This is a genomic window from Pseudomonas sp. efr-133-TYG-103a, assembly GCF_030209235.1.
In the GTDB taxonomy this organism is placed as follows: Bacteria; Pseudomonadota; Gammaproteobacteria; order Pseudomonadales; family Pseudomonadaceae; genus Aquipseudomonas.
Genome location: NZ_JARVSK010000011.1, coordinates 286,760 through 344,181, shown reverse-complemented (window position 1 = coordinate 344,181; position 57,422 = coordinate 286,760). Strand labels below are relative to the sequence as shown.

Genomic DNA, 57,422 nt, shown 5'->3' with positions numbered 1-57,422 from the left:
GACCAACAGCACGCCGGTTTCGCTGCAACGCGAGCGTGGCCTGTACCGGGCGCTCGCCGAATACCCTCACGTGCGCCTGCGCCAGATCGTGCTGGGCGGCTGGCGTCGTGATCGCGCCCATGAACAGGCGCAGGTGCTGCTCAAGCGTTACCCGGGCACCCGCGTGATCTGGACGGCCAGCGATCAGATGGCATTCGGGGTGATGGATGCCATTCGCGAAACCGGCCAGCAGCCTGGAAAGGACGTTCTGCTCGGGACGATCAACGATTCGACGGCCGCGTTGCAGGCGCAACGGGACGGCCTGTTGAACGTGGTGGTCGGTGGCCACTTCACGCTGGGTGGCTGGGCGCTCGTGCTGCTGCATGATTACGACGAGGCCGAGCCCTCAGCGCGCCAGCGCATCGGCAACTGGCGGGTGCGCGCAATGCAGGTCAGGGAGCGCCAGGACGCCGCGTTTTACATCCAGGCCAATCAGCGCGACGACTACGACATTGACGTGCGTCAGTTTACCGAAGGCCGCAGTCCCGCCGGTGTGGGCTATCCCTTCGTGAAAGCCGGACCTCGGGACTGACGCCGATCTGGCTCAGCGGCTTGCGAAAAACAGCACCAGTTGCACGATGCCCAGCAGGGCCAGCGCGAAGACGGCCGTGAAGGCAACGCCAAGCAGGATGAAGTGCACCGGCTTGCCATGACTGAAATCCCGCGCACGATTGCGCTGGCTCTGAACGCCAAAGGCCGCGGCCATGACGCTGTGCAGCATCTGCCAGAAGGTTGGCGGCGTGCCGTCGTCAGGCGTCGGGGAAGGGGCTTCGTTCGGTTTGTCCATGACATCCTCCAGACCAGCGTGGAAGGTCTGCAGGAAGGATAGTCGTAAATCGGTGAGAGCCTGCGGTGGCGCTTGCCCGATCGTGCAGTGTCAGCGGGCGCTGAATCATTGACGACCCTGTCGCGGGCAAACGCTCCTGCAGGTTGATCAGCCCATTGGCTTATTCGTCATAGCCCAGATTCGGCGCCAGCCAGCGCTCGGTGACGCGCATTTCCTGGCCTTTGCGGGCGTTGTAGCTTTCGACCTGGTCCTTGTCGACCTTGCCCACTGCGAAGTACTGCGCCTGAGGGTGAGCGAAGTACCAACCGCTGACGGCGGCGGCCGGGAACATTGCGTAGTGCTCGGTGAGGAACACGCCGCTGATGCCTGGCTTGCCGTCGCCCTGGGTCGGGTCCAGCAGGTCGAACAACACGCCTTTCTCGGTGTGATCCGGGCAGGCCGGATAGCCGGGAGCAGGGCGGATGCCAACGTACTTTTCCTTGATCAGGTCTTCGTTGTTCAACTGCTCGTCGGTTGCGTAGGCCCAGTACTCTTTACGCACCTGCTGGTGCAGCCATTCGGCGCAGGCTTCGGCCAGACGGTCGGCAAGGGCCTTGACCATGATCGCGTTGTAATCGTCGCCCTTGTCCTGATACGCCTTGGACACTTCCTCGGCGCCGATGCCGGCGGTGGTGATGAAGCCGCCCACATAATCGGTCACGCCGCTGTCTCGAGGCGCGACGAAATCGGCCAGCGAGAAGTTCGGCTTGCCGTCGGTCTTGATGATCTGCTGGCGCAAGTGATGCAGTTTCGCCAGCGGCTGGCCGTTGTCGTCGAACAACTGAATGTCATCGTGATCGACCTGATTGGCAGGCCAGAAACCGAACACTGCCCGGCTGCGGATCAGCTTCTCGTCGATCAGCTTGCGCAGCAACTCTTGCGCGTCGTTGAACAGCGAAGTCGCCGCTTCACCGACGACTTCATCGGTGAGGATGCGCGGGTATTTGCCCGCCAGATCCCAGGAAATGAAGAACGGCGTCCAGTCGATGTAGTCGACCAGCACGTTCAGGTCGATGTCTTCGAGCACCTTCACACCGGTGAAGGTCGGCTTGACCGGCGCGTAGGAGGCCCAGTCGAACTGCGGTTTCTTGGCGATGGCCGCGCTGTAGCTCAGGCGTTCGGTGCGTGCGCTGCGCGCCGAGGTGCGTTCGCGCACTTCGACGTATTCGGCGCGGGTCTTCTCGATGAATCCGGCTTTGAGCTCCTTGGACAGCAACTGGGTCGCCACGCCCACCGCGCGCGAGGCGTCGGTGACGTAGATGACGCCGTCGTTGCTGTATTTCGGCTCGATTTTCACTGCCGTATGGGCCTTGGACGTCGTCGCACCGCCGATCATCAGCGGCAGGCTGAAGTTCTGCCGCTGCATTTCCCGGGCGACGTGGACCATTTCGTCCAGCGACGGCGTGATCAGGCCGGACAGGCCGATGATGTCGCACTTCTCGTCTCTGGCCACCTGCAGGATCTTCTCCGCCGGCACCATCACGCCCAGGTCGACGATGTCGTAGCCGTTGCAGCCCAGTACCACGCCGACGATGTTCTTGCCGATGTCGTGCACGTCGCCCTTGACCGTGGCCATCAGAATCTTGCCCTTGGCTTCCGGCTTGTCGCCTTTCTCCGCTTCGATGAACGGGATCAGGTGGGCAACGGCCTGCTTCATCACGCGAGCGGATTTGACCACCTGCGGCAGGAACATCTTGCCCGAGCCGAACAGGTCGCCGACCACGTTCATGCCGGCCATCAGCGGCCCTTCGATGACTTCGATCGGGCGCGTGAAGGTCAGGCGCGACGCCTCGGTGTCTTCCACGATATGGGTGGTGATGCCCTTGACCAGCGCGTGCTTGAGCCGCTCGTTGACCTCCCAGCCGCGCCATTCTTCGGTTTCGGCTTCCTTGACCGAGCCATCGCCCTTGAACTTGTCGGCGATGGCGAGCAGCGCGTCGGTGCCGTTGGGCGTGCGGTTGAGCACCACATCCTCGACGGCATCGCGCAGTTCCTTCGGGATCTCGTCGTAGATTTCCAGTTGACCGGCGTTGACGATACCCATGGTCAGCCCGGCGCGGATCGCGTACAGCAGGAACACCGAGTGGATGGCCTCGCGAACCGGGTTGTTGCCGCGGAACGAGAACGACACGTTGGACACGCCGCCGGAGGTCAGCGCATACGGCAGCTCGTCGCGGATGTAGGCGCAGGCGTTGATGAAATCGACCGCGTAGTTGTTGTGTTCCTCGATGCCGGTGGCGACGGCGAAGATGTTCGGGTCGAAGATGATGTCTTCCGGCGGGAAGCCGACTTCGTTGACCAGAATGTCGTAGGAGCGTTTGCAGATTTCCTTCTTGCGCGCTTCGGTGTCGGCCTGGCCGGCTTCGTCGAAGGCCATGACCACCACTGCCGCGCCGTAGCGCTTGCACAACCTGGCGTGATGAATGAACTGCTCGACGCCTTCTTTCATGCTGATCGAGTTGACGATGCCCTTGCCCTGAATGCACTTGAGGCCGGCCTCGATCACTTCCCATTTGGAGGAGTCGATCATGATCGGGACGCGGGAAATGTCCGGCTCACCGGCGATCAGATTGAGGAAGGTCACCATGGCCTTCTTCGAATCCAGCATGCCCTCGTCCATGTTGATGTCGATCACCTGAGCACCGGCCTCGACCTGTTGCAGCGCGACTTCCAGGGCTTCGGTGTAGTTGTCTTCGCGGATCAGGCGGGCGAAGCGGGCGGAGCCGGTGATGTTGGTGCGCTCGCCGACGTTGACGAACAACGACTGGCGATCGATGGTGAACGGCTCCAGGCCTGACAGTCGGCAGGCTTTGGGGATGTCCGGAATGGCGCGCGGCGCGTACCGGGCAACGGCGTTGGCGATGGCCTTGATGTGCGCAGGCGTGGTCCCGCAGCAGCCGCCGACGATGTTCAGGAAGCCGCTCTGCGCAAACTCTTCGACGACCTTGGCCATTTCGGCCGGGCTCTCGTCGTACTCACCGAACTCGTTCGGCAAGCCGGCGTTCGGGTGTGCCGAGACGTGGGTGTCAGCCTTGTTCGACAGCTCTTCCAGATACGGCCGCAGCTCGCTGGCACCCAGCGCGCAGTTCAGGCCGACCGAAAGTGGATTGGCGTGACGCACCGAATTCCAGAAGGCTTCGGTGGTCTGGCCCGACAGCGTACGGCCCGAGGCGTCGGTGATGGTGCCGGAGATCATGATCGGCAATTGATGGCCGATTTCGTCGAACACACCCTGCACGGCGAAGATCGCGGCCTTGGCGTTCAGCGTGTCGAAGATGGTTTCGATGAGGATCATGTCCGCACCGCCTTCGATCAGGCCGCGGGTCGCCTCGGTGTAGTTCTCGACCAGCTCGTCGAAGGTAACGTTACGATAGCCGGGGTTGTTCACATCCGGAGACAGCGAGCAGGTGCGGCTGGTCGGGCCGAGCACGCCGGCGACGAAACGCGGCTTGTCCGGCGTTTCGAGGGTTTTTGCATCGGCCACTTTGCGCGCCAGCCGGGCGCCTTCCACGTTCAGTTCGTAGACCAGCGCTTCCATGCCGTAATCGGCCTGGGACACCTGGGTGGCGTTGAAGGTGTTGGTTTCGAGGATGTCGGCGCCGGCGTCCAGGTACTCTTTTTCGATCGCGCCGATCACGTCCGGACGGGTCAGGATGAGCAGGTCATTGTTGCCCTTGACGTCGCTGGGCCAGTCGGCGAAGCGCTTGCCGCGATAGTCTTCTTCCTCCAGTCGATAGCTCTGGATCATGGTGCCCATGCCGCCATCGAGAATCAGAATCCGCTCTTTGAGAGCCTGCTGGAGTGCTTGAAGACGCGCGCTGCGATCTGACATGAAGGTTACCCGGATGAAAAAGTACGAAATAGGGTGTCGCTTAAAAGTGCGAAATAATAGCAAACCTGTACCGTTTTAAACCGTTACCGGATTTACATGAATTCTGCTCATGTTGATGTCGGTTCGCCACGGGTAGAATTGACGGGTTTTTTATTTTCAGGACGCCCGTTCAATGTTGCATCGCTTGTTCGCCCTGTGTGTGGGTCTGTTGTCATGCGGTGCAGCGCTGGCGCAATCGCCCACCGCTTCCCCGGCCATTTCCTACAGCCGGGACATCCAGCCGATCTTTACCGAGAAGTGTGTCGCCTGCCATGCGTGCAACGATGCGGCGTGCCAGTTGAACCTGGGCAGCGCGGAAGGCGTGTCGCGCGGGGCGTCCAAAGTGCCGGTGTATCAGGGCGATCGCAGTCAGGCAGTGGCGCCGACGCGGATCTTCTACGACGCACAAGGCCCTGATGCCTGGCGCAGGAAGGGCTTTTATTCGGTGCTCGACGGGCAGAGCAATCAGGCCGCGCTGATGGCGAAGATGCTCGAACTTGGCCACAGCGCGCCCCTGGTGCCCAACGCCAGACTGCCTGACGACATCGTGTTGGGGCTCAATCGCGAAAACATGTGCCCGCTGCCGCAAGAATTCGAAGGTTACGCCAGGTCGCATCCGGGGCAGGGCATGCCGCTGGCAGTGACCGGGCTGACCGACGCCCAGTACACGACCTTGCAGAGCTGGCTGGCGCAGGGCGCACCGGTGGAACAGACGCCGGTGCAGCCAAGCGCTGGCGAGGCGGCGCAGATCAGTGAATGGGAAAACCTGTTCAACCGGCCCGGCTCCACCGAAGCACTGGTGGCGCGCTGGCTCTACGAGCACCTGTTTCTTGCGCACATCTACTTTACCGACGGTGAGCAGGGGCATTTTTTCCAGTGGGTACGTTCGCGCACGCCCAGTGGCCAGCCTGTGGACCTCATTGCCACCCGGCGTCCCGATGACGACCCCGGCACGACGTTTTACTACCGCTTGATGCCGGTGCAAGGCGTGATCGTGCACAAGACCCATATCACCTACCCGATGGGGCCGCAGAAGCTGGCGCGGGTCAAGCAGCTGTTCTACAGCGGCAACTGGCACGCCACGGAGCTGCCAGGCTATGGGCCGCAACGCCGCGCCAATCCATTCGATACGTTCAAGGAAATTCCTGCGGTCGCGCGTTACCAGTTCATGCTGGACAACGCCGAATACTTCGTGCGCACGTTCATCCGCGGCCCTGTGTGCCGGGGACAGATCGCCACCGATGTGATCCGCGATCACTTCTGGGCCTTGTTCCAGGAGCCGGCACACGACCGCTACATCACCGATGCCGCTTACCGGGCCAAGGCCACGCCGTTGCTGGCGATGCCGGGGCAGAACGACGATGTCGGCAGCGTCCTCAGCCTCTGGCACGACTACCGTGACAAGCGCAACGAGTACGAGGATCTGCGCAGCGACGCCTACGCGCACATGCCGCCGCCCGGTTGGGCCACGCTGTGGGCCGGCAACGACAACGCGTTGCTGACCATCTTCCGTCACTTCGACAGCGCCACCGTCAACAAAGGGCTGATCGGCGACCTGCCGACCACCGTGTGGCTGTTCGACTACCCGCTGCTGGAGCGCACGTATTATCAGTTGGTGGTGAACTTCGACGTGTACGGCAACGTGTCTCACCAAGTGCAGACGCGGTTGTATTTCGACCTGATCCGCAACGGCGCCGAAGTCAATTTCCTGCGTCTGATGCCGGCCGACAAACGCGACGACATCCTTGGCAGCTGGTACCAGAACAGTGGCAAAGTGAAGATGTGGCTGGATTACCAGGCCATCGATAACGACACGCCAACCGGCATGAAGCTGGACGAGGAACACCCCAAGCGGGATTTCGAACGCAAGCTGATCGAGCGCGCGGGCACGCTGAACGCCACGCCCGATCCGATCAACCGCTGCAGCGGCGCCTATTGTTCGCGCAAAGGGCTGGACCCGGTTTTCAGTCAGGTCGAGCAGTCGCTCAGCCGGTTGGCTTCACGACCTGCGGCGGGTCTGAAGGTCATCAATCAGTTGCCTGAGGCGACGATGCTGCGCATTCAGGATGGCAGCGGCAAACGGATTGTCTACAGCATGCTGCGCAACCGCGCCCACGCTAACGTGGCGTTTCTGCTCGGCGAGGTTTATCGCTATCAGCCGGGGCTGGACACGCTGACGATCTATCCGGGCGTGCTCAGCAGCTACCCCAACTTCATCTTCAACGTCCCGGCCAGCGAGGTAGGCGCGTTCGTCGACGCCATGGAGCAGGCCCGGGACGATAAGCCTGCGTTCGATCGCATCGTCCAGCGTTGGGGTGTGCGCCGCAGCCATCCGCTGTTCTGGACGTACTTCCACGACCTGGACCGCTATATCCAGGAGACTGAGCCGCAGGAGGCGGGGGTGCTGGATATGAATCGGTACGAGAATCTGTGATTCGCAGGACCTGGCGCTCTGTGATCACTCGCTCGCGAAAGTAAGTCAACGGTCTATAACGCCCCCTTCGATCAGCGGCGTAACAGCGGACACCTTCCCGGCTGAAGCCGGTCCTACGAAAAGCTTGCGGCGCCTGTGGGAACGGCTTAAGCGGATCCTACGAAAAAGCCTGCGACGTTGTAGGACCGGCTTCAGCCGGGAAGAGGCCGGTGCAGGCTGTCGAGGTGCATGGGTTGAGAATTCGCCTTCGCAAGCCCGCTCATGCCCACAGTTTTTTCATGCCCGACCCAACCTCTGCATCGTCCCGCCGGTACGGGGCGAAACTGGAAAACCCTCGTAAAACATGGCGTGCAGCCATTATGCAGCCCGTCAGACCTGCCGAACCTTTTGCCCAATCCTGACTCGGACCCTGTGAGTCGTCCCGCCAGCATGGCCCTTTTCGAGGTCCGGGATCGTGGGTCAAACCAGAGTAAGCAAGAGGTTGCAGATGTTGATTTCGGTTCAAGCCCTGCGGGCACTCGCCGCGTGGGCCGTTGTGTGTCACCACTTCATGCAGATTTTTTTCGACTTCCACCCCAGCGGCCCGATCGGCCGGTTTTTTACTGAAAAAGGCGCCGTCGGCGTCGACATCTTCTTCGTCATCAGCGGTCTGGTCATCTACCTGTCGACGGTCGACAAGGACATTCCGGCCAGCCGCTTCATGCTCAATCGCCTGATCCGGATCGTCCCCGCGTACTGGCTTTACACGCTGGTCATGGGGTTGTTGGTGGTGGTGGCGCATCCGCTGCTGCCTCATCAGGTCGTCGACTGGCAGAGCTTCATCCTCTCGCTGCTGTTCATTCCTTCGGAAAACCCGGGTGGTTACGGCCTGTATCCCACGTTGAACGTCGGCTGGACGTTGAATTACGAGATGTTGTTCTACGTGCTGTTCTCCATGGTGTTCCTGTTCCAGCAGCGTCTGCGCCCCCTGATCATCGCGGCTGCGCTGTTCGCGGTGACCGACGTGCTGGGTCGCTCAGGGCTGATCAGCCGTTTCTATGCCAACGATATCGTTTATGAATTCCTGTTGGGCATCGGCATCGGGGTAATCTACCGCCGTGGCTGGATCACCGAGCGCCTCTGGCTGCCACTGCTGGCGATCGGCGGCGCGCTGCTGACGATCAAACAGCTGCCGCCGGACCTGCGCATCGTTAACTGGGGCCTGCCCAGTGCGGTGATCGTGGTGGCCTGTATTTCGCTGGAGCCGTACTTGCGCGGTAGTCGCCTCTTGAAAATCATGGGCGACTGCTCATATTCGGTGTATCTGCTCCATGTGCTGGTGCTTTATGGCGGTTGGCTGGCCAGCGAGCGCTATGGTTTCGATCCCTACGCGGTGTTCGCCGTCTGTGTGCCGGTGATCGCACTGGGCTCCTGGCTGAGCTACGAGTGGATCGAAAAAGGTTTGTACCGCCGGATGAAAGCCTGGCTGGACGGCAGGAGGGGAGTAAAGGAAGCGGCGCTTTCCTGATCTTTACCTGACCAGAATAGTAGGGCTTTGTCAGGCGCCGTCGATTGGCGTAAACTCCGCCCCACGTCTGCGAGGAATTTTCATGACCGCTATTACGATTACCGATGCCGCCCACGATTACCTGGCCGATCTTCTGCAAAAGCAGAACACGCCGGGCATCGGCATCCGCGTGTTTATTACCCAGCCTGGCACCCAATACGCTGAAACCTGCATTGCCTACTGCAAGCCTGGCGAAGAGAAACCGGAAGACAAGGCCATCGGCCTCAAGAGCTTCACTGCCTGGATCGACTCGTTCAGCGAGGCGTTTCTGGACGACGCCGTGGTCGATTACGCCACCGACCGCATGGGCGGTCAGCTGACCATCAAGGCGCCGAACGCCAAAGTGCCGATGGTCAATGCCGACAGCCCGATCAACGAGCGCATCAACTATTACCTGCAGACCGAAATCAATCCGGGTCTGGCCAGTCATGGCGGACAGGTGACGCTGATCGATGTCGTTGAAGAAGACGACGCCAACATTGCCGTGCTGCAATTTGGTGGTGGTTGTCAGGGCTGCGGTCAGGCCGACGTCACCCTCAAGGAAGGCATCGAGCGCACCTTGCTGGAGCGGATTCCCGAGCTCGCCGGCGTGCGTGATGTGACTGACCACACCCAGAAAGAAAACGCTTACTACTAAGCGTTTTTCTCCCTCAAAAAGCCCCGACTGGTTCGGGGCTTTTTGTTGGGTGCAGAATCCCTGTAGGCGCGTGGCTTGTCTCTGGGCCGCGTCCAGACGATCTGCCGGTACCAGCAGCAAGCGCTGTGATGAAGCCTGTCAGATCGAGAAAGTCGGTTCGATGCAGCTGCGCAGCAGATTGCCGGCAAGCCAGGCGTCTACGAATTCCTTCCAGCATCAGAAACGGATCAGACCTCAATCCAGGTCACGGCCGGAACACGTGGGCGTGCCCGGCGCGGTACAGCGACGACTCGCTGAACACGTCGTTACCCAGCACGCGGCCCACGAGGATCAGCGCGGTGCGGCGGAAACCCTTGGCTTGCACCTTGTCTTCGATGTCACCCAGCGTCCCGCACACCCAGTCCTGGTCCGGCCAGCTGGCGCGGTGGACCACGGCGATCGGGCAGTCTGCGCCGTAATACGGTGTCAGCTCGGCAACGATCTTGCCAAGATTGGTGATGCCCAGGTGAATCGCCATCGTCGCCCGGTGCTGCGCCAGTTCGCCGAGTGACTCGCCCTGCGGCATGGCGGTCTTGTCCGCGTAACGCGTCAGGATGACGCTCTGGGAGATGTCCGGCAGGGTCAGTTCAGTGCCCAGCAGGGCTGCGCATGCCGCCGTGGCAGTGACGCCGGGAATGATCTCGAACGGGATGCCCAGGGCTTTGAGACAGCGAATCTGCTCGCCGATGGCGCCGTACAGACTGGGGTCGCCGGAGTGCACGCGGGCGACGTCCTGACCATTTGCATGAGCGGATTTCATCAAGGCGATGATCTGGTCCAGGTGCAACTCGGCACTGTTGGACACTTGCACCGCCTGATGGCCTTCCAGCACAGCCTCTGGCACCAGCGATCCGGCGTAGATGATCACCGGACAGCTGCGGATCAGGCGCTGGCCCTTGACGGTGATCAGGTTAGGGTCGCCAGGTCCGGCGCCGATGAAAAAAACGGTCATGGGGTCTCCAGAAATGTGCGCCGGTCAGCGTCAGGCGGTGATGCCGATAGCCAGTGCGAAGGTGGCGCGAGAGCTGTTGCGGCGCTCGATCAAAAGGCTGGCCGAGCCGTTCGACAGTCGGGACGCCATCACCAGTGCCGCGCTTTCCGCCACGCCGTGACAACCCGTGTGCGCGAACGCTGTGGGTGAGCGATGGCTCAGCTGCGATTCAACGATTTTCAGTTCATCGGCACTGAAGAACATCAGCGGCAGGCGCATATGTTCGGCCAGTTCCAGCAATCCCGTTTCGTTCGATTTGCTGTCGATGGAGGCGAGGGCGCTGATGTCGCGAACGCTGACGCCGTGTTCCAGCAGGCACACTTCGATCAGACCCTGCAGCACCGATGCCGGACAGCCGCGCTGGCAGCCCAGACCGATCACAAGGATCGGCCGGTTGCCGGCGTCACTCATACCGCGTGATTCAGACCGGACTGCGTCGACGCTGCTTCGTGTCGACGGAACAGCCAGGCGCTGATCACGCCCATGCCGACCCAGAACAACGCATTGGTGACCAGCGAGGCCACTTTGAACTGGGCTTCGAGGGCTTCGGGCGCCAGTGCAGCATGCACTTCAGGCTGCGGCGCGCCGACGACATGGGGCACCACCAGAATGGCGACGCCCAGGGCTTTCAACAGCCAGCTGCGGGCGAACACGATGAGCGCCAGTCCGGCTGCGGTCGAAGCGGCGGTGCCGACCCACCAGATCTGCCGCTGCGTGAGATCGGCCGCCGCGGTGCCCGGCAATTCCGGTGGCAGGCCGAGGGTCGGCGCGAGGACGAACACAGCGAAACCCGCCAAACCCCACAGCACGCCCTGGCGAGCGCTGTTCGGGCTGCGCAGGGTGTAAAGCGCGGCCAGCATCAGCGAAAAGCCCACGGCGACAACCAGATTGCCGCCGGTGGTGGACAGCACGCGCTGCCAGCCATCTTCAGGTTCCCAGGCCTCTTCGTCGTGAACATGCCCGGCCATGGCGCCGTCGGCATGCTCGTGGATCTCGGCGGCCGGGGCTTTCTCGTAGGTTTCAGCCTGCAGAATCAGCGGCGCAACCCAGAAACTCTGCAGCAAGGTCAGCAGCAGGGCCGCGAGCAGGCCCGTGAAACCAGCCGTGTGAGCGATACGCTTGAACATGGCGGCAGGTCTCAGTGGCAAGGAAATGCGGAACTGTGGCGGGTGTCGTGCGCAGCATTGTGCACGGCATCGATGTGCGAGAACCCTGCGAAGTACACCAGAAAGGCGCCCAGAATCATGGCGCTGACGGCGGCGGTCAGGCGTTGGGTCTGAGTCTGGGTGCTGGCGTTGCTGGATGTCTGGCTGGTAGTGCTGATCGACATGGCGCTTCCCTCTGAAGTGGTCAGCGACGGGAAAGCGCAAGGGCGCACCACTGACGGGCGTCAGCCGTGAACGCAACTGCACCCGCCCACCGCGGGTTTGTCATATGTCATTGACGGGCCGGTCTCCGGGCTTGCGAGGGGCGGGCCTTTCGACCTGCCTGCAAGAATCGCCTTCCCATATCGCTGACGACACAGTGGATCTGACTCTTCACTCGCTTACCGTTGCGGGGGCAGCGCCGGACTTGCACAGCATCGATCTGTGCGCACCGGTTTCCCGTTTCACCCTGTGAAGGGCACCCGTAACAAGGTGTGTAGGAGACCACGGAGGCGAAGTCCCGTCAATTGCAGCGTTCGCCACCGTCGTTAACGCCGGTCCAACGGGAAGAGTGGACCGGATGCGGGATTGGACCAATGCTTTCCCGGCTGAAGCCGGTCCTACGGTGTGGACCGAATGCAGGACCGGCTTCAGCCGGGAAGGTCTCTCCGGACAAGGCGCACGTTTGTTCGTTGACCTTGCCCCGGTCACTGCGTAGCCTTGCGCACTCGAGGTTCACCGTTTCGCCGCCTTGGCGGTTCGGTGCTAAGAAGGGAATGCGGTCAATGCCGCAGCTGCCCCCGCAACTATAAACGGTCATGTTCATTGCACAGCCACTGCGCGAGCGGGAAGGCGCGATGAATGCCGGTCGCCTGACGATAGCACCAGTCGATCCGCCGCCGTAAGCCAGGAGACCTGCCTCGATTCGGGCCTGCTTTGATCAGCGCCCAGGAATTCTCACTACAACCGGGCGGGGTGATCCGGTGGCGAAACGAGTCGCGGGCCGGCCCCTGTCCGGAACGCGCAGCGCTCGTCCTGTCTGCCCGCCGCAAGCCCAAGGGCATCCCATGAAAACACTGGCCAAACTTCCCGTCACCATCGTCACCGGCTTTCTCGGCTCGGGCAAAACCACACTGCTGCGTCACATGCTCGATAACGCCGAGGGGCGCCGCATTGCCGTGATCGTCAACGAATTCGGCGAGCTGGGAATCGACGGCGAGATCCTCAAGCAATGCACCATCGGCTGCACCGAAGAAGAAGCCAACGGCCGCGTCTACGAATTGGCCAACGGTTGCCTGTGCTGCACGGTGCAGGAGGAATTCTTCCCGGTGATGCAGGAATTGGTCGCGCGACGCGGCGATCTGGACCACATCCTCATCGAGACATCCGGTCTGGCGCTGCCCAAGCCGCTCGTTCAGGCCTTTCAGTGGCCGGAAATCCGCAACGCCTGCACCGTCGACGCCGTGATCACCGTGGTCGACAGCCCAGCGGTCGCCGCAGGCACGTTCGCCGCGTTCCCTGATCAGGTCGATGCTCAGCGCAAACTCGACCCTAATCTGGATCATGAATCGCCGCTGCACGAGTTGTTTGCCGATCAGCTGGCGAGTGCCGATCTGGTCATTCTCAACAAGGCCGACATGATCGCCGCCGAAGCGCTGGCCGCCGTGCGCGCGGAAGTCGCCGAAGAATTGCCGCCGGCCGTGAAGGTCATTGAAGCGAGCAAGGGCCAGTTACCGATCAGCGTGTTGCTGGGACTGGGCGCCGAGTCAGAATTGCACATCGACGGCCGCAAGACCCACCACGACCACCATGAAGGCGACGACCACGACGATCATGATCACGATGCCTTCGACTCGATCTCGATTTCGCTGCCTCAGGCGGACGAAGCGTTGTTGCTCGACGCCCTGACTCAGGCAGTGGTGCAGCACGGCATTCTACGGGTCAAGGGCTTCGCGGCCATTCCCGGCAAACCGATGCGCCTGTTGGTGCAAGGCGTCGGTACGCGTTTCGACAAGCATTTCGACCGAGCCTGGAAAGCCGATGAGCAGCGTCTGACGCACCTGGTGCTGATCGGCCAGGACCTGGACGCCCACGTGCTCGAAGCGCAGCTGCGCGCTGCCGTCACGACGTCCGGGATCAAAGGCTAAGCATGCACCTGCTGCGCACTCAGCCTGGCGGCTTTGTCCCCGACGACAGCATCGCTGACCTGGGGCAGACCCCCGCCGAACTGGTGATTCTCTGCAGCGGCGATTCACACCTGGCGTTGCTGGCGCAAACCGCGCAGCAACTGCCTGACGATTACCCGAGCCTGCGCCTGGCCAATCCGATGCAGGTGCAGAATCACGCCTCGGTCGACCTTTATGTCGATCAGGTGCTGCGCCATGCCAAGGTCATCCTGATTTCCCTGCACGGCGGCATCGGCTACTGGCGCTACGGCGTGGAGCGGCTGGTCGAACTGGCGCAGCGCGGGGTCAGGCTGATCCTGGTGCCGGGCGATGACCGACCCGACCCGGAGCTCAGCGACCTGAGCACCGAGCCTGCGCAGGACTGTGATCGGCTCTGGCATTACCTGCGTCAGGGCGGCAAGCACAACGCTTTGCAGTTGTTCAATTACCTCGCCAGCCGATGGCTGGATCGGCCTTACGGCTGGAGTGAGCCCCAGGCGTTGCCGCGCACGGCGGTTTATCACCCGCGCCATGGCCACGGAACAATCGCTGACTGGCGGGCTGACTGGCGCGACGATGAGCCGGTGGCGGCGGTGTTGTTTTACCGCTCGCACCTTCAGGCGGCCAACACCGGGTTCATCGATGTGTTTTGCCAGCGTCTGCAGGCCCAGGGGCTTAACCCGCTGCCGATCGCCGTCGCGAGCCTCAAGGAGCCTGCTTGCCTTGTGGCGGTTCAGGACTGGCTGGATGAAGCGGACTGTGAAGTCATCCTCAACACCACCGGATTCGCGCAATCCAGCCCGGAAGCGCCGCACCTGCGGCCTTTCAGGCGCAACATTCCGGTGATCCAGGCGATCTGCGCGCAAGACAACCAGCCTGCCTGGGAGGCCAGCGAGCAAGGTCTGGGGGCACGGGATCTGGCCATGCATATCGCGTTGCCGGAGCTGGACGGGCGCATCATCAGCCGGCCCATCAGCTTCAAGGACCTGGCCTGGCACAGCGAGCGCAGCCAGTCAGACGTGGTCTGCTACCGGGCCCATCCCGAGCGGATGGATTCCGTCGCTGAGCTGGCGCGGCGCTGGGTGCTGTTGGCGCGTACTGCCAACGGCGACAAACGTGTGGCGCTGATTCTGGCCAATTACCCGACGCGCGATGGACGCATCGGCAACGGTGTGGGCCTCGACACGCCCGCTGCCGCGTTGAACATCCTCAATGCCATGCAGGCCGAGGGATATCCGGTCCAGGACCTGCCGCAGAGCGGCACCGCGCTGATCCACGCCTTGCTCGGCGGCGTGACCAACGACCCTGACAGCCTGGATCAGCGGCCTTGCCACCAAAGCATGGCGATGGAGGCGTATCTGGCGGCATTCCAGTCGCTGCCCGAAGCCAACCGCGCGGCGGTAATCGAGCGCTGGGGCACGCCGGATAACGACCCGATGTGCCGGGACGGGCGAATGATGGTGGCCGGCCTGCGGTTTGGCATGACCTTCGTCGGCATTCAGCCGGCGCGCGGGTACAACGTCGATCACAGCGCGGTGTATCACGACCCTGATCTGGTTCCGCCTCACGGCTACCTGGCGTTCTACTTCTGGCTGCGCCGCAGTTACAGCGCCCATGCGGTCATCCACGTCGGCAAGCATGGCAATCTTGAATGGCTGCCGGGCAAGGGCGTCGGCCTGTCGGCACACTGCTGGCCGGACGCAACCCTTGGCGCTATGCCGAACATTTACCCCTTCATCGTCAATGATCCGGGTGAGGGCGCACAGGCCAAACGGCGGACGCAGGCCGTCATCATCGACCACCTCATGCCGCCGCTGACCCGAGCCGAAACTTACGGACCGTTGCGTCATCTCGAACTGCTGGCCGACGAATATTACGAAGCCCAGTTGCTCGATCCCCGGCGCGCGCGGGAGTTGCAGAAGGACATCCTCACGCTGGTACGCGAGACCCGCATCGATCGCGAACTGGCGCTGGACGAGCATCTGGACAGCGACGCCGATGCCGCGATCTGGCTGCCGCGTCTGGACACGTATCTGTGTGATCTGAAGGAATCGCAGATTCGCGACGGCTTGCATGTGTTCGGTGAGTCACCGAGCGGGCGCCTGCGCATCGACACCTTGCTGGCCATTCTGCGAGTGCCCCGTGGCGATGGCCGGGGCGCTCAGGCCAGCCTGTTGCGTACGCTGAGCAACGCCCTGGGACTGGCATTCGACCCGCTGGACTGCAATCTCGCTGAGCCGTGGACCGGTGCGAAACCTCATGTATTACATGAAGTGAGCCAAGACCCTTGGCGCACGACTGGCGATACGCGCGAGCGGCTTGAACTGTTTGCCGCCACTTTCGTTGAGCAACTGTTGTCCGGTGATGATTTTAAAATATCGCTTGAAAACAGTGAGTTAAATGAGTTTATTAAAGCCATTAAAGAGGTTGTGGCGCCACGCCTTGATGCGTGCGGGCCTGCTGAAATGCGTGGTCTGCTCGACGCCTTGAGCGGCCGGTTCGTGCCGGCTGGCCCGAGCGGTGCACCCAGTCGGGGTCGGCTGGACGTGCTGCCGACCGGGCGCAATTTCTTCTCGGTGGACGTGCGCAACTTGCCCACAATGACCGCGTGGAGAATTGGCTTTAAGTCGGCAAATCTTTTGCTGGAGAGGCACTTACAGGACAACGGTGATTATTTACGTCAACTTGGACTGTCGGTCTGGGGCACGGCCACGATGCGCACCGGCGGCGATGACATTGCTCAAGCCATGGCGTTGATGGGCGTCCGTCCGGTCTGGGCAACCGGAAGTCAACGCGTGGATGATTTTGAAATCCTGCCGCTGAGCTTGCTGGATCGCCCGCGCGTGGACGTGACATTGCGGGTGTCCGGGTTTTTCCGCGACGCATTTGCCAACCTGATCAAGCTGTTCGACGCGGCCGTTCAAGCCGTGGCTGCGCTCGATGAGCCCGATGACATGAACCCGCTGGCGGCCCGGGTGCGCGAGGAACGCCGGCAACTCGAACGCGAGGGCGTCACTGCCGAACAAGCGGCGAAGCAGGCCGGCTGGCGTATTTTCGGCGCCAAGCCCGGCGCTTATGGCGCCGGCGTGCAGAACGCTGTCGACGGTCGTCTGTGGCAGACCCGCGCCGACCTGGCCGAGGTGTACCTCAATTGGGGCGGTTACGCCTACGGGACGAACGACGAGGGCACGCCTGCGCGGGACGGTTTCGCTCGGCGGCTGAGCCAGGTGCAGGCGGTGGTGCAGAATCAGGACAATCGCGAGCACGACCTGCTCGATTCCAACGACTACTACCAGTTCCAGGGCGGCATGCTGGCCGCCGTCGAGAGCCTTGCCGGCACGAAGGTCGCCAGTTACCACGGCGACCACAGTCAGCCCGATCTGCCGAAAATCCGCACCCTGAAAGAAGAACTCAATCGTGTGGTGCGTTCGCGCGCCGCCAATCCCAAGTGGATCGAGGGGGTCAAGCGCCATGGTTACAAAGGCGCGTTCGAGATGGCGGCAACGGTCGATTTTCTCTTCGCCTTCGACGCGACCACCGAGCTGATAGACGATCATCAGTACGCATTGTTGGCGGACGCTTATCTGCTGGATCCGGCCACGCGGGCGTTCATTCAGCAGCACAATCCCGATGCGTTGCGCGACATGACCGAGCGCATGCTCGAGGCGCAGCAGCGCGGCTTGTGGCAGGAGCCGGGCGAGTACCGAGAGGTGCTGGAGAATCTGTTGCTGGATATTGAAGAGACGTGATGACTTCACGGCCATGGACGCAGCCCAGGCTGGTCACAGCCTGGCTGGCTGCCTGGCGGCGCGGTAACTGCTGATGCTTCGACCTTCCGTGAGCGCAGCGCAAGACTTTTGATCAGTGACTCAATCGACGTTCGACGAGAAACAACCATGACCGACACCTCGCATTTCCCGCTGGCCGCCGTGGTCGGCGCTGACGACCTGAAGCTGGCGCTGTGCCTGACCGCCATCGATTCGAAGATCGGCGGCGTGCTCATCGAGGGGCCTCGCGGCATGGCCAAGTCGACCTTGGCGCGCGGCCTGGCCGACCTGTTGGCCAGCGGTCAGTTCGTCACGCTGCCGCTCGGTGCCACCGAAGAACGGCTGGTCGGCACGCTGGATCTGGAGGCTGCCCTGGGCGAGGGCCGCGCGCGCTTTTCGCCAGGTGTGCTGGCCAAGGCCGACGGCGGGGTCCTGTATGTCGACGAAGTCAATCTGCTGCCCGATCATCTGGTCGACCTGCTGCTGGACGTCGCTGCCAGCGGCGTCAATCTGGTGGAGCGTGATGGCATCTCCCATCGTCATCCTGCGCGCTTTGTCCTGATCGGGACGATGAACCCGGAGGAAGGCGAACTACGCCCCCAGTTGCTCGACCGGTTTGGCCTCAATGTCGCGCTGAGCGGGCAGACCGCGCCGCAGCAACGTGGGCAGATCATTCGTCGGCGTCTGGATTTCGATGCGGCGCCCGAGGCGTTCTGCGAGCAATGGGCGCCTGAGCAACAGGCGCTGAAGGCCCGATGTGAAAACGCCCGAGCGCGGTTGTCAACCATCGAGCTGGACGACCTGAGTCTGGCGATAATCACCGAACGCTGCTTTGCCGCAGGCGTCGATGGCCTGCGCGCTGACCTTGTCTGGTTGCGCGCCGCCCGCGCGCATGCCGCATGGCGCGGGGAAACGTCGATCAGTGAAGCGGACATCGATGCGGTGGCGGATTTCGCCCTGCGTCATCGTCGTCAGGCCCCGCCGCCACAACCGCCGGCATCGTCCGGGCAGGCTGACGAGCCCCAGGTTCAATCGGCGCAGCAGGATGCGGCACAGGGACAGCGCCAGGGCGAGGGCAGTTGGGGTGCGATGCCTGCACGGGCCGTCGCCACCGGCGCGCGCCGAGAAGTGCCCATCTGGCCAAAAAAGCCCTAGGCGTCCGCCCTCGGCAAGTGTCGGGGGCGGATGCCAGCCCTCGGCCGGGCACGCTAAACGGTGGTAAAAGTGGCGCCGCGCGCTCGGGTATCGAGGGCGCGATTGCGTGGCTGCCGACGTTGCTGCGAGGGCGACCCGGCACGCGCGCGGATATCGTGCGTCAACCGCGTACTCGGCAGGCGCAGATGCTCTGGCTGGTGATCGTCGATGCGTCGGCTTCGACCCGTCGTCATCAGGCGCTGAGTCAGGCCAAAGGACTGCTCGCGCAGTTGTTCGACGATGCGTATCGACAACGCGCCAGACTGGCATTGCTGACGGCCAGTGGCAGCGGCGCGCGCTGGCAGCACCATGGTCTGAAAGCCGGCGCCGCGTTGCAACCCTGGCTGGACGGGCTGGGGGCAGGGGGCGGCACGCCGTTGTCCGATGCCATCGAGCAGGCGGGCGACTGGTTGAACAAACGGCAGAAACGTTATCCCGGCGAGATTCAGCGCGTGCTGATCATCACCGATGGCCGCGTCAGGGAAGTGCCTGCGGCGTCGGGGTTCGCCTGTCCCAGTCTGCTGATCGACATCGAGCGCGGGCCGATCCGGCTCGGTCGGGCCGTCGAGATTGCACAACGACTGGGTGCTCAATACCGCCATATCGATGCGCTCTAGTGCATCGACGCTTCGGTCCGGCAGGCGTGAAAAGAGGGTTGGCAACACGCGCCGACCCAAGGTCGGCGGCGTGCGGATGAGTGCGGGGCGCTGAGTCACACGTCTGGCGCGTCACCCGGCCCTCGCATTCGGGGGGATCAGGCTGGCATGGTCCAGGGTTCCAGGCGATAGCCTTCACCACTGATTTCCGCACGGGTCTGTTCCAGCACATGGGCCAATTGCTGAGGGTCGGAATAGGCGCTGCTCGGAATCTGTTTGCGACCAATGCGGTTGCTGGTGCGATCGACGACAGTCAGGCTCAGTTCGCCGTTGCCATCCTGTGGCGCCCACGCCACACAGTGGAAAGGCTGAAAAGCGTGGCCGACGATCAGCAAAGCATCGTTAAAGCGCAAGGGGGCGTTCATGGAGTGTCCTCTAAATGCCCGTATCAATTCGTCAACCGACGGCGGGCGTCCCGTGCGGCTGGTTACTTCTACTGATGACCTGCGCCCCTAGGTAAGTCACAACGAATCCCGACATTTTTTGATTTATTTTCCAACCCCTTGTTTTTCCTCGCCTTCACGCCTGCATTTCCCGCTGCCTAAGTGGGCCGCCGGAGCGTGCCCCGTGGGCTGATACCCGTTTATTGCCTGATCGCGACTGCTAAGCACGTTTGGTTCTTAGGCTTATAGTGAAACGGTCCAAGGCAGTGTCAATTATTTGCTAATGTAACAACCGGGGTCGCCAAGACACTGTTTCTAAAAATGTTTTTTCTCCGGAATATTCTTCGAATCCTGGCGCCAAGGAATTTTATATGCATGAACTGGCATCAATCCGTCGCCTGTTAATTGTCGAGCCGTGCGAAGAATGTCTGCAATTGATTCCCGGGCTGCGCATTGCCGGTTGGGAAGTGGACAGCTGTACGCTGGAGTCAGTGGGATCACGCCCCTTCGATGTCGGGTTGATTCGTCTGATGCCGGAGCATTTCGAGCATCCGGAGGTGGTCAAGGGGCTGATCACCCGCAGCAATACCGAATGGATTGCCGTATTGACCGCCGATGACCTGCGCAGAGAGCTCATCGGTGATTTTGTCTGCGAATGGTTTTTCGATTTCCACACGTTGCCTTTCGACGTTGGCCGCGTTCAGGTCACCCTGGGGCGCGCCTATGGCATGGCCCGCTTGCGCGCTCAAGGGACGAATTATGGCAGCGGACCGGGCCACGAGATGCTCGGCGAGAGCCGTCCAGTGCGTGAGTTGCGCCGGTTGTTGACCAAGCTTGCGCCCACCGAGTCCCCGGTTCTGATCCGTGGCGAGGTCGGCACTGGCAAGGAACTGGTGGCGCGCACGCTGCACGCGCAGTCTCAAAGGCGCAATCAGCCGTTCGTTTCGGTCAATTGCAGCGCGACGCCTGAGCACCGGTTGCAGCCTGAGCTGTTCGGCGATGATCAGGATTCGATCGGCGGGGCTCAGCGCAAGGTGGGCCGGATCGAAGCGGCCAACGGCGGAACGCTGTTTCTCGACGAGATCGGTGACTTGCCGCTGGAGGTTCAGGCCAACCTGCTGCGCTTTCTGCAGGATCGCCACATCGAAGTGGCCGGCGAGCGGGTGCCGGTCGATGTGCGGGTGCTGGCGGCGACCCATGTGGATCTGGAGGCGGCGATTCGCAAGAAGCTTTTCCGCGAAGACCTTTACTACCGGCTCAATGTCTTGCAGGTTGGCACGGCGCCGCTGCGTGAGCGGCATGGCGATCTGGCGCTGCTGGCCAATCACTTCGCCCAGTTCTACAGCCGCGAAACCGGGCGGCGTGCGCGCAACTTCAGTCAGGACGCCCTGGTCGCCATGGGCAAGCATGACTGGCCGGGCAACGTGCGTGAGCTCGAAAACCGCGTCCGGCGTGGCCTGGTGCTGGCCGAGGGGCGGCAGATCGAGGCGTTCGACCTGGGGCTGCTGGGCGAGGAGGAAATCAGTTCCAGCATGGGCACGCTGGATGACTACAAATGCCGGGCCGAGCGCCAGGCCTTGTGTGACGTGCTGACCCGGCACAGTGACAATCTGAGTGTGGCAGCCAAGGTGCTGGGGATTTCCAGGCCGACATTTTACCGACTACTGCACAAACACCAGATCCGTTGACCCATCGAAACACACATCACCGACACCCGCTGGCCGGCGGCCGTATTCCGCTCCGGCAGCGGGCTGACGCGCAAGCGGGCTTTCGCTGCGTACGCGATTCAGCTAGCTGCCGGCGTCACGTCGAGCAACCGCTTCACTGCCTGCATCGCGCGTTCCATGCGGTAGCTCCAACTGCCTTCGATGACTTCAAAGCACTGCCCATGCCGTTCGAGCCATTCCCGGCTTGCGTCGAAGAACGACTGGCGTTCGCTCAACAGCGGCTGACAGCGCTGGCCATCGCTTATCCATTCGACCCCTTCGGGGGACAGCAACAGGTGAAGATCGTAATGACGTTCGAGCAATGCCGGTTCAAGCCAGTCGGGACAGTCGTGGAACAGTGTGCGGCTCCAGAGGAGGTTGCTGAGCAAATGCGTGTCGAGAATCAACAGTGTAGGCGATTGCGCCCGGGCGGCGTCTTCCCACGCCAGCTGCCCTTGGGCAATCGCGGGAATGTCGGCATACACGGGGTCGCGCTGCTGCTCGTCGATGAAATGGCGGACGTATTCGTCCACCCGTACACCGCCGAAATGTGCCTGGATGTGCGCCGCCAGCCAGCTTTTGCCGCTGGACTCCGGGCCGGTCAGTACCAAGACTTTCATCGGTGCTTCACCGTGCCAGCGCAGGGTCGGCGCGCCAGTCGCGCCAACCTTGCACGGCGAGCAACGTGAACAAAGCGTACAGCGCCGCTGTCAAGTACAGCGCTTTGTAGAGGAAAAGGCCGACGAAAATGACATCCAGCAGGATCCACAAGGGCCAACATTGAACACGTTTCTGCGCCATCCACACCTGCGCGACCAGGCTGTAGCCGGTCAGGGCGGCGTCGAGCCAGGGCTGTGCTGCGTCAGTGAAATGCGCCATCGCCGCGCCGAGCAACAGGCTCACCACACCGCCGATGACCAGGCTGACCAGCAGGCCGCCGCTGCCCAGCGAGGAGACGATGCGACCGGTTTCGACATTGCCGCGTCGGGTCCATTGCCACCAGCCGTACAGTTGCAACGCGGCGTACACCACTTGCAAGAGCATGTCCGAATAAAGCTTCACGTCGAAGAAGATCCACGTGTACAGCAACACCATCACCAGTCCGATCGGCCAGCACCAAGGGTTTTGTTTGACTGTCAGCCAGACGGCGATGACACCGAGTGCGGCAGCGAACAGTTCAAGCCCGGACATGGCAACTCCTGCGAAGGGACGAAAAAAGGGTCGGCGATTGTAAGCGCTTTATGGGTGCCGTGGGGGCAATGGGCGAGGGCTGTACAGCAAAAAAGCGGCGTAGGCCAATTGTCATCGGGGGTCGATTACAGTAACCGGCCAAACGCCAGTATCCACGCTAGAGCGTTCGTCGAACAGGTCTGCTAGCATCGCCGGCGCTTACATGCCTGAGGCAGCGAATCTTGCCTGTTCATGCGGTTTTTTCTGACCGCACGACGTGCGTGCAATGTCGCTCAATAATTCAAGAGAGCCCTGCCATGAGCAGGCTCCATTCGGGGGAATGATGGATCTTTGGACCGCCGCACAGGCGCTGATACTTGGGGTTGTCGAAGGACTGACCGAGTTTTTGCCGATTTCCAGTACCGGCCACCAGATTATCGTCGCCGACCTGATCGGCTTCGGTGGCGAAAGGGCAATGGCTTTCAACATCATTATTCAACTGGGCGCAATCCTGGCCGTGATCTGGGAGTTTCGCCGGAAGATTTTCAATGTGGTGACCGGGCTGCCCACCCAGCCACAAGCCAGGCGCTTCACCGCCAATCTGATCGTCGGCGTACTTCCGGCGATGGTGCTGGGGGTGATCTTCGCCGACATGATTCATTACTACCTCTTCAACCCCATCACCGTCGCTGTGGCGCTGGTGGTGGGCGGCGTGATCATGCTCTGGGCCGAGCGCCGCGAGCACACCATTCACGCTGAAACCGTGGATGAGATGAGCTGGGTCGACGCGCTGAAAGTCGGCTTCGCGCAGTGCCTGGCGATGATTCCGGGTACTTCGCGCTCGGGATCGACCATCATCGGCGGCCTGTTGTTCGGACTGTCCCGCAAGGCCGCCACCGAGTTCTCGTTTTTCCTGGCGATGCCGACCATGATCGCCGCCTCGGTGTATTCCGGTTACAAGTACCGCGACCTGTTTCAGCCGGATGACTTCGCCGTGTTCGCGACGGGTTTCATCACCTCTTTCATCTTCGCGATGATCGCGGTGCGTGGCTTGCTCAAATTCATCGCGACCCACAGCTATGCGGTGTTCGCCTGGTACCGGATCGCGTTTGGCCTGTTGATTCTGGCGACCTGGCTGTTTGGCTGGATCGACTGGACCAGCGTGCAGGCCTGACCGATGAATGCGCGCCTTCAGCCCGACGCCAGTGGCCGCCGCACGCCGACGACGCTGCGCTTTGCAAAACTCAAGTTACTGTTGCTGGTGGTGTTCTGCGCGCTGCCGGTTTACGGCGTCGCGACGATCTGGCTGCGGGACGGCTCATGGCTGCCATGGCTGCCCGCCGCGATCTATCTGGTCATGAGCGTCATCACGTTCGGACTTTACGGTTACGACAAGCGGCAAGCTCGTGGCGAGGGACGCCGTACGCCGGAAAAACTGCTCCATGGACTGGAGCTGCTCGGCGGTTGGCCCGGAGCGTTGATCGCGCAACAGGTCTTCCGCCACAAGACCCGCAAGGTTGCCTTTCAAGTGGTGTTCTGGCTGATCGTGCTGTTGCACGAGTTGTTCTGGATCGACCGCATCGTGCTCGGCGGCAACTTCATCGCCCGGCACTTTTACTGACGGCTGCAGGGCCGCTCACAGTTTCAGCGCGGCCTGTCGTTTCTTCGCCAGCTTGCTCACCACCCGTTGATGCGATTGCGTCAGCAGATCACGCAGCTCCTCACTGCCGATGGCGTAGGGGTGCGTCAGGGTGATCCAGTGGGCGCGTGCGAGGTAAGGGGCAGGGCGCACGCCGGGGCGATCGACGTAGCCGAGAAACAGTTCGCTGCCCACCTTGAACGACAAGTCGTCACCGGCCAGGCCCATGACCGCGAACATTTTCGTGTCGGCGATGGAGAACACCCGCACGCCGCCCCATTTGTAATCCTCGCGCGCGCCCGGCAGGCTCAGGCAGAACGCGGCCACTTCGTCACGGTGCATGGTCATCCTCATTCATGATGTCTGACGCCCAGGGGCGCCGTTGGCAGCGGTCACAGCGGGCGTTGCTCGCTGTTGAACGCCGTTTCCAGATGGTCCAGCCATGCCCGCACCGCCGGAAGCACGCCGCGCCGGTGGGGGTAGACAGCCTGCAACCAGGCAGACGGACAGCGCCAGTCCGGCAGCAGCCGAACCAGCGCACCGCTGGCCAGTTCGTTTTCGCAGTACATCATCGGCAGGACGGTAAAACCCAGTCCGGCCAGGGTGGCTGCCTTGCGCATCTCAAAATCTTCCACGCTCAACCGTGGCTGCATCGCCAGATCGAACCGCTCGCCCGCTGCATTGTGCAAGCGGGCACGGGCCAGGCGATCAGAGTCCAGCGCGCCGAGGAAGGGCAGCGAGGTCAGTTCCCGCGGATGGCTGACTCGGTTGGCCTGGGCAAAGTGCGGCGCGGCGACCACTTCGGTCTGCGCTTCTCTGAGGCGACGGGTCACCAGGTTCAGCTCTTCATCGTCAGCCTCACGCACCCGCAGCGCGACGTCGATGCCTTCATTAATCAGGTCCACACGTCGGTTGACCAGCAGCAGATCGAGCTGAACCTGCGGGTAGTGCTGCAGAAAATCCCGGACCAGCGGGGTCAGTTGACTGGCCAGACCCACCGGGCTGCTGACCCGCAGCGGGCCTCGCGGTTCGGACGTCGCGCTGGCGACCACTTCGTCCGCAAGCTCCGCTTCCAGCAACATGGCCTGGCAGTGTCTGAGGTAGCGTTCTCCGAGCGCCGTGAGTTGCATCTTGCGGGTCGTGCGTTGCAGCAGCCGCGCGTTCAGACGAATTTCGAGCTCGGCGATGCGTCGCGACAGTCGGGATTTCGGAATGCCCAGCAGCCGGCCTGCTGCCGCAAAACCGCCCGCTTCGACGACTTTGGCGAAGTAAAACAGGTCGTTGAGGTTTTTCGGGTCGCCGGGGATCACGTATCAGAACCTTCGCGGTTGAGCAGGGACGACGATTGTACGACGAACCAGACCTGATCGAGCGTTATCACAGGCCTTGAATGAAGCAGTGGCGCCTTCCGTCGACCTTCATCCTGTGCGGCAGAACTTTAGATTGTGGTTGTAATCCTTTGCCAGGTATCAGCCATTCAGAGGAAGTGTGCACATGCCTGTCAATGAACAACCGTTTCAGGGCGTCAGGTTGCAGGTCGCGTCCGAGAAGTCTTACGACGCCCTGTTGACGGCGTTACTCGACGACATCGGCCATGCGCCGGTGAAGATGGATGAGGTGGTAGACCGGCACCCGTCGTGGGACGCCTTTCGCGACGAGATCGAGCACAAAGCGGGACCCAGCGGCTTCATGCTGTTTTCACTGCTCGATCATGGCGCCTGGACCCGAAAGGCCGGGTTGTCACAACGGGCCATGCGCGTGGTGCTGGGCAATCCGTTGATTGCGATCACCATGCTCAAGCACGACCCGCGTTCGGGGCTGTTCGCTCCGGTTGAACTGTTGCTGCTGGAAGAGCCTGCCAACACCAGCAGCATCGTGTACGTCAGGCCTTCGTCGCTGATGGTGGTGGAGCCTGATCAGCCGCTGCTCGACGCAGCCACCGCCCTCGACCGCAAGCTTGCGGCGCTGGTGAGTAAAACGGCGGGAGGCTGAGCGGGCTGTGACAGGTGCCGGCCCTGCGATGGGGCCGGCTTGTATGACTGACGGCGCGGCGTTGCACCGCGCGCGTCGTGTTGCAGTGATCCTGCCCGGTCAGCGGTAGCGTTCCAGCCAATGGGCGTAAGGTGCCGGCAGCGTCCAGGACGCTTTGTCCACACCCAGCTCTTTGGCGGCAAAGTAAGCCCAGTGCGGGTCGGCCAGATGAGCGCGGCCTACGGAAACCAGATCCAGCTGACCGGCTGCGATGGCGTCATGTGCCAATTGTGGCGTGCCGAAGCCCCAGGCAGAGGTCACCGGCAGGCCCGCTTCGCGGCGCACCCGTTCTGCCACCGGGCCCATGAACGCGGGTCCCCACGGAATGTTGGCCTGGGCGATGGTGAAGCCGACACTGACACTCAGCAGGTCCAGACCGCCGGCCTTGAATCGCCGGGCCAGTTCGATGGACTCGGTCAGCGTCTGCTCGTCGCGGCCGTCGTATTCGATCACGCCGAAACGGGCCGTGAGTGGCAGGTTCTCCGGCCATACTTCACGCACGGCCGCCAGTGTTTCGAGGAGGAACCGGCTGCGATTTTCGAAGCTGCCGCCATAGGCGTCCGTGCGTTTGTTGGCGTGCTCCGAGAAGAAGCTCTGCGCCAGGTAGCCATGGGCAAAGTGCAGTTCGATCCATTCGAAGCCGGCGTCACGGGCTCGGCGCGCGGCATCCACGAAGTCCTGACGGACGCGGGCGATGTCGTCCAGGGTCATTTCCTGCGGGACTTTGGGCAGGTGCTCGCCGAAAGCGATCGGCGAGGGCGCCAGGGTTTTCCAGCCACGGGGATCGTTTTCTGGAATGTGGTCGTCACCTTCCCAAGGGCGGTTGGCGCTTGCCTTGCGGCCGGCGTGGGCGATCTGGATGCCGGGCACCGAACCGGCTGCCTTGATGGCGTTGACCACCGGAACGAATGCCTGAGCGTGTTCGTCGCTCCAGATACCCGCACAGCCCGGCGTGATGCGTCCTTCCGGTGACACGGCGGTGGCCTCGACCACGACCAGACCGGCGCCTCCACGCGCCATGCTGGCGAGGTGCACATGGTGCCAGTCGTTGATCACGCCGTCCTCGGCCATGTACTGACACATCGGCGGAATGGCGATGCGATTGCGAAGCGTGACGTCCTTTAAGGTGAACGGCTCGAACAGTGCTGACATGGAAGGTCTCCGATGATGGTTGATTCGTTTGTTCGATAGTATTCGAAATATGGCTTAATCGCTAACCCCTCGCTATGATTCGCCCCATGCGAGCCTTCAAACATCCTTTTCCTTCCGAGTTCGTGCTTGAGCGTGTGCTGTATGCACTCAGCGATCCTGTGCGTCTGGAAATCGTCCGGTACCTGGCCAATACCCAGGAGGCGACTTGCGGCGAACTGGATGGCGGGCGCCCCAAGTCGAGCATGTCTCATCACTTTCGCGTGCTGCGAGATGCCGGTCTGGTCCAGACCCGGAACATCGGCACGACGCACATGAACTCGCTGCGCGCCGATGAACTCGATCAGCGATTTCCCGGGCTGTTGCCATGCATTCTGGCGCAACGCTGACCACGCGCCGTGTGCGGGCGTTTGCAGGAGAGATGCAGAGGGTGTCGGGCGTGTGACGCTGTGGCATGAACGCTCGCCTGCATCCCTGCAAGCGAGCGCCTTGCCATCAAACCTTCAGACCCGAACGCGACGGTTGCAGGCCTGGACTCAGTGCCCGGTCACCTGGCCCAGGTCGTCCCCGGACGTGGTTTTCATGTCGCTGCTGCGCAGCCTGGCGACATCGTCGGCTGTCACTTCGCTGGCGTGATTGCCCCAACTGGTACGAATGAAGTTCACCACAGCGGCGACTTTCTCGTCGTTCAGGCGCCAGGCGAACGCCGGCATGGTGAAGTTCGACGGGGCCGTGTGGGTCGCCGGGACGGTGCCGCCTGCCAGCACCACGTGAATCAGCGAAGTCGGATCGGCCGTCTGCACCACCGGATTACCGGCAAGCGCCGGGAAAACCCGGGTGTAGCCCTGTCCATCGGTGCGGTGGCACGCTGCGCAGTTGTCGATGTAGACCGACGCCCCCGGTTTGCTGTCGTCGCCTTTCCACAGCGCATCGGCGACCTGCTTGTCATAGACAGGCGGCTCGTCGTGCGGATTGCTCGCAGGCAGCGTCTTCAAGTAGCGGGCGATGGCTCTGAGGTCGGCATCGGTCATGTACTGCATGCTGTGCGCGACCACATCGCTCATGCCTCCGAACACCGCGCTGCGGTCACTGCGGCCGGTCTTGAGGAACTGCATCAGGTCGTCTTCGCTCCAGCTGCCCAGGCCATCCTTGTGGTCGCCGCGCAGGTTTTTGGCAATCCAGCCTTCGAGCGGCGCGCTGCCGGCCAGAAACTGGCTGCCTTCGGCCGGGGTCAGTGCTTTTTCCTGCATCGTCAGGGCACGCGGCGTGTGACAGGCGCCGCAATGACCCAGTCCCTCGACCAGATAGGCGCCGCGGTTGACCACTGCATCAGCACTGGTCGTCGGCTCGAAGGCCTTCACGGGCGGGGCGAACAGGCTGCGCCAGATCGACAGGGGCCAGCGCATGCTCAGCGGCCAGGGGATGTCCGTGGGTTTGTTCGGCTCGGCGACAGGCGCGACGCCCTTCATGAAATACGCATACAGCGCACGCATGTCGTCATCGCTAACCCGCGCGTAAGACGGGAAGGGCATCGCCGGGTAAAGCGTGCTGCCGCTTTTGCCGATGCCGTGACGCACGGCCTGATCGAAGTCTTCGAAGCTATACGAGCCGATGCCGGTCGGATCCGGCGTGATGTTGGTGGAGTACACCGTACCGATCGGCGTTTCCATCGGTAAGCCACCGGCAAACGGCTTGCCGCCCTTGGCGGTGTGACAGGCCACGCAATCACCGGCACGTGCCAGGTATTCGCCCTTTTTGACGAGCGCGTCGTCGTCGGCTGCCAGCACGCAAGTACTGGCGCTGAACAGCACAGAGGCGATCAACAGTGTTTTCATGCTCATCGCTCCTTAAGCCTGAACCAGCGGGCCGGGGTTTTTCAGGTACTGCTCGCGGATCGCCCGGGCAGACCAGTACGTCAGCGCCGCCACCAGGCCGGTCGGGTTGTAACCCAGGCCTTGCGGGAACGCCGAAGCGCCCGGCACGAACACGTTGTGCACGTCCCAGCATTGCAGGTAGCGATTCAGCGCACTGGTCGTCGGATCGGTGCCCATGATCGCGCCGCCGTTAAGGTGGGTGGTCTGATAGTTCGCCGTGTTGAAGTGCTCTTTCACCTTCTTGCCGAGCACCGCAATGGCTTTCGGATTCATGGCCTGAGCCACCTTGGTCAGCTTCTCGACCATGAACTGATTCATTTTGATGTCGTTTTCCTGCCAGTCGAATGTCATGCGCAGGAGAGGCTGGCCATAGGCGTCGCGGTAGGTCGGATCGAGGTCCAGGTAATTGCCGCGATAGGATTGATGCGCGCCATGGGCGTCCATCGACAGTTGATGGGTGTAGTAGTCGATGGTCGCTTTCTTCCAGCCGCTGCCCCAGGTCGGGGTGCCGGGCGGGTTGGCGACTCCGGCGATCGGACGACTGCCGGCCTGGTTGACCCACATCGGCGAACCGCCGACGAAGCCGTGGGGGCCATGATCGAAGTTGTCCGCGTTGAAGTCGTCGATTGCGACGCCGTTGCCGCCCGCGCCGATGAAGTTGTTGGTGTAGGTGTCCTTGTCGAAGAACGCCTTGACGGTGCCCATGTTCTGGTAGGCAAAGTTGCGGCCCACGACGCCTTCGTTCTTGATCGGGTCGTAAGGCTTGCCGATGCCCGACAGCAGCATCAGGCGGACGTTGTTGAACTGGAACGCGGCGAGGATCACCAGATCGGCCGGCTGCACGACTTCGCGCCCTTGGGCATCGATGTAGGTGACGCCGGTGGCCTTGCGCCGGGTGTCGTCCAGATTGACCCGCAGCACGTGGGCGTTGGTGCGCAGCTCGAAATTCGGCACCTGGCGCAGCGCGGGCAGGATGTTGACGTTCGGCGACGCCTTGGAATACATGTAGCAGACATAGCCGCTGCAGAACCCGCAAAAGTTGCACGGCCCCATCTGCGCGCCATACGGATTGGTGTAGGGCCCCGAGGTGTTGGCCGACGGCAGGTTGTAAGGCTTGTAGCCCAGTTCGGTGGTGGCCTTCTGGAAGATTTGCGCGGAAACCACGTTTTTCTGCGACGGCAGCGGGAACGGATTGGAGCGGTCCGGCGCGTAAGGATTGCCGCCCTTGCCCTCACCGACGACCTGGCCGTTGACGGTCCAGGCCTGGCCGGAGGTGCCGAAGACCTTTTCCGCGAAATCGAAATACGGCTCCAGCTCTTCGTAGCTGACACCGAAGTCCTGGATGGTCATATCTTCGGGAATGAATTTCTTGCCGTAACGTTCCTCGTAGTGGCTGCGCATGCGCAGTTCGATCGGATCGACACGAAAATGCACGCCCGACCAATGCAGACCCGCGCCGCCCACGCCCTTGCCAGGCAGGAAAGCACCCAGTTGGCGATTGGGCAGGGCCACATCATTGACGCTGTGGCGGATGGTGACGGTTTCCTTCGAGACGTCGACGAACAGTTTCTTGCGCACGCTGTAAGTCAGCTCATCGATGACCTGCGGGTAGTTGCCGTCCGGATAGGCGTCCTGCATCGGCCCCCGTTCGAGGGCGACAACCTGCAAGCCGGCTTCGGTCAGCTCTTTGGCCATGATCGCGCCGGCCCAGCCAAACCCGACGATGACCGCGTCCACTTTCTTCATTTCATTGGCCACGACTCAAGCCCTCTCGCCACGGATGGACACGGGAGGGAAGGGATACGCTTCGTTGCGCTCTACCCAGTCCATGAAGTCGGCGCGCGCGCCGGGAAAACCTATCTGTCGCCAGCCGACCATTTCCTTATTGCCGCCGTGAACCGGATCGCAGAAGAACCCTTCGCGGGTGTTCTGCACCAGCAGGCTGAAGAACGCTTTGGCCGGGAGCTCATCGAAATGCAGCTCTCCAGCCTCGATCTTGCCGAGAATCTGGTCTCGGGTAGCGCTGTCTTGCGCGGCGAAATTTTTTTTCGTCTGCGTCATGCACCACGCATCTGTCGCGGCGATGCCGAGGCGGTAGATCTGTTGCGGGTTCAATTGCAGCTGATAGCCCATTTCGGCGGGAGCATCGGTCACGAACGGGCCTTGCATGTACCACTGCGCGCCGGTGGCGTAGGGCGTGTTCATCTGGCGATCAATGTATTCGGCTGCGCCTGCTTCCAGCGCTCCCGGGCCATGCTCGTCGGCGGGAATGATCCTGGACACGGCAGCCTGCAGAAAGGCCCATTCCTCGGCGGTGAAGAACGTCGGGTGATAATCGCCAGGCGCGGGCGTCGCAGGCACATGAGCGTTGGCGGCGGCCGGATTTGCCGGCGCGGCCATGAGTTGTTGGGCGGTGGCGCCAAGCCCTGTACTGGCCAGGGTCACCGCCGGAATCAACGTCAGGCCTTTGCGCAGAAAGTCCCGGCGGCCTCCGTCGGGGATGGAGTGGCTGTCGTCCATTTGATCCTCACAGGTCATCGTATTGAAGTGAAATGCTGGTCGTGGAGCGGCATCGCGCTGCACGTCACGGCTTGAATCGATCGGGGAAATACAGGTTCTGCCGATTGCAAGGACGATATTATGACTGATTGTGAAACCGGTTTCAGAGCTATTGGTCAGCGGTGCAGATTCTGGAGGTATGGGCACGCGTGGAGGGCGATAATCCGCACTTCGGTCATCTCATTGTCCTGTTAATGGAACGATCCATCGCAGTTTCGCCGACTAATCAGTTATTGGCTTGCAAGGTAGGATGATCGCCATTCAGTCGCTCCGTCGCGATTCTTCACTTGGGAAGCACGTTATGAAACTGTTGCACATTGATTCCAGCATCCTTGGCGATCACTCCGCTTCGCGTCAGTTGAGCCGCAGCGTGGTCCAGTCGTTCACCGCAACGACGCCTGACACACAGGTGGTTTACCGTGACCTGGCCAACGACGCACTGAGTCACTTCTCCGGCGCCACGCTGGCTGCCGCCGGCACACCGGTCGAAGGTCGCGACGCGGCGCAGAAGCTGGAAGTGGAAGCCAATGAAGCCACGCTGGAAGAGTTCCTGTCGGCAGACGTCGTCGTCATCGGCGCGCCGATGTACAACTTCACCATCCCGAGCCAGTTGAAAGCCTGGATCGACCGCATCACCGTTGCAGGCCGCACGTTCCGCTACACCGAAGCCGGTCCGGAAGGCCTGTGCAAAGGCAAGAAAGTGGTGATCGTGTCCACCGCCGGGGGCCTGCATGTCGGCCAGCCCACCAGCGTCGGTCATGAAGACCTGCTCAAGGTACTGTTCGGTTTCATCGGCGTGACTGACCTGCAATTCGTGTTCGCACACGGCCTGGCCTACGGCGACGAGCCACGTGTCGCGGCCATGGCCGCTGCGCAGAAACACATCGAAGAAACACTGTTCGCCTGAAGCTTTATGAGGTGCCGCTGATCGGCACGCTCGAGCGCGATCCAGACTGCAAGCCCCGTCAACCCGGCCCCAAGCCTCGGTTGACGGGGCTTTCGTCGTTCAGGCAATGCGTTTTTCGATTTGCCGACGATGTGTTCAGTCAAGCGACAGACTTTGCGATTTCTTTGCGAGTAACCTTGCTCTCAGGCCAGTAAAATCGCCGCTGACTCGGCCGGCGCGGTAACCAGCACGGCTGCTGCGCCCTTTTTTCTGAGCCTGGCCCGCCTTGTGCACGATTGATCTAAGAACGTTTCTGAATGTTATCGATACCGGTCGGTCAGATAGCCACAGACATCGTTTTATAAGGAACTCAGACCCGCTGCGTCTGATTCGACAAGCACGGATTGATAAGGTGAGGGGCATTGCAATGATGCGTCTTTGTGCAGTGATGATGATCAGCCTGTTAAGCGGCATGATTTCGGTGCAGGCCGCCGAGTCGGATGCGTGGAGCGTGGGCTTCCACGAGCTGACCTTTCTGGATCCGCTGGATTCCCGGCCCATGCATGCCTTCGCCTTTTATCCGTCGACCGACGAAGAACACGTGACCCGCGTTCAGGGGTATCCGATTGAAGCCACCGAAGACGCCCGCATCGCCATGGGCCGTTTTCCGCTGCTGATGCTTTCCCATGGCAACACCGGCACGCCCCTGGCCCAGCATGATCTGGCGACGTCGCTGGCGCGCAAGGGATTTGTCGTGGTGGCGGTGTTTCACCCCGGTGACAATTATCTCGATCACAGCCGACTGGGCAGCCTGAGCAATCTCTACGGCAGACCGCTGCAGATTTCCGAGGCGATCAGCGCGGCGCTGCTCGATCCCATGCTGTCGCCTTACATCAGCGCACGCCGTGTTGGCGTCATCGGTTATTCGGCGGGTGGCGAGACCGCGTTGATCCTCGCGGGGGCTCAGCCTGATCTGCAGCGGTTACGCCATTACTGCATGGAACGCCCGCAGGACCGGGATGCCTGCAAAACCCAAGGTGAGCTGCTCGCCGATCGCGATGACCTGCACGCTCAGGCCGATCCCCGCGTCGGCGCGCTGATGCTGATGGCGCCGCTGGGGCTGATGTTCGGTCGCCACACGCTGTCCGACGTGCATGTGCCGGTGTTGCTGTACAGCGGCGATGGCGATGAATTGCTGGCAATCGACAAGAACGCAGAAGCGCTGGCGCGCAAGCTGCCCGAAGTTTCGGATTTCAAATTACTGGCCGGGGCCGGGCATTTTGTCTTCATGGCGCCGTGCGATGACGAACAGCGCGCCACTCAGCCGGGTTTGTGCACCGATGCGCTGGGCGTCGACCGCGAGGACATTCACCGCAACCTCAGCGCCGAGGCCGTGGAGTTCTTCGGCAGCACGCTTGGCGCGCCGATGAGCACGGCGGGCATGCAGACGGCGGTGCATCAACAATAAGCGCCTGAACGCTAGGCGTTGCCCTTGATCACCTTGCCGCGTCGCTCGCCGATCTGCTTTGCCTGACCGTCCCGTTGCTTGCCGGTGCGCGCTTCACTGATAAGCGCCGGGATCAACGGACCTTCGGGCAGGTTTTTCCAGAACCGTGTTGGCAGATGGCCTTGCATGACTTTGGGATTGAGTCGCGCAGGGTTGAAGATGTGGCTGTAATACGTCAGCCACAGTTGCCCGTGCGGGTCGTCGGCGTTACGCGCCAGCGCTTGCCAGGCCGGCGGGCACTCACGCTGATGGATCAGCTGCTGCCCGTCGTAGAAGACACCGTCTTTGGGCGTCGCGATCATCCAGCGGTGCCGGCCCATGCGGCCGATGAAGTGTTCGCTGGCGCTGCGCAGAATGTCGTGGGCCGGTTCATGCCACGCGACGTATTCGGGCAGCGTCTCCATTTCCAGCAATGCCGCCTTCGCCGCCAGGTCTTCGGCTTCCTCGCTGACGGGCAGGGCGACGAAACGCAGAAACGCATGAAGATGATGCGCTTCACGGCTGACTTGCTTGAGCCGTCGATGCAACTCGCTGCCGAGTTTGTCACCCGCCAGCATGGCGGTGCGGTCACCGTGACTGACGCGCCAGAGCACTTCATACAGCAGGCTCCAGCGCTGATCGCCGCAATATTGCCCGGCGTTCTGCAGCAGCTCCAGCAGCGCCAGGGGAATGCGCGCCTGAAACGGTCCGGCCTGCTCGGGATAATGCCTGTCGCTGGCGAACAGATCGGCATCCTGCGCCACGCTCCAACTGACCTGATCCGGATCGATCTGATGACTGAGCAACCAGCGCGCCTGCTGACGCCAAGTGTCGAAGCGGTCCTCGCAATCGAGAATGATCATGCCCAGAGCGCCATTTGCTGAGGTTGCGGACGGTCGCGCAACTGTTCGCGCAGGGCCACGCTGGAAGTTTCTGCCTGACGCGGGTGGTAGTCGCTGGTGATGATGAACGGGCGAGCCTTGGCCAGCACGCAGCGCAGGCGCGTCAGGTCTTCATAACGAATGCGCCGCTGACGGCGCAGTTCGATCAGGCGTTTGGTGGTGCGGATGCCGATCCCTGGAATGCGCGCGATCATTGCCGGTTCCGCGCGATTGAGGTCCAGCGGAAAAACCTCTCGATGCTCCAGCGCCCAGGCCAGTTTCGGATCGATGTCCAGCGCCAGATCGCCAGGGCCTTGAAGCAGCTCGGTTGCCCGATAGCCATACCCGCGCAGAAGAAAATCCGCCTGATACAGGCGATGCTCGCGCAGCAGCGGCGGGGCGGCGAGTGGCACGCTTTTCGGACTGTTGGGAATGGGGCTGAACGCCGAGTAGTAAACCCGCTTCAGGCGAAAGTCGCCGTACAGCGACTCGGCAGTGTGCAACAGCGTGCTGTCGTCGGTGGCATCGGCGCCGACGATCATCTGCGTACTCTGCCCGGCAGGGGTGAAGCGCGGCGCTTTCGGCTCATTGAGAATGGTCTGCTGACCGGTGTAGATGGTTTGCATGGCCTGTCTGATCGAGCCCATTTCCTTCTCAGGGGCCAGGGTCTGCAAGCCAGCCTGAGTGGGCAGTTCGATATTGACGCTGAGCCGGTCGGCGTATCGGCCGGCTTCCTCGATGAGCGCCGGGTCGGCTTCGGGAATGGTCTTGAGGTGAATGTAGCCGCGAAATTCGTGCTCTTCGCGCAGCAATCGGGCGACGCGCACCAGTTGTTCCATGGTGTAGTCAGCCGAACGAATGATGCCGGAGCTCAGGAAAAGCCCGCTGACGCAGTTTCGGCGGTAGAAATCCAGGGTCAGCGTGACCACTTCTTCAGGACTGAAACGCGCTCGCGGCACATCGCTGGAGCGTCGGTTGACGCAATACTGGCAGTCGTACAGACAGAAGTTGGTGAGCAGGATTTTCAGTAACGACACGCAGCGGCCGTCCGGCGTGTAACTGTGGCAGATGCCCATGCCGGTGCTCGAGCCGATGCCGGACTTGCCCTCGGAGCTGCGTTTAGGCGCTGCGCTGCTGGCGCAAGAGGCGTCATATTTGGCCGCGTCGGCGAGGATGCTCAGCTTGTCGATCAGCTGCATGGATTTTCTCGATACTGTTTTTATGTACAGTATCGAGTTCCGTCGCGGCGAACAAGCGCCGTATGAGTGGAAGTTCGCCCGCGGTCATGCCAGATGCGCGGAATGACGACCGAAACGAAGAAGACCGGGCGCTCAGGCCGGTCAGGTGCTCAACTGATGCGCTGCACCAGATCCTTCAACTCACCGAAATCCTTCACGGGATGAAAGTTGGCGTGGTCGAGAAACGCCGAAAAGTCGGTGTCGCCATAGCCTGCGACCTGTGCGCCCGCGCCCAGCCCGGCCTGTACGCCCGGAATGCTGTCTTCCACCAGCAGGCACTCCGCCGCGCAGAGCCCGAGCAGTCCGGCGGCGTGCTCGATGAGAACGGGCGAGGGCTTCCACGCCTCGACCTCGTAAGCACTGACGATCAAGCCATGGAACACGTCCAGCAGGCCCACGGTGCTCAGGCAGGTTTCGATTTTACTGCGCGGACCGTTGGAGGCCACGCACTTGGGCAGCGTCAGTCCGCGCACGAAATCCACGGCGCCCGGCATCTCTTCGAGTTGGTCCTGCAGCAGCGGCAGGGTGCGGGCGCGGAAGGCGTTGACGATTTCGATGTTGGGCAGCCACGGATAATCGCGGCACAGGCCTTCCATGCACAACGCGAACTGCACGCCACGAAAGCGTTGCAGCACTTCGTCCAGGGTCAGGGAGACTTCATGCTCCAGCAGAATGTCGCGCAGAAGCCCGGCCGCGAGGCGTTCGCTGTCCACCAGGGTTCCGTCGCAGTCGAAAATGACGCCGGCAATATTCAAACAGGGCTCTCCCGTGAAGCGTGATCGTGTTCGGGGCGGTTGGACCGGTATTATCCAGAAAAGTTGAGAAAGGGGTGTGAAGACTGACCTGCGGTCGTGTGACAGAAGGCCGTCATGAACGCGACTGACCAATGTGAAATCCAGTCGGTCTGCCGAACGGCAACGATGCGCGCACCGTTGCCGTCGACAGTCAGACTCGTTGCAAGGTGGCTTACAGCGAAACGGGTGTTACCAGCGAGCCATCGGTGAAGAAGGCGCTGATGTTGGCAAACACCAGATCAGCCATGGCCTGGCGCGTTTCGTAAGTGCCCGAACCGATGTGCGGGGTCAGCACCACGCTGTCCAGCGCGAGCAGTTCGGCGGGCACGTTCGGTTCGTCTTCGAACACGTCCAGGCCCGCGCCGGCGATTTCCGACTCCAGCAGCGACGTCACCAACGCCTGCTCATCGACCACCGAGCCCCGTGCGACGTTGATCAGGTAGGACGACGGGCCGAGCGCCTTGAGAACGTCGCGGTTGATCAGATGCTGGGTGTCCGGGCCGCCCGGCACGATCACGATCAGGTAGTCCGACGCCTTCGCCAGCGCTTGCAGATCAGCATAATGAGTGTAGGAAACGTCGGGATACGCTTCGCCGCGGCGGTAGTAGGCGATGTTCATCTCGAACGCTGCCGCGCGTTTGGCGATGGTCTTGCCGATCTTGCCCAGGCCGACGATGCCGCAGGTCTTGCCGCACAGGTCATTGCCCAGCGGGAACTTGCCGGACGGCCATTTGCCCGCCCGCACGAAACGTTCGGCTTCGCTGATGCGCCGCGACACGCACAGCATCAGCGCCATGGCGGTTTCGGCGACGGCGTTGTTCAGCACGTCCGGCGTGTTGCTCAACTGAATGCCGCGGCGCGCCAGATAGTCGGTATCGACGGCGTCGTAGCCCACGCCGAAGCTGTTGACCACTTGCAGATGGGGTAAGCGGTCCAGGATCGCGTTGTCGGTGCCGTACACACCGCTGGTGATCACGCCGCGCACCTTGTCGCCATGCTCGGCCGTCCAGGCGTCGAGATCCTTGATCTCCCAGCGGTTGTGCACCGTGAAATCGCGGTCCAGATTTTGCGTCAATGCCGCATGCATCGGGCCCCAGACCAGGACATCGGCTTTCTTGTCGCTCATTGTTTCCTCCTTGCGCTGCGGCTCCGTCTACCGGCCGCAGCCTGGTTGCATGTGCGAATGGCGTTTTCAGCCGTTCTTGTTTAACACAGGTTGCGCCTCGGAGCGGCCCGACTTGAGCAGCTCGGCGATGGCCATGGTCAGCAGGGGCGCGAACAGGGCGAAGTACGAACTGTCGATGCCGTAAGGGTTGCCGGCCAGGAACCAGCCGATCGTCGAGATCACCGACAGGATCACGCCCGCCAGCGCGCCGCGTCCGGTGCCGAATTTCGGCGCGTAGAAGCACATCAGCACGATCACCGCGAGGGTGGCGCGCAAGGCTTTGCCGAGGAAAGCGATCAGCAGGATCTTATCGGCGTACAGCGCCAGGATCAGCGGCAGGAAGCCGATCACCACGATCGCCAGGCGGATGAAAATCACCGATTTCTGATCGCTCTTTTCCTTGTTGAAGAAGGGGTCGTAGAAGTCTTTCATCGCCAGGGTGGCAGACGCCAGGGTGTTGGCCGAGATGCCGCCGAACAGCGCGCCGGCCAGACCGATCACCACAAGGCTGGCCGAGAAGGTCGGCATGTGGGCGATCAGGGCAGGGAAGGCGTCAATGGATTTGATTCCCGGATACAGGTAGGCGCTGCACATGCCGATGCCCGCGGCCATGATGCCAAATGGAATCATCAGCGAGGACACATAGAAGCAGGCGCGCTTGGCGGTTTTCTCGTCTTTGGTGCTGACCAGCGCCTGAATCACGTACTGAGTCGCGAAGATCGAGCCGACGCCGCCGATCATCCACGCGAAGATCTGGCCCCAGCCCACGCCCGTGAAGTCGAACATGGTTGCCGGAAGCTTGGCTTGCAATGCGCCGATGCCGCCGCTGGCGTTGAGCGCGAAAGCAAGGGCCAGGACGATGCCGATGTACTTGATCACCGCGTGCACGAAGTTGGTGTAGACCACCGAGCGCATGCCGCCGACGCTGACGTAAAAGACCGTGATGAGGCCGACCAGCAGGATCGCCAGGGTCTTGTCGATATTGAGTACGGCTGCGAGAACCGCACCGCCGCTGGCGTACAGGGCCACCGACACGATGCTCAGCGCGCAGATGGTGAGCACCGATGCGGCGTAGCGGGTGCCTTGGCCGTAGTTCTGCGCCAGGATCCCGGAAATGGTATTGAGGCCGGTGTCGCGGTATTTCTTGGCCAGCACCAAAGCGAGCAACAGGAAGCCCAACGACAGCGCCACCAGGTTCCAGGCCGCGGAAATTCCGGCTTCGAAACCTTTCTGTGCGGTGCCGATGCTGACCGAACTGCCGATGAACTCCGACAGCAGCAGGGCGCCGATCAGAAAGGGAGGAAAACTGCGTCCGCCGCCGGTGAAGCCATCGCTGCTTTTGGCGTGTTTGCGCACGCTGTAGCCGATGTAGGACATGACGATGAAGTAGCCGGCGGTCAGGCAAAGGATGATTGTTATTCTTGGGTCCATGGTCTCTCCGTCCCCTGATGGCAGGGTGCGTGGGATGGTGGCGCGAGCGCGAAGGCCCGAACGTGGGACTGAGTTGTCAGACGACGTTTGAGATCAGACAGTGGCGAGGCACAGGAATAGGCTGCCAGGCATCACAATCTCGTCGTGCGAAGGTGTCTCAAAGCGGCTGGAAAATCGGGAGGGGTTGAGGCAAAGGCATGTACAGCGCGGGGGAGTGTGTGTCTTTTCATTTTTATTAGAGGCTCGTGATGAATGTTGAAAGGCAACTCAATACGAAGCATTTGTTATACGTCATCGTACAACATCACGCAATCGTACTCTTCCAGTAGGACGAATCAAGGGCCGCTGATCGTGATCGAAGGTGTCTCGGCTGCGCTGCACAGGAATCAGGGCGACGCTGTTGAAGCCGTTCATCCTGCTGTCGGAGGCAGTCAGTCTCGCTGCGGAACGGATGAGGCGGTCCGTTTTGCGGGCTGCCTGGGCTGTCACGCCGTATCAGACTCAGTCCTCGACTTCGCCGAAAATGAGTCACTCATCGTGCCACGCTGTCCATATCCCGCCACCCACTTGAGCGAACAGCGAGGATTCATGCCCGCGAAAGGATTCATCCGACACATTCCCGCCGCGATCAGCTTGATCCTGGTCACACTGCTGGCGGGCTGCAGCTCGCGGCCCGATCAGGCGCCGCCGCCAGCGCCGGAGGTGGTACGCAGCGAAATTGTCCGTTTACTGCCCGCCAGCGTGCCCGACCGCCAAGGTTGGGCCACCGATATCTATCGCGCGTTCGAAGCGCAGAAAATCAACCCCACCGTCGAAAACCTGTGTTCGGTGCTGGCCGTGACCGAGCAGGAGTCCAACTTTCAGGTCGACCCTGCGGTACCCGGCATGGGCAGGATCGCGCAGGACGAGATCGATCGCCGGGCGAGCAAGCTGCACATTCCCAACCTGATCGTGCGCAGTGCGCTGGACATTCGTTCATCCAGTGGCAAGACCTACAACCAGCGCCTGGCGGCGGCCCGCACCGAAAAAGACCTGAGCATGATTTTCGACGATTTCATCGGGCTGGTGCCGTTGGGCCGCACGCTGTTCGGCAACCTCAATCCGGTGCACACCGCAGGGCCGATGCAGGTCAGCATCGAATTCGCCGAGCATCAGGCACAGGACTATCCATACCCCGTCGAAAGCTCGATCCGCCATGAAGTGTTCAGCCGTCGCGGCGGGATGTACTTCGGCATCGCTCATTTGCTGGGTTACCCGGTGAGTTACGACAAGCCGCTTTATCGCTTCGCTGACTTCAATGCCGGCTGGTACGCCAGTCGCAACGCTGCTTTTCAAAGCGCGGTGGCCCGGCTTTCGGGCAAGCGCCTGGCACTGGACGGCGACCTGATCAGCTACGGCTTCAGCCCGTCGCTGGGCCAGACAGAACTGGCGGTGCGCAGCCTCCATGAGCAATTGAACATGCGCAATCCGACGATTCGCAGCCAGTTGGAGAAGGGTGAAACGCTGGCGTTCGAGGAGACCGAGCTGTATCGCAAGGTCTTCGCGCTGGCCGACAAGGCCGCTGGCAAGCCGCTGCCGCGGGCGATCCTGCCGGGAATCGTGCTTGAAAGCCCGAAAATCACTCGCAAATTGACCACCGCCTGGTTCGCCCAGCGCGTCGAGGAACGTCGGGTACGGTGCATGGGGCGCGCCACCGGAACCCTGAAATAAACGGATCTGGACGCCGTCCGTCCATTTTTCGGCACCCCTGCGCGTCAAGTGCCTCAAACCTGCAACGCCCGGATTCTCCGGGTTCGTCCCGAGGAGGTACTTATGCCAGTCGATCCTGCCATGCCTGTCGACGTTCCACCGGTTACGCCATCGTCTCCCGCCGAAGCCGACCTGGATCCGGACGCGCTTGAAGACGAGGATTACCGCGAGGAACTCAGGGAGCACGAACAGCAAAAGGAGCAGCGCCCTGATGACTGGAACGAGCCACCGTCGGCGCAGGCGCCCAAGCCTGATCAGCCGACGCCGCTGTCGGACGATCTGCGTTGAGTTGCACCGCTATCGCGCCGGGCCGGGAATAACATCCGGTCCGGCGCTTCTTATTTACCGTTCAGGAGCTTCAGGTTTTGATTGGCGAGTCCCCTACATCCAGCATCATCACGAGCAGTACTCCCGTTTCCGACAGCCAGGCCGCTGACGCGCTGTTGTTCGGCTCGCCGAAAGACCGGCTGGATTTCTACCGCAAGGAAATCCAGTACGAAACCGCCATCCTGTCCAATCGCACCAACGCCTATCTGTCAGCCCAATCGTTTCTGGTCATCGCCTTCGCGTCATCGATGGCGAACCTGAACCCTGAGTGGGGCAAACTGTTCACCCTGGTTGTCCCGCCGTTTCTGACCTTGCTCGGGCTGATCAGCTCGATGCATGCCTGGCCCGGCATCCGCGCGGCCTACGAAATCATCGATCACTGGCACTTCAAGCAGAGTCAGTTGCTGCGCAGCCAGCCGGCCATGGGGCTGGCGTACGACGATTCGCCATTGTTTTCGGAGCACGAGTCAAGCGAGAAGGGTTATCGCAAGTCGCTGCTGTTCTCCATGCGTACACCCTGGCTGTTCAGTGCGTTCTGGTTCCTGCTGGGTGCGTTCTCGATTTACGCCCAGGTGACAGACAGCCTTTTGTGACGCAGCGCACAGCCTGATTGTGTGGCCGTCCCGACTTCCCACCGCGCATCTACACTCAGCCATCGGTCTGTACACCGTGATGGGTGGCCGATTTCGATCAACAAGGAGGTGGTTCGATGCTTTTTACCCCGGAACTGCGCAGGACGCTGGAAAGCAGTTTTTTGCCGTTGGCCTGTGAGTGCACGGTCAAACCCAACGGCGCATTGATGGTGAAAATCTTCGACCAGAGCACCGGGGCTGTTGCGATGCAGGTCGACGATCTGTCCATCGCCAACCTGACGACCGTGCGCGCCGTCGCTGAACTGGTTGCCGAGTTGCGTTACGACCTGCGCACCTGCGTCACGCCATTCGGCAGTCGCTCCTTCCCCAGCGCCGCCTCGCTCTGACGCCTGCCGATCTGCACAGCGCCGTTCTGCCTAGGACGGCGGGCTTTTTCGATCCTGACCGGATCCCCGACTATAGTTCCCGCGAACAGCCATCAGCGTCATAGGCGCGACGGCCTGAAAATGTTGCGTTGATCGAAAGGAATAATGGAACCATTCCTGTCGGGTGATGTTACCTTGACACCAAATCTGCGACAGCGTATTTCGTCACGCCTGTTCGCGCACGCAAAAGCGCTTTGCATTTAATAAGTTAGAACTCGATCGGGGTGACTCCAGATCGGATCCCCAGCACTTTTTCGTAGGTCCGCAGTTGTCGATCAGAGCCATCGACGCGCAATCCTCAGGAGCCAACCTCATGGCAGCACTGCAACAAACCACCGTGGACTCTCTCAAACGCTCCGAGTCGCAATTGGCGTCTCACTGGCAGGCGGACCTGGAAGCGAGCGGTGCAACGCGCAACCTCAAAGCGGACGACATCCGTCAGCAGACTGCCGAGTTCCTGCGCTTGCTCATTTCCGTGCTGGAAAAACGCAGCACGCACAACATCACCACCGCCGAGTGGGATGAAATCCGTCAGTTTCTGGAGAAGCTTTCGCACCAGCGCGCCATCGCGGGTCAGGACTCCCAGCAGACCGCCAGTTTCATTTTTGCCCTCAAAGGTCCGGTGTTTGCCCAGTTGCAGGCGCAATATGCCGACCAGCCTGCGGTGCTCGCCGAGCAGCTGTGGGAAATCTCGCAACTGCTGGACGTGCTCGGCATGCACACCATCCGCACGTATCAGAAATCCCGTGAAGCGGTGATCAAGCGCCAACAGGAAGAGCTGCTGGAGCTGTCCACCCCGGTGGTGAAGCTGTGGGAAGGCGTGCTGGCGCTGCCGATGATCGGCACCCTGGACTCCCAGCGCACCCAGGTGGTGATGGAGTCGCTGTTGCAGCGCATCGTCGACACCGGCTCGGAAATCGCCATCATCGACATCACCGGCGTGCCGACCGTCGACACCCTGGTCGCTCAGCACCTGCTCAAGACCGTGACGGCAATCCGCCTGATGGGTGCCGATTGCATCATCAGCGGCGTGCGCCCACAGATCGCCCAGACCATCGTCCATCTGGGCCTGGATCTGCAAGGCGTGGTCACTAAAGCCAACCTGGCCGACGCGCTTGCACTGGCCTTGCGCCGTCTGGGCGTGACCGTCACCAAGGCGGTTTGAGCCAATGGAGCGAATTCCTATTCTGCAGATGGGTGACTTTCTGCTGGTCACTATCCAGGTCGACATGCATGACCAGCTGGCGCTGACGCTGCAGGACGACCTGTCCGAACGCATCAGCCGGACCTCGGCGCGCGGCGTGCTGATCGACATCTCCGCACTGGACATGGTCGACTCGTTCATCGGGCGCATGATCGGCATGATTTCGGGGCTTTCCCGGATCATGGACGCCGAAACCGTATTGGTCGGGATGCAGCCGGCGGTGGCGATCACCCTGGTGGAACTGGGCATGACGCTGCCCGGTGTCAGCACCGCGCTGAACGTCGAACGCGGCATGAAACTGCTGCGCGAGCGGGCCTATTCCCAATGAACGTGCGCAGCAGCGGCACTCAGAGCATTCAGATCGAGCAGGACGTCGTGCTGGCCCGGCAGACGGCTCGCAAGCTGGCGCAAGACTGTGGCATGCGCCTGATCGACCTGACCAAGCTGGTGACAGCGGTCAGCGAGCTGGCGCGTAACACGATGGTCTACGGCGGCGGCGGTGACATGGACTGGCAGATCGTCGAGGAAGGCACACGCACGGGCCTGCGCCTGACCTTTCGCGACGAAGGTCCCGGCATTCCCGACCTCAAGCTGGCCATGACCGATGGCTGGACCTCGGGCGGCGGTCTGGGCCTGGGTCTGACCGGTGCCAAGCGCCTGGTCGATGACTTTGAACTGGACACGGCGCCGGGCGCGGGCACTCGTGTGACGATCTGTAAATGGACTTGAACCTGCACAGCAGCCTGACGCTTGTATTGCCGATCGAAGACAGCAGCCAGGTAGGACACGCACGGCGAACCGCGCAAAAGCTGGCCGAGCAGCAGGGTTTCGATGCCACCGACGCCGGTCGCGTGGCATTGGTCGTCACCGAACTCGCCAGCAATATTCTCAAGCATGCCAGCAGCGGCGCGCTGCACTTGCGTACGCTGCCGGGTTCAGCCCCGGGCGTCGAAGTCATTGCCATTGACCGGGGCCAGGGTTTCGATCTGCAGGATTGCCTGGCCGATGGCTTTTCGACCCGTGGGACGCAAGGTATCGGCCTGGGCTCGATACTGCGTCAGGCGCAGGTGTTCGACGTGCACACCGACAACCGCGGAACCGTCCTGCTCACCCGGTTCTATCCTCGCGCCGCGCACTTCAATGACCTGCGCATGGGCATCACCCAGCATTCGCTGCATGACGATCCTGCCTGCGGCGATGTGTGGGAAGTGGCCATTGCCGGTCAGCGTGTCAGCGTGCTGATGATCGACGGCCTGGGTCACGGCCCCGAAGCCGAAGATGCGGCAATGGCGGGCGCCAGGGCATTCAACCGGGAGCCGTTCGCCGATCCCGCTGTGCTGCTCGACGAGATTCACCACGACATGCGCGGCAGCCGCGGCGGCGCCGTTGCACTGGCGCAGTTCGACGCTGAGGCAGACAAATTGCGCTTCACCGGTATCGGCAATATCGGCGCGACGCTGCTCGGCGAGGAGCGTCCGCGCGGCCTGCCATCACATCCGGGCATCGTCGGTCTGCAATACCGGAAAGTGGCAGCGGTGGACTATCCTCAGTGCGCGGGGCAGCTGTTGATCATGTACAGCGATGGCCTGCAATCGCGTTGGAATCTTCGCGAGTATCCGGGTCTGATGTACCGACACCCGGCGATTATCGCGGCAGTGCTGCACCGCGATTATTGTCGGGGCAGGGATGATGTAACGGTATTGGTGATGGTTCTGGAGACGCTCGATGACTGACAACCCCGCCCGCAACGCGCCCGAAGCGTCGGCCGAGCTTTCACGGCTGCGTGAAGAGGCTGACGCGCTGCGCGCCGAGCTGGATGAAACCAACCAGGGCGTCTTGGCGTTGTATGCCGAACTGGACATGCAGGCCGATCAGTTGCGTCAGGCTTCGGACCTGAAGAGCCGTTTCCTGTCTTACATGAGCCACGAATTCCGCACGCCGCTGGGCTCGATCCTCAGCATCGCCAGCCTGTTGTCGGATGAACTCGACGGCCCGCTGAGTCCTGAGCAGCACAAGCAGGTGTCGTTCGTCAGCACCGCGGCGCGCGAGCTGAGCGACATGGTCGACGACCTGCTGGATCTGGCCAAGATCGAGGCCGGGCGCATCAGCATTTCCCCTGCCTGGTTCGACATGTTCGACCTGTTTTCGGCGTTGCGCGGCATGTTCAGGCCCATCGTCGACACCTCCGCCGTGGACCTGATTTTCGAAGAGCCGGTCGGCCTGCCGAGGCTGTACACCGACGACAAGAAGCTCGCGCAGATCCTGCGCAATTTCATCTCCAACTCCCTGAAGTTCACCCAGCGTGGGGAAGTGCGGGTTTCCGCGCGACTTGAAAACGAGCAGGCGGTCAGATTTGCGGTGAGTGACACTGGCATCGGCATTCCGGAAGAACTGCACGGGGCGTTGTTCGAAGACTTCATTCAGGTCGATTCGCCGCTGCAGAAACGCCTGCGCGGAACCGGGCTGGGCCTGTCACTGTGCAAGCGCTTCGGCGAACTGTTGGGCGGCCGCGTGGGCGTCGAGAGTCAGCCTGGCGTCGGTTCGACGTTCTACGTGGTCATCCCGCTGGCGTTGGCTCAGGAGCACGTTGATGAAAGCTGAGACCCGGCTGCTGATCGTCGATGACAACGCTGCAACCCGCTACGCGCTGCGAAGGCGCATGGAGCGTCAGGGTTTCATCGTGCTGGAGGCGGGAACAGGCACCGAGGGGCTTGCGCTGATCGCGGCGCGGATTCCCGATGCGTTGATCCTGGACGTCAATCTGCCGGACATGAGCGGCTTCGACATCGTGCGCCAGTTGCGTACCGAACCGCGCACCGCGCTGCTGCCGGTGGTACACGTCTCGGCAGCATCGATTCAGACCGGCGACATCGTCACCGGGCTGGAAGCCGGGGCCGACGCCTATCTGGTTCATCCGGTCGATCCCGACGTGCTGTTGGCAACGTTGCGCACACTGCTGCGCGTGCGCGACACCGAATTTGCGTTGCGTGAAAGCGAGGAGCGTTTTCGCGAGATTTTCGTCAATGTCTCCGCGCCGATCGCGGTCATGGACGGCGATCTTGCGGTCCACGAATGCAACCACGCGTTCGCGCAACTGATCAGCCAGGGCCCGGAAGAAGACAGCCTGATGCAGTGCTTCAGCGAGGATCAGGAAGCGATTCTCGACGGTCTTCGCGAGGCGCTGGCCGCTGGCGAACGCTGGAAAGGCACGCTGAGCATGCGCGTCAAGGGCGACGTGCGGGAAACCGAGTGGCAAGTGTCGCCTTACCGCGCCACCGGGCTGAGCCTGGTGTTCATCGAGGACGTCACCGAGCATCGGCGTCGCGAACAGTCGCACCTGCGTCAGCTCGATTCGGTCAACAGTCGGCTGGCCCATGAAGTCGCCGAGCGCGCCAGGACCGAAGAACAACTGCTGCAGGCGCAGAAAATGGACGCCATCGGCAAGTTGACCGGTGGCATCGCTCATGACTTCAACAACTTGCTGACCGGCATCGTCACCGGGCTGGAACTGATCAAGAAACGCACCGAAGACGCCCGCCCGGAAAAAGTCCTGACCTACGCCGATGCCGCGCTGGCATCGGCCAGAAGCGCCTCGGCGCTGACTCACCGGTTACTGGCGTTCGCCCGCCAGCAGCCGCTGGACACGCGACCCACCGACATCAATCAGCATGTCCGCTCGCTGGAGGATCTGCTGAGCCGGACCATCGGCAAGCGTATCGGCCTGACCCTCGAACTGACCTCGCGCAGCGCCATTGCGATGGTCGATTCCGGGCAACTGGAAAGTGCCGTGCTCAACTTGGTAATCAACGCACGCGACGCGCTGCCTGAGGGCGGCAATATCTGGATCAGCACGTTCGAGGCGTATTCCCAGGGCCACTCGCGCATGGAAGACGGCGCCTACATCGCCCTCACAGTGCGCGACGACGGCGTGGGCATCGAACATCACCTGATCGACAAAGTGTTCGACCCGTTCTTCACCACCAAGCCGATTGGCGAAGGCACCGGGCTGGGGCTGTCGACCATCTACGGGTTCGCCCGTCAGTCCGGCGGCGACGTGAACATTCGCAGCGTCGTCGGCCATGGCACCGAAGTGACCCTGATGCTGCCGGCCGCCATCGAGCAGAGCGTGCCGCCGCAGCTGGCGCCCATCGCGGCCGAGCTGGGCGCCGGGGAGCATATCCTGATCGTCGAGGACACGGCCTCGGTGCGCATGTTCGTCAACGAAGTGCTCACCGATGCCGGGTATCGCTGCACGCAGGCCGCGGACGTCAATACCGCGCTGTCGATCATGGAGCAGGATCGGTCGATCGACCTGTTGCTGACCGACGTCGGCATGCCGCAGATGAATGGCCGCGAGATGGCCCGCCTGGTGCGCGGCTGGCGCCCGGAACTGCCTGTGCTGTTCATGACCGGCTACGCCGAAAACGCCCTGAACCGCCAGCACTTTCTCGGCGAGGGGATGGACATGATCATCAAGCCTTTCCAGCTGGTCGAGTTCCTGTGCAAGGTGCGGGCGATGCTCGACGGTGGAGCCGCTCACTAGAAATTTCTCCCGCCAACGCGCATCCGGGTGTACTGGTACGCGCCTGTTTTTGTTACCGTATATGCCAATTCATTCAGTGCCATCCCCTTGGGCACACACCGCTGATGCCTGAAGACGCAGAAAAGGCGCGGTGAAGGAGATCTAGTTTTGACCCTCAGCCAGGAACTCCATCAGAGCGCGATCGACAATTGCGCACGAGAGCCGATCCAGATTCCCGGCAGTATTCAGCCGCAGGGTTTCCTGCTGGTCATCGATGAGGCGGCGATGCGCGTCGTCCAGGTCAGCGCCAACGTTCAGAGCTGGCTGGGCCTGGACCCGCAGGCGTTGATCGGTGCGGCATTGAATACCGTGTTCGCCGACTGCGAGCTGCTGTTCAAACGTTTGCAGGCACTGCCTGAGGACGACCAGAACCCGTTTCACGTGGGCGACGTGCGCTTCCTCGAAGGTTCGCGCGCCGGCCTGCCGATGGCGATGATGGTGCACCGTCACGACAAGGTGCTGATTGCCGAATTCGAACCGGCCAGTGACATGAGCTCGGCGTACGGCAACGTGTACCCGCTCATGCGCGGGTTCATCAGTCAGATGAACGAGCACGAAACCATCGAGGCGCTGTGCCAGCGCTCGGCGGCGGAGGTCAAGCGCATCACCGGGTTCGGTCGGGTCAAAGCCTATCAGTTCGATGCCGACGGCAACGGGCTGGTCAACGCTGAAGTGGCCGATGACGGCTATGCGAGTTTCCTCGGTCTGAGCTTTCCGGCGGCCGACATTCCCCGGCAGGCGCGTGCCCTGTATGTCGCCAACCGTATCCGCGTCATCGAAGACGCCAACTATCAGCCTTCGCCGCTGGTGCCGGTCAACAATCCGCTGACGGGCGCGCCACTGGACCTGAGTTTTGCCACCCTGCGCAGCGTCTCCCCGGTGCACCTGCAATACATGCGCAACATGCAGACGCTGGGATCGATGTCGATCTCGATCGTGGTGCGTGGCCAGTTGTGGGGCTTGATCTCCTGTCACCATGCCTCGCCAAGGCCCGTCAGTTTCCAGACCCGTACCGCCTGCGAACTGCTGGGCAGCGTGCTGTCCCTGCAGATCGAGACCAAGGAGGCGCAGGTCAAGACCCAGCGCATGCTCAGCCTGCGTCGGCAGATCGTGCAGATGCTTGCAGCGATGGCGGACTTGGACAGCGTGGTGGGCGGGTTGCGTTCAATGCCAGACGTGTTGCTGGCGTTCGTCGAAGCCAGCGGCGCGGCGGTGATCTCCGAATCCACCATCGACACCTACGGCGACACGCCGGATCGCGAGCAGATCAAGGCGCTGACGCAGTGGCTCAGCCAGCGTGGCAGCCACGAGGTTTTCCAGTCCGATAACGTCGGCCGGGACATCGCGCAATTGCCCGAGCTGGCCGCATCGGTCAGTGGCGTGCTGGCGATGGCGATTTCCGAATTGCATTCGAACTACATCATCTGGTTCCGCCCCGAGCAGACCCGCGTGGTGAAGTGGGCAGGCAAGCCGGATAAAAGTGTGGGTGAGGCCGGTGCACTGAATCCGCGCAACAGCTTCGAAATGTGGCAGCAGACCGTTCGCGGCTTCTCGCGCCCATGGGACGAGCTCGATTGCGAAGGCGTCATCGAGCTGCGCGCGGCCGTGCTGGGCATCGTCCTGCGCAAGGCCGAAGAGATGGCGTCGCTGGCCGAAGAGCTGAAGAAGTCCAACAAGGAACTCGAAGCCTTCTCCTACAGCGTCTCTCATGACCTACGTGCGCCGTTGCGGCACATCGCCGGGTACGCTGAATTGCTCAGCGACATCGAGGGCAGCAAACTGTCCGATCGCGGCGTGCGCTTTCTGGAAAACATCGGTGAGTCAGCACGCTTCGCCGGCACGCTGGTGGACAATCTGCTGAGCTTCTCGCAGATGGGGCGCTCGGCCATGCGTTATTCGGAAGTCGACCTCAATGCCATGGTCGAGGCAATCCGCCGGGAAATGCTCCCCGACTATGAAGGTCGTGATCTGCAGTGGCGCATCTCCGAACCGTTACCGGTGGTGATCGCCGACGCGGCGTTTCTGCATTTGGCGATGCGCAACCTGCTGTCCAACGCCATCAAATACAGCCGCACGCAAAGCGCTGCGGTGATCGAAATCGGCAGCTATGAAGAAGACGGCAAGGTCGTGGTGTACATCCGCGACAACGGCGTGGGCTTCGACATGGACTACGCCGGCAAGCTGTTTGGCGTGTTCCAGCGCTTGCATCGCATGGAGGAATTCGAAGGAACGGGGATCGGCCTTGCCAGCGTGCGCCGGATCATCGAGCGGCATGACGGCTCGGTCTGGGCGCAGAGCCAACTGGGGCAGGGCGCCACATTTTATTTTGCGCTTCCCAAGCGCAGTCTCACAGTAACCATTTGAGTGTCCGAGGAGACGCCCAATGCTCAAACCCATTCTTCTGGTGGAAGACAATCCGAACGACCTCGAACTGACGCTGGTCGCGCTGGAGCGTAGCCAGTTGGCCAACGAGGTGATCGTGCTGCGCGATGGCGCCGAAGCGCTGGATTACCTGCTGCGGCGCAACCAGTTCCACGACCGGGCCGCAGGCAACCCGGCGGTGTTGTTGCTGGACCTGAAACTGCCGAAACTCGACGGTCTGGAAGTGCTCAAAGTCATTCGTGAAACGGATGAGTTGCGCAGCATTCCAGTGGTCATGCTGACCTCGTCCCGCGAGGAACCGGATCTTCAACGCGCCTACGCCCTCGGAGTGAACGCTTACGTGGTCAAACCGGTCGAATTCAAGGAATTCGTCTCGGCAATCTCCGATCTGGGGATTTTCTGGGCCGTACTCAACGAGCCGCCACCAGGTTCATTGCGACTGTCACGCCGTCCGGGCTCCTGACCCTTACGACTTTCGGCCTGCGTCGTCATGCACACTGCTGGCGGCACAGGCCTTCGAAACAATCGACGATTATTCATGCCCGTATCGCTGCTCAAGTTGCTCCTGGTTGAAGACAGTTCGCACGACGCCGAACTGACCCTGCTCACGCTGGAAAACAGCGGGCTGAAAATCGACGCCACCCTGGTCTATAACCATCAGGACGTGGAGCGCGAGCTGTCAGCCGCACGTTTCGATCTGATCCTCAGCGATTACCTGTTGCCCGGTTCCTCCGGTGCTGAGGTCCTCAACTGCGCGTTACGGCTCGCGCCTCAGACCCCGTTCATTTTCCTGTCCGGCATTTTCGGCGAGCAGCATGCGGTCGAGATGATGCGCATGGGCGCCATCGACTACGTTCTCAAACAGAACATGAAGATGCTGCCCAAGGCCGTCATGCGCGCCGTGTCCGAAGTGCACGAGCGGGAAAAACGCCTGCACGCCGAGCAGACACTGCAAGACGTGGAAGTGCGGGCGCAGCTGGCGATCGAGGCGGCGGACATGGGCGTCTGGACCTACGACCCGCGCACCGACACGCTGCTCTGGGACGAGCGGTGCAAAGCGCTTTATGGGGTCGCGGCCGATACTCAGGTGAGCATGGCCTTCATGTTTTCGCGCTGTCATCCGGATGATCGCGACCTGCTGCAAAGCCGGGTCAGATCTGCGCTGGAGGCCGATACCGGCTACCAGATCGAGCATCGCCTGCTAACCGATGACGACAGCGAACGCTGGGTGTTTTCCAACGGCCGCTCGTTGTTCGAGGACGGCAAGTGCGTGCGCTTCACTGGTGTCATGCAGGACATCAGCGAGCGCAAACAGGCCACCCAGGCGCTGCATCAGCTCAACGAAATCCTTGGCGAACGCGTGGTGCAGCGAACCCGTGAGCGCGACCGGACCTGGGAGCTGTCCCGCGAATTGCTCGGCGTGCTGCGTTTCGACATGACCCCAATCGCCCTCAACCCTGCGTGGGAGGCGACGCTGGGTTGGGCGCGAGGCGATTTGAACGAACGGCCGCTGGGCGCGCTGATTCACCCGGATGATCTGGATGCGACCCTGCACGAGACCGCCAGCGTCGCCAAGGGCAACGTCTCGACGCGCTTCGTCAACCGCATGCGCCACGCCGACGGCGGCTTCCGCTGGTTGTCCTGGACCATCGTTCCTGACGAGGGGTTGATGTACGCGGCGGTACGCGACATCACCAGCGAGCGGGCAGTGGTCGATGAGCTGGCAGCGACCAACAAGCGGCTGCGTGACCAAATCCGGGAGCGTGAGCGCGTCGAAGCGGCGTTGCAGCAGATGCAGCGTCTTGAAGTGGTCGGCCAGCTCACTGCAGGCGTGGCCCATGACTTCAACAACCTGCTGACGGTCATCCTCACCAGCGCCAATTTCCTGTCCCGGGATCTCGAAAAGGGCGTGTTCACCAAGTCGCCGCAGCGCTTGCAGAACATCCGGGAAGCCGGTGAGCGCGGCGCCAAACTGACCAGCCAGTTGCTGTCGTTCTCGCGGCGTCAGCGTCTGGAGCCGGTGGCGCTGAACCTCAATGACACCATCGCCGGGATGCGCGAGCTGCTCGGCCGTGCGCTGGGTGGCAGTGTCTGGGTGGAGACGCAGCTGGCCGACGACTTGTGGAGCGCGCTGGTCGACCCGACCCAGACTGAGATGATCATCCTGAACCTTGCGATCAACGCCCGCGACGCGATGGCGCAGGGTGGGCAATTGCGCCTGAGCACCTGGAACGAGATGGTCTACCGCCTGCCGCAGCGGCCCGAGGACCCGGACCCGGGCGCGTATGTCGTGCTGTCGGTCAGCGATTCGGGCTGCGGCATGAGCGAAGAAGTGCTGGCGAAAGCGTTCGAACCGTTCTTCACCACCAAGGCGGTGGGCAAGGGATCGGGACTGGGGCTTGCACAGGTCTTCGGCTTCGCCAAACAGTCGGGTGGCGGGGTGAGCATCGACACGGCCGAAAACGCCGGCACGACGATCCGGGTGTACCTGCCCAGCGTCGCCCGGACCGCCACCCCGGTGGTCAGCGTGTCGGACATGCCCGGTCATGCCGATGCCGACGACTTGCACCGAACCATCCTGCTGGTGGACGACGATCCCGATGTGCGCTCGGTGACATCGATGATGCTCGGCTCGTTGGGGTATTCGGTGGTCGAGGCGGAAAGCGGCGACGATGCGCTGAAGAAGATCGACACCGGCATCGAGCTGGTGCTGACTGACTTTGCGATGCCGAACATGACGGGTGCTGAGCTCGCCGAAATCATCAGGCGCAACTACCCGGAACTGCCGGTGATGTTCATCACCGGGTTCGCCGACATCGACATCCTCGACGTCGACCAGCAACTGATCGTGCAGAAGCCCTACAAGGAAGAAGAACTCGCGCGTAAGCTGGCAAACGTGCTGATGAAAAACGGCATGGGCGTCGCCTCCTGATCAGCCCCTCGCCGACAGCGTTCGGCGAAAGGCTGCCGGTTTCCCGAGCAAGCTCATTCCCACAGGTCTTATGGCCTGTATCTCGATACCAACAAAACCCGGTAGGAGCGCGCTTGCTCTGGGCCGCACTCGGACGGTCGGCTGCGCAGCAGTCGTAAAACCGGCCGCCGCGTTGTGCCCGTCACACCACCTGCAGCGGATTTGCTGCCAATCCCCGGCAGTACGCCATCAAGCCAGACTCCCGGTAGCTTTCACCCATCAACTACCGCTGATCTCAACCAGCACCGTTCCTTCACTGACCATCTCGCCCTCTGCGCAATACAGCGCGGCGACGGTTCCAGCCTGGCTGGCGCGGATGCTGTGCTCCATTTTCATGGCTTCCAGTACCACCAGCGGTGTCCCGCTGTCGACCGTGTCGCCGACGTTCACCAGCACCCGCACGATGCTGCCGTTCATGGGCGCGCTGAGCCCGCCTTGCTGGACATGACTGGCGGCGGCGTCCGCGATCGGGTCGACCCGTTGAACCGCGTGCAACTCGCCGTGCCAGCGCAGATACAACGTGTCGCCACGACGCAGGGCCAGAGTCTGCCGACGCACCCCTTGCTGTTCCACCGTCAGTTGCTCGCCCTGCAAGGCCACGGCATGGTCAAGGCCGCGTAACCGCACGCTGCGGACTTGGCCCGCGCATTGAAGATGAACGTCCACTTCGCTCGGTGCACCCAGGCGCAGGCCATCAACGCGCGACCATGGCGAGTGCGGATCATCCTCACGCACTCGGTTAACTGTGCTTTGCTGCCAGGCGAGCGCGGCGGCGTTCCAGAAGTCATCCGGCAAAGATTCGGCCTGCGGCAACAGATCTGCCTGATAGCGCGGGATGAAATCAGTGTCCAGCTCGGCCTGGGCGAAGGCGGGGTGGGCGATGATCCGGCGAAGAAACGCAAGATTGGTGCGCACACCGCCAATGGCGAACTCGTCGAGCATGGCCAGCAACCTCAATCGTGCCTGCTCGCGATCCTCGCCCCAGGCAATCAGTTTGCCGAGCATCGGGTCGTAGAACGGCGACACTGCATCGCCCTCGGCCACGCCGCTGTCGATGCGCCGCCCAGCGCCTGCGCTGGATTCCCGATACGCCTGAAGCGTGCCGGTGGCCGGGAGGAAATCATTGGCTGGGTCTTCGGCGTACAGACGCACTTCGATGGCATGGCCCTTGAGCGGCACCTGATCCTGCGTCATCGGCAGCGGTTCGCCCCGGGCCACACGGATCTGCCAGGCGACCAGATCCAGTCCGGTGATTGCCTCGGTGACCGGGTGTTCGACCTGCAGGCGGGTGTTCATCTCCATGAAGAAAAACTCGCCGCGCGCGTCCAGCAGAAACTCGACCGTGCCGGCCCCCACATAACCGATCGCCTGCGCCGCCCGCACCGCCGCTTCGCCCATCGCCCGACGCAGCTGCGCGGTCAATCCCGGCGCAGGGGCTTCTTCGACGACTTTCTGGTGGCGCCGCTGGATCGAACAGTCGCGTTCGTTGAGGTACAGGCAATGGCCGTGTTGATCGGCAAACACCTGAATCTCCACGTGGCGGGGTTTGAGGACGTACTTTTCGACGAGCATGCGTGAATCACCGAACGATGACTGCGCCTCGCGCTGCGCCGAAGCGAGTGCGTCGGCGACGTCTTCATCACGCTCGACCACTTTCATGCCCTTGCCGCCGCCCCCGGCGGTCGCCTTGAGCAGCACCGGATAGCCGATCCGCGCGGCGGCTTCGCGAAACGTCGCCGCGTCCTGAGCGTTGCCGTGATAGCCGGGCACCAGTGGAACACCGGCGGCCTCCATCAAGGACTTGGCCGCAGACTTGCTGCCCATGGCCTCGATGGCTGACGCAGGAGGGCCGAGAAATATCAGCCCGGCTTGCTCCACGGCGCGGGCGAAAGCGGCGTTTTCCGAGAGAAATCCGTAGCCTGGGTGAATGGCCTCGGCGCCACTGGACTTTGCCGCGGCGATCAATTTATCGATCTGCAGGTAACTGTCCGCGGCCTTGCTGCCACCCAGCGCGACGGCCATGTCGGCCTCGCGCACATGCCGGGCATCGTGATCGGTGTCGCTGTACACGGCAATGGTGCGCAATCCCATGGCCTTGGCGGTGCGCATGATGCGGCAAGCGATCTCGCCTCGATTGGCGATGAGTACGGACGTGAGTGAGGTGCCTGACGCGCCGGTCATGATTGAGATTCTCCTGATGGTGTCGGTCCGGCGTCTCGCCAGGCCGGCTCGCGTTTCTGCAGGAACGCCCGCAGGCCTTCCTGCCCCTCGGCGCTGACGCGAATTCGCGCGATGGTGTTCTCGCAGTAGCGGCGCAGCGCAGGGCTGAGCTCGCCGTGGGCGGTTTCGCGCAGCAAATCCTTGCTGACGCGCATGGCCTGCGGGCTGTTGAGCAGCAGATTGGCCACCCACTGCTGCACGTGGGATTCGAGCTCGGCCGCCGGGTAACACTCGGCCAGCAGGCCGATCTCCCGTGCCCGTGTGCCTTTGAAACGCTCGGCGGTGAGGGCGTAGCGGCGGGCATGACGCTCGCCGATTGCCTGCACCACGAACGGGCTGATGACCGCAGGCGCCAGGCCGATCTTCACTTCCGACAGGCAGAACTGCGCGTCGTCGCTGCCGATGGCCATGTCGCAGCAGCTGATCAACCCCAGCGCACCACCGTAGGCTGCACCTTGCACGACGGCGAGCGTCGGGCATTTGAGCTTTGCCAGGTTGTACATCAATTCGCCCAGTTCACGGGCGTCACCCAGATTGGTATTGAAATCCAGGTTGGCCGATTCCTGCATCCACGCCAGGTCCGCGCCCGCGCTGAAATGCCGGCCTCGGCCGCGCAGCAGCACGAAACGCAGGCTGGCGTCGCTCTGAATCCGGTCCAGGGCGATGATCAATTCGCGGATCATCTGCGCGTTGAAAGCGTTGTTCTTCTCGGGCCGATCGAGCCAGAGCGTGACGAACCCTCTTGGGTCGCGCTCAAGCTCCAGCGTGGCGAAATCGTTCATGGGGGCAGTCCTGGGTCACATCCGGAACACGCCGAAGCGCGTCGTTTCGATGGCAGCATTGAGCGAAGCGCTGATCGCTAGCGCCAGAATGTCGCGGGTCTGGGCCGGGTCGATCACGCCGTCGTCCCACAGCCGTGCGCTGGAATACCAGGGATGGCCCTGATGTTCGTACTGATCGAGAATCGGCTGCTTGAGGGCGGCCTCCTGCTCGGCGCTGAAGCCTTCGCCACTGCGCTGGGCCTGTTCGCGCTTGACCTGGACGAGCACGCCGGCGGCCTGTTCGCCGCCCATCACGCCAATCCGTGCGTTGGGCCACATCCACAGGAAACGCGGGTCATAGGCGCGCCCGCACATGCCGTAATTGCCGGCGCCGAAGCTGCCGCCGATGATCACCGTGAATTTCGGCACTTTCGCGCAGGCCACGGCGGTGACCAGCTTGGCGCCGTGTTTGGCGATACCGCCGGCTTCATATTTCTGGCCGACCA

Annotated in this window: 51 protein-coding genes and 2 riboswitches (2 of these 53 running past the window's edge); of the genes, 28 read left to right on the top strand and 23 right to left on the bottom strand. The window is 62.1% G+C overall.

All coding sequences use genetic code 11. From position 1 onward, the window contains the following. Positions 1-571 carry the 3' portion of an ABC transporter substrate-binding protein gene (locus QRN36_RS10090; RefSeq protein ID WP_285423950.1) on the top strand. It extends 518 nt beyond the left edge of the window, so 571 of the gene's 1,089 nt are visible here — the last part of the coding sequence; the start codon falls outside the window, past its left edge; its stop codon occupies positions 569-571. A gap of 12 nt (positions 572-583) precedes the next feature. Here QRN36_RS10090 and QRN36_RS10085 read toward each other — a convergent pair whose 3' ends face one another. Next, positions 584-826: a DUF2970 domain-containing protein gene (locus tag QRN36_RS10085; protein WP_285423949.1), complete on the bottom strand. Its 243-nt coding sequence runs from the start codon at positions 824-826 to the stop codon at positions 584-586. A gap of 160 nt (positions 827-986) precedes the next feature. Continuing rightward, positions 987-4,697 (bottom strand): methionine synthase, encoded by a 3,711-nt coding sequence (metH, locus tag QRN36_RS10080; protein ID WP_285423948.1) that lies wholly within the window; start codon positions 4,695-4,697, stop codon positions 987-989. A gap of 172 nt (positions 4,698-4,869) precedes the next feature. Between metH and QRN36_RS10075 the strand changes: the two genes are divergently transcribed. From QRN36_RS10075 to nfuA, 3 genes are all read left to right on the top strand, one after another. Next, entirely contained in the window at positions 4,870-7,170 is a 2,301-nt protein-coding gene (locus QRN36_RS10075) for a fatty acid cis/trans isomerase (protein ID WP_285423947.1), read from the top strand. A 487-nt stretch (positions 7,171-7,657) separates the two neighbouring features. Then, a complete protein-coding gene (locus QRN36_RS10070) occupies positions 7,658-8,677 on the top strand; it encodes an acyltransferase (RefSeq protein WP_285423946.1) in 1,020 nt (339 codons plus the stop codon). Positions 8,678-8,759: 82 nt separating this feature from the next. Further along, positions 8,760-9,353 carry a Fe-S biogenesis protein NfuA gene (gene nfuA, locus QRN36_RS10065; RefSeq protein ID WP_093458433.1) on the top strand — a complete coding sequence of 198 codons (594 nt, stop codon included), beginning with the start codon at positions 8,760-8,762 and terminating at the stop codon, positions 9,351-9,353. Positions 9,354-9,597: 244 nt separating this feature from the next. Here the strand turns inward: nfuA and cobM are convergent, their stop codons facing one another. The 4 genes from cobM to QRN36_RS10045 are packed head-to-tail and all read right to left on the bottom strand — an operon-like array spanning position 9,598 to position 11,713. Further along, on the bottom strand, positions 9,598-10,344 hold the full coding sequence (gene cobM, locus QRN36_RS10060; RefSeq protein ID WP_285423945.1) for a precorrin-4 C(11)-methyltransferase: 747 nt from the start codon (positions 10,342-10,344) through the stop codon (positions 9,598-9,600). A 30-nt stretch (positions 10,345-10,374) separates the two neighbouring features. Further along, positions 10,375-10,794: a cobalamin biosynthesis protein gene (locus QRN36_RS10055; RefSeq protein ID WP_285423944.1), complete on the bottom strand. Its 420-nt coding sequence runs from the start codon at positions 10,792-10,794 to the stop codon at positions 10,375-10,377. After that, the gene (locus QRN36_RS10050; RefSeq protein ID WP_285423943.1) at positions 10,791-11,510 is read right to left on the bottom strand and encodes a CbtA family protein; all 720 of its coding nucleotides are present in this window, start codon (positions 11,508-11,510) and stop codon (positions 10,791-10,793) included. Before QRN36_RS10050 ends, QRN36_RS10055 begins: the two co-directional genes overlap by 4 nt. An 11-nt stretch (positions 11,511-11,521) precedes the next feature. Then, positions 11,522-11,713 (bottom strand): CbtB-domain containing protein, encoded by a 192-nt coding sequence (locus tag QRN36_RS10045; protein ID WP_285423942.1) that lies wholly within the window; start codon positions 11,711-11,713, stop codon positions 11,522-11,524. A gap of 98 nt (positions 11,714-11,811) precedes the next feature. Then, positions 11,812-12,029, bottom strand: a riboswitch (cobalamin riboswitch). Positions 12,030-12,242: 213 nt separating this feature from the next. After that, a riboswitch (cobalamin riboswitch) is annotated at positions 12,243-12,466 on the top strand. Between the two features lie 129 nt (positions 12,467-12,595). Here QRN36_RS10045 and cobW point away from each other — a divergent pair. From cobW to QRN36_RS10025, 4 genes are all read left to right on the top strand, one after another. Beyond that, entirely contained in the window at positions 12,596-13,675 is a 1,080-nt protein-coding gene (cobW, locus tag QRN36_RS10040; protein ID WP_285423941.1) for a cobalamin biosynthesis protein CobW, read from the top strand. A gap of 2 nt (positions 13,676-13,677) precedes the next feature. Further along, on the top strand, positions 13,678-17,442 hold the full coding sequence (cobN, locus tag QRN36_RS10035) for a cobaltochelatase subunit CobN (protein ID WP_285423940.1): 3,765 nt from the start codon (positions 13,678-13,680) through the stop codon (positions 17,440-17,442). Between the two features lie 147 nt (positions 17,443-17,589). Beyond that, positions 17,590-18,615 (top strand): ATP-binding protein, encoded by a 1,026-nt coding sequence (locus QRN36_RS10030; protein ID WP_285423939.1) that lies wholly within the window; start codon positions 17,590-17,592, stop codon positions 18,613-18,615. Positions 18,616-18,632: 17 nt separating this feature from the next. Further along, entirely contained in the window at positions 18,633-19,271 is a 639-nt protein-coding gene (locus QRN36_RS10025; RefSeq protein WP_285423938.1) for a VWA domain-containing protein, read from the top strand. A gap of 137 nt (positions 19,272-19,408) precedes the next feature. Here the strand turns inward: QRN36_RS10025 and QRN36_RS10020 are convergent, their stop codons facing one another. Beyond that, complete coding sequence (locus tag QRN36_RS10020) at positions 19,409-19,675, bottom strand: hypothetical protein (RefSeq protein ID WP_285423937.1); 267 nt, start codon at positions 19,673-19,675, stop codon at positions 19,409-19,411. Between the two features lie 389 nt (positions 19,676-20,064). On the opposite strand from QRN36_RS10020, the gene QRN36_RS10015 reads away from it, so the two are divergent. Continuing rightward, positions 20,065-21,381 (top strand): sigma-54 dependent transcriptional regulator, encoded by a 1,317-nt coding sequence (locus QRN36_RS10015; RefSeq protein WP_285423936.1) that lies wholly within the window; start codon positions 20,065-20,067, stop codon positions 21,379-21,381. A 98-nt stretch (positions 21,382-21,479) separates the two neighbouring features. Here QRN36_RS10015 and QRN36_RS10010 read toward each other — a convergent pair whose 3' ends face one another. Next, complete coding sequence (locus QRN36_RS10010) at positions 21,480-22,019, bottom strand: AAA family ATPase (protein WP_285423935.1); 540 nt, start codon at positions 22,017-22,019, stop codon at positions 21,480-21,482. A 7-nt stretch (positions 22,020-22,026) separates the two neighbouring features. Next, positions 22,027-22,590 carry a nicotinamide riboside transporter PnuC gene (gene pnuC, locus QRN36_RS10005; RefSeq protein ID WP_285423934.1) on the bottom strand — a complete coding sequence of 188 codons (564 nt, stop codon included), beginning with the start codon at positions 22,588-22,590 and terminating at the stop codon, positions 22,027-22,029. 322 nt (positions 22,591-22,912) lie between these two features. On the opposite strand from pnuC, the gene QRN36_RS10000 reads away from it, so the two are divergent. Together QRN36_RS10000 and QRN36_RS09995 are read left to right on the top strand one after the other, a co-directional pair. Further along, positions 22,913-23,743, top strand: a complete 831-nt coding sequence (locus QRN36_RS10000; protein WP_285423933.1) for an undecaprenyl-diphosphate phosphatase — start codon at positions 22,913-22,915, stop codon at positions 23,741-23,743. 3 nt (positions 23,744-23,746) lie between these two features. Beyond that, a complete protein-coding gene (locus tag QRN36_RS09995) occupies positions 23,747-24,190 on the top strand; it encodes a DUF1294 domain-containing protein (RefSeq protein WP_285423932.1) in 444 nt (147 codons plus the stop codon). Between the two features lie 15 nt (positions 24,191-24,205). On the opposite strand, the gene QRN36_RS09990 is transcribed toward QRN36_RS09995, so the two are convergent. Both QRN36_RS09990 and QRN36_RS09985 read right to left on the bottom strand, forming a co-directional pair. Beyond that, entirely contained in the window at positions 24,206-24,562 is a 357-nt protein-coding gene (locus QRN36_RS09990) for an MmcQ/YjbR family DNA-binding protein (protein ID WP_285423931.1), read from the bottom strand. 38 nt (positions 24,563-24,600) lie between these two features. Beyond that, positions 24,601-25,518: a LysR substrate-binding domain-containing protein gene (locus QRN36_RS09985; protein ID WP_373568726.1), complete on the bottom strand. Its 918-nt coding sequence runs from the start codon at positions 25,516-25,518 to the stop codon at positions 24,601-24,603. 184 nt (positions 25,519-25,702) lie between these two features. On the opposite strand from QRN36_RS09985, the gene QRN36_RS09980 reads away from it, so the two are divergent. Further along, the gene (locus QRN36_RS09980; RefSeq protein ID WP_285423930.1) at positions 25,703-26,200 is read left to right on the top strand and encodes a DUF302 domain-containing protein; all 498 of its coding nucleotides are present in this window, start codon (positions 25,703-25,705) and stop codon (positions 26,198-26,200) included. 99 nt (positions 26,201-26,299) lie between these two features. Here the strand turns inward: QRN36_RS09980 and QRN36_RS09975 are convergent, their stop codons facing one another. Next, the gene (locus tag QRN36_RS09975) at positions 26,300-27,391 is read right to left on the bottom strand and encodes an NADH:flavin oxidoreductase/NADH oxidase (protein ID WP_285423929.1); all 1,092 of its coding nucleotides are present in this window, start codon (positions 27,389-27,391) and stop codon (positions 26,300-26,302) included. Between the two features lie 86 nt (positions 27,392-27,477). Between QRN36_RS09975 and QRN36_RS09970 the strand changes: the two genes are divergently transcribed. Beyond that, positions 27,478-27,777: a helix-turn-helix transcriptional regulator gene (locus QRN36_RS09970; protein WP_093458449.1), complete on the top strand. Its 300-nt coding sequence runs from the start codon at positions 27,478-27,480 to the stop codon at positions 27,775-27,777. A 147-nt stretch (positions 27,778-27,924) separates the two neighbouring features. Here QRN36_RS09970 and QRN36_RS09965 read toward each other — a convergent pair whose 3' ends face one another. The 3 genes from QRN36_RS09965 to QRN36_RS09955 are packed head-to-tail and all read right to left on the bottom strand — an operon-like array spanning position 27,925 to position 31,782. Further along, the gene (locus tag QRN36_RS09965) at positions 27,925-29,223 is read right to left on the bottom strand and encodes a cytochrome c (protein WP_285423928.1); all 1,299 of its coding nucleotides are present in this window, start codon (positions 29,221-29,223) and stop codon (positions 27,925-27,927) included. 12 nt (positions 29,224-29,235) lie between these two features. Then, a complete protein-coding gene (locus QRN36_RS09960) occupies positions 29,236-31,008 on the bottom strand; it encodes a GMC family oxidoreductase (RefSeq protein WP_306470321.1) in 1,773 nt (590 codons plus the stop codon). Positions 31,009-31,023: 15 nt separating this feature from the next. Next, on the bottom strand, positions 31,024-31,782 hold the full coding sequence (locus QRN36_RS09955) for a gluconate 2-dehydrogenase subunit 3 family protein (RefSeq protein ID WP_285423926.1): 759 nt from the start codon (positions 31,780-31,782) through the stop codon (positions 31,024-31,026). A gap of 340 nt (positions 31,783-32,122) precedes the next feature. On the opposite strand from QRN36_RS09955, the gene QRN36_RS09950 reads away from it, so the two are divergent. Together QRN36_RS09950 and QRN36_RS09945 are read left to right on the top strand one after the other, a co-directional pair. Continuing rightward, positions 32,123-32,728, top strand: coding sequence for an FMN-dependent NADH-azoreductase (locus QRN36_RS09950; RefSeq protein WP_285423925.1), 606 nt, complete (start codon positions 32,123-32,125; stop codon positions 32,726-32,728). 406 nt (positions 32,729-33,134) lie between these two features. After that, positions 33,135-34,175 carry a dienelactone hydrolase gene (locus tag QRN36_RS09945; RefSeq protein ID WP_285423924.1) on the top strand — a complete coding sequence of 347 codons (1,041 nt, stop codon included), beginning with the start codon at positions 33,135-33,137 and terminating at the stop codon, positions 34,173-34,175. Positions 34,176-34,186: 11 nt separating this feature from the next. On the opposite strand, the gene QRN36_RS09940 is transcribed toward QRN36_RS09945, so the two are convergent. The 5 genes from QRN36_RS09940 to QRN36_RS09920 all read right to left on the bottom strand — a co-directional run bounded on the left by QRN36_RS09940 (position 34,187) and on the right by QRN36_RS09920 (position 39,702). Beyond that, on the bottom strand, positions 34,187-35,056 hold the full coding sequence (locus tag QRN36_RS09940) for a TIGR03915 family putative DNA repair protein (RefSeq protein ID WP_285423923.1): 870 nt from the start codon (positions 35,054-35,056) through the stop codon (positions 34,187-34,189). After that, positions 35,053-36,273 (bottom strand): putative DNA modification/repair radical SAM protein, encoded by a 1,221-nt coding sequence (locus QRN36_RS09935; RefSeq protein WP_093458456.1) that lies wholly within the window; start codon positions 36,271-36,273, stop codon positions 35,053-35,055. The genes QRN36_RS09940 and QRN36_RS09935 overlap by 4 nt, the downstream gene beginning before the upstream one ends. Positions 36,274-36,422: 149 nt before the next feature. Continuing rightward, a complete protein-coding gene (locus tag QRN36_RS09930; protein ID WP_285423922.1) occupies positions 36,423-37,067 on the bottom strand; it encodes an HAD family phosphatase in 645 nt (214 codons plus the stop codon). Between the two features lie 211 nt (positions 37,068-37,278). After that, positions 37,279-38,232 (bottom strand): 2-hydroxyacid dehydrogenase, encoded by a 954-nt coding sequence (locus tag QRN36_RS09925; protein ID WP_285423921.1) that lies wholly within the window; start codon positions 38,230-38,232, stop codon positions 37,279-37,281. A gap of 66 nt (positions 38,233-38,298) precedes the next feature. Continuing rightward, the gene (locus QRN36_RS09920; protein ID WP_285423919.1) at positions 38,299-39,702 is read right to left on the bottom strand and encodes a sodium:solute symporter family protein; all 1,404 of its coding nucleotides are present in this window, start codon (positions 39,700-39,702) and stop codon (positions 38,299-38,301) included. Between the two features lie 588 nt (positions 39,703-40,290). Between QRN36_RS09920 and QRN36_RS09915 the strand changes: the two genes are divergently transcribed. The 13 genes from QRN36_RS09915 to QRN36_RS09855 all read left to right on the top strand — a co-directional run bounded on the left by QRN36_RS09915 (position 40,291) and on the right by QRN36_RS09855 (position 53,896). Beyond that, positions 40,291-41,412: a DUF1615 family protein gene (locus QRN36_RS09915; RefSeq protein ID WP_285423917.1), complete on the top strand. Its 1,122-nt coding sequence runs from the start codon at positions 40,291-40,293 to the stop codon at positions 41,410-41,412. 102 nt (positions 41,413-41,514) lie between these two features. Further along, entirely contained in the window at positions 41,515-41,739 is a 225-nt protein-coding gene (locus QRN36_RS09910) for a hypothetical protein (protein ID WP_285423916.1), read from the top strand. A gap of 77 nt (positions 41,740-41,816) precedes the next feature. Further along, entirely contained in the window at positions 41,817-42,371 is a 555-nt protein-coding gene (locus QRN36_RS09905; protein WP_373568725.1) for a hypothetical protein, read from the top strand. Between the two features lie 116 nt (positions 42,372-42,487). Further along, positions 42,488-42,757: a DUF1652 domain-containing protein gene (locus tag QRN36_RS09900; protein ID WP_285423915.1), complete on the top strand. Its 270-nt coding sequence runs from the start codon at positions 42,488-42,490 to the stop codon at positions 42,755-42,757. Positions 42,758-43,109: 352 nt separating this feature from the next. Beyond that, positions 43,110-43,961 (top strand): STAS domain-containing protein, encoded by an 852-nt coding sequence (locus QRN36_RS09895; RefSeq protein WP_285423914.1) that lies wholly within the window; start codon positions 43,110-43,112, stop codon positions 43,959-43,961. Between the two features lie 4 nt (positions 43,962-43,965). Further along, positions 43,966-44,328, top strand: coding sequence for an STAS domain-containing protein (locus tag QRN36_RS09890; protein ID WP_037010489.1), 363 nt, complete (start codon positions 43,966-43,968; stop codon positions 44,326-44,328). Then, on the top strand, positions 44,325-44,729 hold the full coding sequence (locus tag QRN36_RS09885; RefSeq protein WP_285423913.1) for an anti-sigma regulatory factor: 405 nt from the start codon (positions 44,325-44,327) through the stop codon (positions 44,727-44,729). The genes QRN36_RS09890 and QRN36_RS09885 overlap by 4 nt, the downstream gene beginning before the upstream one ends. Beyond that, positions 44,720-45,733 (top strand): ATP-binding protein, encoded by a 1,014-nt coding sequence (locus QRN36_RS09880; RefSeq protein ID WP_285423912.1) that lies wholly within the window; start codon positions 44,720-44,722, stop codon positions 45,731-45,733. Before QRN36_RS09885 ends, QRN36_RS09880 begins: the two co-directional genes overlap by 10 nt. Continuing rightward, positions 45,726-46,601: a sensor histidine kinase KdpD gene (locus QRN36_RS09875; RefSeq protein WP_285423911.1), complete on the top strand. Its 876-nt coding sequence runs from the start codon at positions 45,726-45,728 to the stop codon at positions 46,599-46,601. Before QRN36_RS09880 ends, QRN36_RS09875 begins: the two co-directional genes overlap by 8 nt. After that, positions 46,591-48,543, top strand: coding sequence for a response regulator (locus QRN36_RS09870; RefSeq protein ID WP_285423910.1), 1,953 nt, complete (start codon positions 46,591-46,593; stop codon positions 48,541-48,543). Before QRN36_RS09875 ends, QRN36_RS09870 begins: the two co-directional genes overlap by 11 nt. A 147-nt stretch (positions 48,544-48,690) precedes the next feature. After that, on the top strand, positions 48,691-50,946 hold the full coding sequence (locus tag QRN36_RS09865) for an ATP-binding protein (RefSeq protein WP_285423909.1): 2,256 nt from the start codon (positions 48,691-48,693) through the stop codon (positions 50,944-50,946). 19 nt (positions 50,947-50,965) lie between these two features. Next, positions 50,966-51,427, top strand: coding sequence for a response regulator (locus QRN36_RS09860; RefSeq protein ID WP_285423908.1), 462 nt, complete (start codon positions 50,966-50,968; stop codon positions 51,425-51,427). A 75-nt stretch (positions 51,428-51,502) separates the two neighbouring features. Next, complete coding sequence (locus QRN36_RS09855; protein ID WP_285423907.1) at positions 51,503-53,896, top strand: response regulator; 2,394 nt, start codon at positions 51,503-51,505, stop codon at positions 53,894-53,896. 258 nt (positions 53,897-54,154) lie between these two features. Here the strand turns inward: QRN36_RS09855 and QRN36_RS09850 are convergent, their stop codons facing one another. The 3 genes in view from QRN36_RS09850 to QRN36_RS09840 are tightly spaced (at most 15 nt apart) and all read right to left on the bottom strand, a layout consistent with a single transcriptional unit that may run on beyond the window. Next, a complete protein-coding gene (locus QRN36_RS09850; protein ID WP_285423906.1) occupies positions 54,155-56,116 on the bottom strand; it encodes an acetyl/propionyl/methylcrotonyl-CoA carboxylase subunit alpha in 1,962 nt (653 codons plus the stop codon). Continuing rightward, positions 56,113-56,937, bottom strand: coding sequence for a gamma-carboxygeranoyl-CoA hydratase (locus QRN36_RS09845; protein WP_285423905.1), 825 nt, complete (start codon positions 56,935-56,937; stop codon positions 56,113-56,115). The genes QRN36_RS09850 and QRN36_RS09845 overlap by 4 nt, the downstream gene beginning before the upstream one ends. Before the next feature lie 15 nt (positions 56,938-56,952). Next, positions 56,953-57,422, bottom strand: partial view of a carboxyl transferase domain-containing protein gene (locus QRN36_RS09840; protein ID WP_285423904.1) — the 3' portion only. The gene runs 1,138 nt beyond the window's last position; the window shows 470 of its 1,608 coding nt (coding positions 1,139-1,608); its start codon lies beyond the right edge, outside the window; its stop codon occupies positions 56,953-56,955.

Coding starts and splice junctions, on each gene's coding strand:
- QRN36_RS10085 (WP_285423949.1), bottom strand. CDS start 826: ATGGACAAACCGAACGAAGCCCCTTCCCCGACGCCTGACGACGGCACG.
- metH (WP_285423948.1), bottom strand. CDS start 4,697: ATGTCAGATCGCAGCGCGCGTCTTCAAGCACTCCAGCAGGCTCTCAAA.
- QRN36_RS10075 (WP_285423947.1), top strand. CDS start 4,870: ATGTTGCATCGCTTGTTCGCCCTGTGTGTGGGTCTGTTGTCATGCGGT.
- QRN36_RS10070 (WP_285423946.1), top strand. CDS start 7,658: ATGTTGATTTCGGTTCAAGCCCTGCGGGCACTCGCCGCGTGGGCCGTT.
- nfuA (WP_093458433.1), top strand. CDS start 8,760: ATGACCGCTATTACGATTACCGATGCCGCCCACGATTACCTGGCCGAT.
- cobM (WP_285423945.1), bottom strand. CDS start 10,344: ATGACCGTTTTTTTCATCGGCGCCGGACCTGGCGACCCTAACCTGATC.
- QRN36_RS10055 (WP_285423944.1), bottom strand. CDS start 10,794: ATGAGTGACGCCGGCAACCGGCCGATCCTTGTGATCGGTCTGGGCTGC.
- QRN36_RS10050 (WP_285423943.1), bottom strand. CDS start 11,510: ATGTTCAAGCGTATCGCTCACACGGCTGGTTTCACGGGCCTGCTCGCG.
- QRN36_RS10045 (WP_285423942.1), bottom strand. CDS start 11,713: ATGTCGATCAGCACTACCAGCCAGACATCCAGCAACGCCAGCACCCAG.
- cobW (WP_285423941.1), top strand. CDS start 12,596: ATGAAAACACTGGCCAAACTTCCCGTCACCATCGTCACCGGCTTTCTC.
- cobN (WP_285423940.1), top strand. CDS start 13,678: ATGCACCTGCTGCGCACTCAGCCTGGCGGCTTTGTCCCCGACGACAGC.
- QRN36_RS10030 (WP_285423939.1), top strand. CDS start 17,590: ATGACCGACACCTCGCATTTCCCGCTGGCCGCCGTGGTCGGCGCTGAC.
- QRN36_RS10020 (WP_285423937.1), bottom strand. CDS start 19,675: ATGAACGCCCCCTTGCGCTTTAACGATGCTTTGCTGATCGTCGGCCAC.
- QRN36_RS10015 (WP_285423936.1), top strand. CDS start 20,065: ATGCATGAACTGGCATCAATCCGTCGCCTGTTAATTGTCGAGCCGTGC.
- QRN36_RS10010 (WP_285423935.1), bottom strand. CDS start 22,019: ATGAAAGTCTTGGTACTGACCGGCCCGGAGTCCAGCGGCAAAAGCTGG.
- pnuC (WP_285423934.1), bottom strand. CDS start 22,590: ATGTCCGGGCTTGAACTGTTCGCTGCCGCACTCGGTGTCATCGCCGTC.
- QRN36_RS10000 (WP_285423933.1), top strand. CDS start 22,913: ATGGATCTTTGGACCGCCGCACAGGCGCTGATACTTGGGGTTGTCGAA.
- QRN36_RS09995 (WP_285423932.1), top strand. CDS start 23,747: ATGAATGCGCGCCTTCAGCCCGACGCCAGTGGCCGCCGCACGCCGACG.
- QRN36_RS09990 (WP_285423931.1), bottom strand. CDS start 24,562: ATGAGGATGACCATGCACCGTGACGAAGTGGCCGCGTTCTGCCTGAGC.
- QRN36_RS09980 (WP_285423930.1), top strand. CDS start 25,703: ATGCCTGTCAATGAACAACCGTTTCAGGGCGTCAGGTTGCAGGTCGCG.
- QRN36_RS09975 (WP_285423929.1), bottom strand. CDS start 27,391: ATGTCAGCACTGTTCGAGCCGTTCACCTTAAAGGACGTCACGCTTCGC.
- QRN36_RS09970 (WP_093458449.1), top strand. CDS start 27,478: ATGCGAGCCTTCAAACATCCTTTTCCTTCCGAGTTCGTGCTTGAGCGT.
- QRN36_RS09965 (WP_285423928.1), bottom strand. CDS start 29,223: ATGAAAACACTGTTGATCGCCTCTGTGCTGTTCAGCGCCAGTACTTGC.
- QRN36_RS09960 (WP_306470321.1), bottom strand. CDS start 31,008: ATGAAGAAAGTGGACGCGGTCATCGTCGGGTTTGGCTGGGCCGGCGCG.
- QRN36_RS09955 (WP_285423926.1), bottom strand. CDS start 31,782: ATGGACGACAGCCACTCCATCCCCGACGGAGGCCGCCGGGACTTTCTG.
- QRN36_RS09950 (WP_285423925.1), top strand. CDS start 32,123: ATGAAACTGTTGCACATTGATTCCAGCATCCTTGGCGATCACTCCGCT.
- QRN36_RS09945 (WP_285423924.1), top strand. CDS start 33,135: ATGATGCGTCTTTGTGCAGTGATGATGATCAGCCTGTTAAGCGGCATG.
- QRN36_RS09940 (WP_285423923.1), bottom strand. CDS start 35,056: ATGATCATTCTCGATTGCGAGGACCGCTTCGACACTTGGCGTCAGCAG.
- QRN36_RS09935 (WP_093458456.1), bottom strand. CDS start 36,273: ATGCAGCTGATCGACAAGCTGAGCATCCTCGCCGACGCGGCCAAATAT.
- QRN36_RS09925 (WP_285423921.1), bottom strand. CDS start 38,232: ATGAGCGACAAGAAAGCCGATGTCCTGGTCTGGGGCCCGATGCATGCG.
- QRN36_RS09920 (WP_285423919.1), bottom strand. CDS start 39,702: ATGGACCCAAGAATAACAATCATCCTTTGCCTGACCGCCGGCTACTTC.
- QRN36_RS09915 (WP_285423917.1), top strand. CDS start 40,291: ATGCCCGCGAAAGGATTCATCCGACACATTCCCGCCGCGATCAGCTTG.
- QRN36_RS09910 (WP_285423916.1), top strand. CDS start 41,515: ATGCCAGTCGATCCTGCCATGCCTGTCGACGTTCCACCGGTTACGCCA.
- QRN36_RS09900 (WP_285423915.1), top strand. CDS start 42,488: ATGCTTTTTACCCCGGAACTGCGCAGGACGCTGGAAAGCAGTTTTTTG.
- QRN36_RS09895 (WP_285423914.1), top strand. CDS start 43,110: ATGGCAGCACTGCAACAAACCACCGTGGACTCTCTCAAACGCTCCGAG.
- QRN36_RS09890 (WP_037010489.1), top strand. CDS start 43,966: ATGGAGCGAATTCCTATTCTGCAGATGGGTGACTTTCTGCTGGTCACT.
- QRN36_RS09885 (WP_285423913.1), top strand. CDS start 44,325: ATGAACGTGCGCAGCAGCGGCACTCAGAGCATTCAGATCGAGCAGGAC.
- QRN36_RS09880 (WP_285423912.1), top strand. CDS start 44,720: ATGGACTTGAACCTGCACAGCAGCCTGACGCTTGTATTGCCGATCGAA.
- QRN36_RS09875 (WP_285423911.1), top strand. CDS start 45,726: ATGACTGACAACCCCGCCCGCAACGCGCCCGAAGCGTCGGCCGAGCTT.
- QRN36_RS09870 (WP_285423910.1), top strand. CDS start 46,591: ATGAAAGCTGAGACCCGGCTGCTGATCGTCGATGACAACGCTGCAACC.
- QRN36_RS09860 (WP_285423908.1), top strand. CDS start 50,966: ATGCTCAAACCCATTCTTCTGGTGGAAGACAATCCGAACGACCTCGAA.
- QRN36_RS09855 (WP_285423907.1), top strand. CDS start 51,503: ATGCCCGTATCGCTGCTCAAGTTGCTCCTGGTTGAAGACAGTTCGCAC.
- QRN36_RS09850 (WP_285423906.1), bottom strand. CDS start 56,116: ATGACCGGCGCGTCAGGCACCTCACTCACGTCCGTACTCATCGCCAAT.
- QRN36_RS09845 (WP_285423905.1), bottom strand. CDS start 56,937: ATGAACGATTTCGCCACGCTGGAGCTTGAGCGCGACCCAAGAGGGTTC.